Annotated in this window: 54 protein-coding genes (2 of these 54 only partly in view); 16 read left to right on the plus strand and 38 right to left on the minus strand. The window is 53.1% G+C overall.

The window, feature by feature from the left end:
* Nucleotides 1-313: the 5' portion of a TlpA disulfide reductase family protein gene (locus ACHZCX_RS07370; RefSeq protein ID WP_319586586.1), read on the minus strand. 167 nt of this gene lie to the left of the window's left edge; the window shows 313 of its 480 coding nt (coding positions 1-313); its start codon is at nucleotides 311-313; the stop codon falls past the left edge of the window.
* Nucleotides 314-452: 139 nt separating this feature from the next.
* The gene (locus ACHZCX_RS07375) at nucleotides 453-806 is read right to left on the minus strand and encodes a flagellar basal body rod C-terminal domain-containing protein (RefSeq protein WP_319586587.1); all 354 of its coding nucleotides are present in this window, start codon (nucleotides 804-806) and stop codon (nucleotides 453-455) included.
* Between the two features lie 217 nt (nucleotides 807-1023).
* On the opposite strand from ACHZCX_RS07375, the gene ACHZCX_RS07380 reads away from it, so the two are divergent.
* The 4 genes from ACHZCX_RS07380 (at nucleotide 1024) to ACHZCX_RS07395 (ending at nucleotide 6687) form a co-directional block, all read left to right on the plus strand.
* Entirely contained in the window at nucleotides 1024-2007 is a 984-nt protein-coding gene (locus ACHZCX_RS07380) for a peptidylprolyl isomerase (RefSeq protein WP_319586588.1), read from the plus strand.
* A gap of 111 nt (nucleotides 2008-2118) precedes the next feature.
* Complete coding sequence (locus ACHZCX_RS07385) at nucleotides 2119-2913, plus strand: helix-turn-helix domain-containing protein (protein ID WP_319586589.1); 795 nt, start codon at nucleotides 2119-2121, stop codon at nucleotides 2911-2913.
* Nucleotides 2910-3728: a DNA repair protein RecO gene (recO, locus tag ACHZCX_RS07390; protein WP_319586590.1), complete on the plus strand. Its 819-nt coding sequence runs from the start codon at nucleotides 2910-2912 to the stop codon at nucleotides 3726-3728. Before ACHZCX_RS07385 ends, recO begins: the two co-directional genes overlap by 4 nt.
* 343 nt (nucleotides 3729-4071) lie before the next feature.
* Entirely contained in the window at nucleotides 4072-6687 is a 2616-nt protein-coding gene (locus ACHZCX_RS07395; protein ID WP_319586591.1) for a glycosyltransferase, read from the plus strand.
* On the opposite strand, the gene ACHZCX_RS07400 is transcribed toward ACHZCX_RS07395, so the two are convergent.
* Nucleotides 6688-10944 carry a DEAD/DEAH box helicase gene (locus ACHZCX_RS07400; protein WP_319586592.1) on the minus strand — a complete coding sequence of 1419 codons (4257 nt, stop codon included), beginning with the start codon at nucleotides 10942-10944 and terminating at the stop codon, nucleotides 6688-6690.
* 131 nt (nucleotides 10945-11075) lie between these two features.
* On the minus strand, nucleotides 11076-12956 hold the full coding sequence (locus ACHZCX_RS07405) for a SurA N-terminal domain-containing protein (protein WP_319586593.1): 1881 nt from the start codon (nucleotides 12954-12956) through the stop codon (nucleotides 11076-11078).
* A gap of 248 nt (nucleotides 12957-13204) precedes the next feature.
* Between ACHZCX_RS07405 and ACHZCX_RS07410 the strand changes: the two genes are divergently transcribed.
* Nucleotides 13205-13525 carry a TusE/DsrC/DsvC family sulfur relay protein gene (locus tag ACHZCX_RS07410; protein ID WP_306546801.1) on the plus strand — a complete coding sequence of 107 codons (321 nt, stop codon included), beginning with the start codon at nucleotides 13205-13207 and terminating at the stop codon, nucleotides 13523-13525.
* 117 nt (nucleotides 13526-13642) lie between these two features.
* Here ACHZCX_RS07410 and ACHZCX_RS07415 read toward each other — a convergent pair whose 3' ends face one another.
* From ACHZCX_RS07415 to ACHZCX_RS07430, 4 genes are all read right to left on the minus strand, one after another.
* Complete coding sequence (locus ACHZCX_RS07415) at nucleotides 13643-13894, minus strand: hypothetical protein (RefSeq protein WP_319586594.1); 252 nt, start codon at nucleotides 13892-13894, stop codon at nucleotides 13643-13645.
* Between the two features lie 80 nt (nucleotides 13895-13974).
* Complete coding sequence (locus ACHZCX_RS07420; RefSeq protein ID WP_319586595.1) at nucleotides 13975-14259, minus strand: acylphosphatase; 285 nt, start codon at nucleotides 14257-14259, stop codon at nucleotides 13975-13977.
* Nucleotides 14256-16271, minus strand: coding sequence for an NAD-dependent DNA ligase LigA (gene ligA / locus ACHZCX_RS07425; RefSeq protein ID WP_319586596.1), 2016 nt, complete (start codon nucleotides 16269-16271; stop codon nucleotides 14256-14258). The genes ACHZCX_RS07420 and ligA overlap by 4 nt, the downstream gene beginning before the upstream one ends.
* A 3-nt stretch (nucleotides 16272-16274) precedes the next feature.
* The gene (locus ACHZCX_RS07430) at nucleotides 16275-16460 is read right to left on the minus strand and encodes a 4-oxalocrotonate tautomerase family protein (protein ID WP_319586597.1); all 186 of its coding nucleotides are present in this window, start codon (nucleotides 16458-16460) and stop codon (nucleotides 16275-16277) included.
* Between the two features lie 248 nt (nucleotides 16461-16708).
* Between ACHZCX_RS07430 and galE the strand changes: the two genes are divergently transcribed.
* The 4 genes from galE to ACHZCX_RS07450 all read left to right on the plus strand — a co-directional run bounded on the left by galE (nucleotide 16709) and on the right by ACHZCX_RS07450 (nucleotide 20138).
* Nucleotides 16709-17722 carry a UDP-glucose 4-epimerase GalE gene (gene galE / locus ACHZCX_RS07435; protein WP_319586598.1) on the plus strand — a complete coding sequence of 338 codons (1014 nt, stop codon included), beginning with the start codon at nucleotides 16709-16711 and terminating at the stop codon, nucleotides 17720-17722.
* Nucleotides 17723-17796: 74 nt separating this feature from the next.
* The gene (gene cmoA / locus ACHZCX_RS07440; RefSeq protein WP_319586599.1) at nucleotides 17797-18528 is read left to right on the plus strand and encodes a carboxy-S-adenosyl-L-methionine synthase CmoA; all 732 of its coding nucleotides are present in this window, start codon (nucleotides 17797-17799) and stop codon (nucleotides 18526-18528) included.
* 3 nt (nucleotides 18529-18531) lie between these two features.
* Entirely contained in the window at nucleotides 18532-19488 is a 957-nt protein-coding gene (gene cmoB / locus ACHZCX_RS07445) for a tRNA 5-methoxyuridine(34)/uridine 5-oxyacetic acid(34) synthase CmoB (protein ID WP_319586600.1), read from the plus strand.
* 89 nt (nucleotides 19489-19577) lie between these two features.
* Nucleotides 19578-20138 carry a hypothetical protein gene (locus ACHZCX_RS07450; protein ID WP_319586601.1) on the plus strand — a complete coding sequence of 187 codons (561 nt, stop codon included), beginning with the start codon at nucleotides 19578-19580 and terminating at the stop codon, nucleotides 20136-20138.
* Nucleotides 20139-20219: 81 nt separating this feature from the next.
* Here ACHZCX_RS07450 and mnmE read toward each other — a convergent pair whose 3' ends face one another.
* The 6 genes from mnmE to rpmH form a co-directional block, all read right to left on the minus strand.
* Nucleotides 20220-21611: a tRNA uridine-5-carboxymethylaminomethyl(34) synthesis GTPase MnmE gene (gene mnmE, locus ACHZCX_RS07455; RefSeq protein ID WP_319586602.1), complete on the minus strand. Its 1392-nt coding sequence runs from the start codon at nucleotides 21609-21611 to the stop codon at nucleotides 20220-20222.
* Nucleotides 21589-22542 carry a Jag N-terminal domain-containing protein gene (locus ACHZCX_RS07460; protein ID WP_319586603.1) on the minus strand — a complete coding sequence of 318 codons (954 nt, stop codon included), beginning with the start codon at nucleotides 22540-22542 and terminating at the stop codon, nucleotides 21589-21591. The genes mnmE and ACHZCX_RS07460 overlap by 23 nt, the downstream gene beginning before the upstream one ends.
* A 23-nt stretch (nucleotides 22543-22565) precedes the next feature.
* Entirely contained in the window at nucleotides 22566-24212 is a 1647-nt protein-coding gene (yidC, locus tag ACHZCX_RS07465; RefSeq protein ID WP_319586604.1) for a membrane protein insertase YidC, read from the minus strand.
* A gap of 72 nt (nucleotides 24213-24284) precedes the next feature.
* A complete protein-coding gene (yidD, locus tag ACHZCX_RS07470) occupies nucleotides 24285-24566 on the minus strand; it encodes a membrane protein insertion efficiency factor YidD (RefSeq protein ID WP_394708775.1) in 282 nt (93 codons plus the stop codon).
* A gap of 13 nt (nucleotides 24567-24579) precedes the next feature.
* A complete protein-coding gene (gene rnpA, locus ACHZCX_RS07475) occupies nucleotides 24580-24915 on the minus strand; it encodes a ribonuclease P protein component (RefSeq protein WP_319586605.1) in 336 nt (111 codons plus the stop codon).
* Nucleotides 24916-24920: 5 nt separating this feature from the next.
* Nucleotides 24921-25058 carry a 50S ribosomal protein L34 gene (rpmH, locus tag ACHZCX_RS07480; RefSeq protein ID WP_319586606.1) on the minus strand — a complete coding sequence of 46 codons (138 nt, stop codon included), beginning with the start codon at nucleotides 25056-25058 and terminating at the stop codon, nucleotides 24921-24923.
* Between the two features lie 940 nt (nucleotides 25059-25998).
* Between rpmH and mnmG the strand changes: the two genes are divergently transcribed.
* A complete protein-coding gene (gene mnmG, locus ACHZCX_RS07485) occupies nucleotides 25999-27882 on the plus strand; it encodes a tRNA uridine-5-carboxymethylaminomethyl(34) synthesis enzyme MnmG (protein ID WP_319586607.1) in 1884 nt (627 codons plus the stop codon).
* 18 nt (nucleotides 27883-27900) lie between these two features.
* A complete protein-coding gene (lgt, locus tag ACHZCX_RS07490) occupies nucleotides 27901-28719 on the plus strand; it encodes a prolipoprotein diacylglyceryl transferase (RefSeq protein WP_319586608.1) in 819 nt (272 codons plus the stop codon).
* A gap of 38 nt (nucleotides 28720-28757) precedes the next feature.
* Here lgt and ACHZCX_RS07495 read toward each other — a convergent pair whose 3' ends face one another.
* The 7 genes from ACHZCX_RS07495 to ACHZCX_RS07525 all read right to left on the minus strand — a co-directional run bounded on the left by ACHZCX_RS07495 (nucleotide 28758) and on the right by ACHZCX_RS07525 (nucleotide 35873).
* Nucleotides 28758-29030, minus strand: coding sequence for an HU family DNA-binding protein (locus ACHZCX_RS07495; RefSeq protein ID WP_319586609.1), 273 nt, complete (start codon nucleotides 29028-29030; stop codon nucleotides 28758-28760).
* A gap of 222 nt (nucleotides 29031-29252) precedes the next feature.
* Nucleotides 29253-29909 (minus strand): response regulator transcription factor, encoded by a 657-nt coding sequence (locus tag ACHZCX_RS07500; protein WP_319586610.1) that lies wholly within the window; start codon nucleotides 29907-29909, stop codon nucleotides 29253-29255.
* A gap of 13 nt (nucleotides 29910-29922) precedes the next feature.
* On the minus strand, nucleotides 29923-31368 hold the full coding sequence (locus ACHZCX_RS07505; protein ID WP_319586611.1) for an exodeoxyribonuclease III: 1446 nt from the start codon (nucleotides 31366-31368) through the stop codon (nucleotides 29923-29925).
* A gap of 209 nt (nucleotides 31369-31577) precedes the next feature.
* Nucleotides 31578-32171, minus strand: a complete 594-nt coding sequence (locus tag ACHZCX_RS07510) for a carbonic anhydrase (protein ID WP_319586612.1) — start codon at nucleotides 32169-32171, stop codon at nucleotides 31578-31580.
* A gap of 197 nt (nucleotides 32172-32368) precedes the next feature.
* Entirely contained in the window at nucleotides 32369-33238 is an 870-nt protein-coding gene (locus tag ACHZCX_RS07515; protein WP_319586613.1) for a polysaccharide biosynthesis tyrosine autokinase, read from the minus strand.
* An 82-nt stretch (nucleotides 33239-33320) separates the two neighbouring features.
* A complete protein-coding gene (locus ACHZCX_RS07520) occupies nucleotides 33321-34247 on the minus strand; it encodes an AAA family ATPase (RefSeq protein ID WP_319586614.1) in 927 nt (308 codons plus the stop codon).
* A 36-nt stretch (nucleotides 34248-34283) separates the two neighbouring features.
* Entirely contained in the window at nucleotides 34284-35873 is a 1590-nt protein-coding gene (locus tag ACHZCX_RS07525; RefSeq protein WP_319586615.1) for a Wzz/FepE/Etk N-terminal domain-containing protein, read from the minus strand.
* A 38-nt stretch (nucleotides 35874-35911) separates the two neighbouring features.
* Here ACHZCX_RS07525 and ACHZCX_RS07530 point away from each other — a divergent pair, with 38 nt between their 5' ends.
* The gene (locus ACHZCX_RS07530; RefSeq protein ID WP_319586616.1) at nucleotides 35912-36583 is read left to right on the plus strand and encodes a metallophosphoesterase family protein; all 672 of its coding nucleotides are present in this window, start codon (nucleotides 35912-35914) and stop codon (nucleotides 36581-36583) included.
* Between the two features lie 46 nt (nucleotides 36584-36629).
* On the opposite strand, the gene epmA is transcribed toward ACHZCX_RS07530, so the two are convergent.
* Nucleotides 36630-37547 (minus strand): EF-P lysine aminoacylase EpmA, encoded by a 918-nt coding sequence (gene epmA, locus ACHZCX_RS07535; protein ID WP_319586617.1) that lies wholly within the window; start codon nucleotides 37545-37547, stop codon nucleotides 36630-36632.
* Nucleotides 37548-37554: 7 nt separating this feature from the next.
* Nucleotides 37555-38118 (minus strand): elongation factor P, encoded by a 564-nt coding sequence (gene efp, locus ACHZCX_RS07540; protein WP_319586618.1) that lies wholly within the window; start codon nucleotides 38116-38118, stop codon nucleotides 37555-37557.
* A 195-nt stretch (nucleotides 38119-38313) separates the two neighbouring features.
* Here efp and ACHZCX_RS07545 point away from each other — a divergent pair, with 195 nt between their 5' ends.
* The 4 genes from ACHZCX_RS07545 to ACHZCX_RS07560 all read left to right on the plus strand — a co-directional run bounded on the left by ACHZCX_RS07545 (nucleotide 38314) and on the right by ACHZCX_RS07560 (nucleotide 44127).
* On the plus strand, nucleotides 38314-38808 hold the full coding sequence (locus tag ACHZCX_RS07545; protein ID WP_319586619.1) for a metallophosphoesterase: 495 nt from the start codon (nucleotides 38314-38316) through the stop codon (nucleotides 38806-38808).
* Nucleotides 38805-39311, plus strand: coding sequence for an HIT domain-containing protein (locus ACHZCX_RS07550; protein WP_319586620.1), 507 nt, complete (start codon nucleotides 38805-38807; stop codon nucleotides 39309-39311). Before ACHZCX_RS07545 ends, ACHZCX_RS07550 begins: the two co-directional genes overlap by 4 nt.
* Nucleotides 39308-41977: a DNA mismatch repair protein MutS gene (mutS, locus tag ACHZCX_RS07555; protein WP_319586621.1), complete on the plus strand. Its 2670-nt coding sequence runs from the start codon at nucleotides 39308-39310 to the stop codon at nucleotides 41975-41977. The genes ACHZCX_RS07550 and mutS overlap by 4 nt, the downstream gene beginning before the upstream one ends.
* 299 nt (nucleotides 41978-42276) lie before the next feature.
* Nucleotides 42277-44127 (plus strand): N-acetylmuramoyl-L-alanine amidase, encoded by a 1851-nt coding sequence (locus tag ACHZCX_RS07560; RefSeq protein WP_319586622.1) that lies wholly within the window; start codon nucleotides 42277-42279, stop codon nucleotides 44125-44127.
* A gap of 158 nt (nucleotides 44128-44285) precedes the next feature.
* Here the strand turns inward: ACHZCX_RS07560 and ACHZCX_RS07565 are convergent, their stop codons facing one another.
* The 15 genes from ACHZCX_RS07565 to fabG form a co-directional block, all read right to left on the minus strand.
* Complete coding sequence (locus ACHZCX_RS07565; RefSeq protein ID WP_319586623.1) at nucleotides 44286-44702, minus strand: F0F1 ATP synthase subunit epsilon; 417 nt, start codon at nucleotides 44700-44702, stop codon at nucleotides 44286-44288.
* A 31-nt stretch (nucleotides 44703-44733) separates the two neighbouring features.
* Nucleotides 44734-46152, minus strand: coding sequence for a F0F1 ATP synthase subunit beta (atpD, locus tag ACHZCX_RS07570; RefSeq protein ID WP_319586624.1), 1419 nt, complete (start codon nucleotides 46150-46152; stop codon nucleotides 44734-44736).
* Nucleotides 46153-46198: 46 nt separating this feature from the next.
* On the minus strand, nucleotides 46199-47080 hold the full coding sequence (atpG, locus tag ACHZCX_RS07575) for an ATP synthase F1 subunit gamma (RefSeq protein WP_319586625.1): 882 nt from the start codon (nucleotides 47078-47080) through the stop codon (nucleotides 46199-46201).
* An 18-nt stretch (nucleotides 47081-47098) separates the two neighbouring features.
* The gene (gene atpA, locus ACHZCX_RS07580) at nucleotides 47099-48622 is read right to left on the minus strand and encodes a F0F1 ATP synthase subunit alpha (RefSeq protein ID WP_319586626.1); all 1524 of its coding nucleotides are present in this window, start codon (nucleotides 48620-48622) and stop codon (nucleotides 47099-47101) included.
* A 3-nt stretch (nucleotides 48623-48625) separates the two neighbouring features.
* Nucleotides 48626-49174, minus strand: a complete 549-nt coding sequence (locus ACHZCX_RS07585) for a F0F1 ATP synthase subunit delta (RefSeq protein WP_319586627.1) — start codon at nucleotides 49172-49174, stop codon at nucleotides 48626-48628.
* On the minus strand, nucleotides 49171-49890 hold the full coding sequence (locus ACHZCX_RS07590) for an ATP synthase F0 subunit B (RefSeq protein ID WP_319586628.1): 720 nt from the start codon (nucleotides 49888-49890) through the stop codon (nucleotides 49171-49173). Before ACHZCX_RS07590 ends, ACHZCX_RS07585 begins: the two co-directional genes overlap by 4 nt.
* Entirely contained in the window at nucleotides 49887-50318 is a 432-nt protein-coding gene (locus tag ACHZCX_RS07595) for an ATP synthase F0 subunit B (protein ID WP_319586629.1), read from the minus strand. The genes ACHZCX_RS07590 and ACHZCX_RS07595 overlap by 4 nt, the downstream gene beginning before the upstream one ends.
* A 316-nt stretch (nucleotides 50319-50634) precedes the next feature.
* Complete coding sequence (locus ACHZCX_RS07600) at nucleotides 50635-51642, minus strand: NAD-dependent epimerase/dehydratase family protein (protein ID WP_319586630.1); 1008 nt, start codon at nucleotides 51640-51642, stop codon at nucleotides 50635-50637.
* A gap of 78 nt (nucleotides 51643-51720) precedes the next feature.
* Entirely contained in the window at nucleotides 51721-53346 is a 1626-nt protein-coding gene (locus ACHZCX_RS07605; RefSeq protein ID WP_319586631.1) for a fatty acid CoA ligase family protein, read from the minus strand.
* A gap of 6 nt (nucleotides 53347-53352) precedes the next feature.
* Nucleotides 53353-54222, minus strand: a complete 870-nt coding sequence (locus ACHZCX_RS07610) for an alpha/beta fold hydrolase (RefSeq protein WP_319586632.1) — start codon at nucleotides 54220-54222, stop codon at nucleotides 53353-53355.
* The gene (locus tag ACHZCX_RS07615; RefSeq protein ID WP_319586633.1) at nucleotides 54222-55256 is read right to left on the minus strand and encodes a 3-oxoacyl-ACP synthase III; all 1035 of its coding nucleotides are present in this window, start codon (nucleotides 55254-55256) and stop codon (nucleotides 54222-54224) included. The genes ACHZCX_RS07610 and ACHZCX_RS07615 overlap by 1 nt, the downstream gene beginning before the upstream one ends.
* A 79-nt stretch (nucleotides 55257-55335) precedes the next feature.
* The gene (locus ACHZCX_RS07620; RefSeq protein ID WP_319586634.1) at nucleotides 55336-55572 is read right to left on the minus strand and encodes a DUF1232 domain-containing protein; all 237 of its coding nucleotides are present in this window, start codon (nucleotides 55570-55572) and stop codon (nucleotides 55336-55338) included.
* Between the two features lie 31 nt (nucleotides 55573-55603).
* Complete coding sequence (locus ACHZCX_RS07625; RefSeq protein WP_319586635.1) at nucleotides 55604-56404, minus strand: SDR family oxidoreductase; 801 nt, start codon at nucleotides 56402-56404, stop codon at nucleotides 55604-55606.
* Nucleotides 56405-56848: a 3-hydroxyacyl-ACP dehydratase FabZ family protein gene (locus tag ACHZCX_RS07630; protein WP_319586636.1), complete on the minus strand. Its 444-nt coding sequence runs from the start codon at nucleotides 56846-56848 to the stop codon at nucleotides 56405-56407. It abuts the gene before it with no gap.
* Between the two features lie 8 nt (nucleotides 56849-56856).
* On the minus strand, nucleotides 56857-57516 hold the 3' portion of the coding sequence (gene fabG, locus ACHZCX_RS07635) for a 3-oxoacyl-ACP reductase FabG (RefSeq protein WP_319586637.1). The gene runs 81 nt beyond the window's last position; 660 of the gene's 741 nt are visible here — the last part of the coding sequence; its start codon lies beyond the right edge, outside the window; the stop codon is at nucleotides 56857-56859.

The following is a 57516-nucleotide window of genomic DNA, read 5'->3' on the forward strand; positions in this document are numbered from 1 at the left end:
TACTGGCCTGTCGCACCAGTCGTGCGACAGCTCCCGAACCGCCTTCATCTACCGACAGGGCGACGACGACAAATCCCTGTTGATGAAATTGGGCGTGCAATTCTTTCAGTGTAGGGATTTCCTGAAGGCAGGGCGGACACCAAGTTGCAAAAAAGGTGATCAACATGGCTTTTCCCTTATAATTCTCACTGGTGACAACGGAACCGTCAACCGCAGCAGGCAATGAGAAAGCAGGCATATTGACTGCTCCCTGCGCCTGTGAGGAAAAAACAAGAAGACAACAACCAATGATGAGTTTATTTATCGTATTCATATTCACATTTCAGTTACAGAAGCGAATACCTGCAAAGGTAATCAAAATCCCAAAAGGGTATGCCATTTCGGTAATCCCGATACTCCCGGATCGGACAAGCCCCATTTCATTCACCAGGATAGCCATCTTACCCACCCCTTCAGGCCTTGATGTCAAGGAGTCCTTGCATCATTTCGTCGGCTGTCTGCAGGGTCTTCAGATTGGCCTTGAAGCCATGCATATTGAGCATCATATCGGGGAGTTCTTCGCCAAGATCGACGTTCGACAGCTCAATCATCTCTATCCCCTGCCCGGTCTGCTCGGCGACAAACGCGCCCGCAGCATCGACTTGCTCAACGGCTGCCTTGACGCCTTGCGGCACTTGCGCCGACAGAACCACGCGGTCTTTCTTGAAACTATCAGTGTTCAGATTGGCGACATTATGAGCATTGTTCTCGATTTTAGTCGTGAATGCCCGCAACCCGCTTACGGCTGATTGAATTCCAGAAATCATGGCCACCCTCCTTGCAAAGTAAAAACAACATCTCTTGCTTAATACTAGCAAGAGCAACGCCACTTGACAAGCCAAGGCTATCTTTTTCAGCCCATCAGTGGGATAGCTTCTTTGAAAACCATTGCACCTTTACCTTGTTCCGGGTAGATAGTTCTGCGTATCTCAAGTAACGTTCAGTGTTTACTTTTGAAAAAACCTCCTCTTTCCTCATACGCTTATGATTCCGCGACTCTATCTTCTCGCCGCCCTTTTCATGCTCATGCTCCCCTTGTACGGAGCGTTTGCCAACGTCGTCGACCGCAGTGTTGCCATTGTCAACGAAGATACGATCACGCTTTCCGAGGTGAATGAACTCGGCAAATCGTTTTTCAAAAAAATAACGGATGAGACTCCCGCTGATCGGTTAAGCGAAACCTTACAGCAGGCTCGGCTCACGGTGATCGACAAACTGATCGACAAAAAACTCCTGGTCCAGGAAGCTAAAAAAATCGGCATTCAGGTGAGCGATCAGGACGTAGAGAACGCGTTGCAGCGGGTTCTCGCCAACAACAAGACGACCATGGAAGAATTCCGCAAGGAGTTAAGCGCCATGGGCATGAGCGAAAAACAATATCGAGACGAACTGCGGGAGCAGGTATTGAGTTCAAAGCTGATTAACCACGAAGTACGCACCAAGGTGGTTATCTCGGAGGAAACAATTCTCGACTACTACGACACCCATTTCACCACAAAAGTCGGCGGCAGTGGCTATTACATCCACCAAATCGGCTGTACATGGGGTACTGCAAACCAGAGCGGAACTACACCCACTCAGGCGGAGGCCAAGGAAAAAGCGAAAAAGGCGCACAAACTTGCCGTGGCCGGCGACGACTTCAAAGAACTTGCCAAAAAATATTCTGACCTGCCCTCAGCCGCCGAAGGAGGTGACTTGGGAAACTTTCAACAGGACGAAATGGCTCCCTATATGCGCGATGCTGTTAGCAAACTCAAACCCGGCGAGATCAGCCCGATTGTCGAAACTGAAGACGGGTATCATTTTTTTCAACTTGTCTCCAGTCAGGAAGGAAAAATCATCGCTCATGAACCCTACGAGTCGGTCAAGGAACAGATCCGCGAAAAGTTATCCCAGCAGGCCATGGAGCTCCGCTTCAAGGACTTATTGAAGTCTATCCGCGAAAAAGCCTACATCAAAATCCTCTAACATTCCGGATTAAAATAATAAATAAGTAACTGCAACCGTTCCTCTGTCCGGAACACCCCCTTCATTTAACTCAGCTCTTGATTTGAGGGCGCCGAACATTGATTTAAAAGTATGAAAAACGAGGAGCCCCATTCGCCCCCCCTTTCCGAACAGCAACGCGTTGGCGAGCAACTGAAGCAGTTGCGCCAGGATAAATCGTTGACTCTGGACGAGATTGCAGCGAGCACGAAAATTTCGCAATCTAATCTCCGTGCCATTGAATCAATGGTGTACGACAAACTCCCCGCCGACACCTTTACCAGAGGGCAGATAATCTTGTATGGCTCTTTTTTGGGTATGGATGGCCGCTTAGCCGCCGACCAGTTTTTCACTGAACGAGACGGGGGAAAAAAGCCCTTCATCTCCTCTTTACAAAAGAGCCTGAACCATCAATCACTCACACCTAAAAAACTGGCTGAGCCAACTCATGTGTCCTCGGCCATCATAGCTGGCATCCTCTTGCTGCTCATTGTCTTTTCATTCACCGGATTTTGCCTCTATTTCTCCTGGAATCCCTTTGCGTTCCTAACCGGCAAAACCTTCAATCTCACTTCTTCTCCAAACAACATCTTTCATCCGGCAGATCCGGCCACCAGCAATGGCAGCACCCACAAGCAATTGAAATTAAGCGCCCTTTTCAAAAAGGACAGTCGTATTCTCGTCTCACTGGACAATAAACAATCCTTCGAACAGCAATATACCCAGGGAACAAGCGCGCACTGGGAGGCGGAAAAGCAGCTCCAACTCGAATTCTTTCAGCCTGACAGCGCTGAGCTGCACCTTAATGGGTCGCCCTTGCCTTTCCCCGATGGTGCGGCTGGTCATTACAAGCTCCGCGTCCCCCCCCATGCTCTATCCGCTCCATGAGCCTCCGCAGCACCAGTGGGATTGTTTTAAAAATTTCCGGACACGGTGAAGCAGACAAACTGGTGACCTTCTACTGTCCCGACCTTGGAAAAGTGACCGGTATCGCCAAAGGTGCAAAAAAAAGCAAACGACGCTTTGTCAACAAGCTCGAAGAATTCTCTCACCTGCACATTTTTTATCGACCACCGAGAGGGTCGTCAGGATTATTCTTGCTCAGCGAAGCGGATTTACTGACCGCGCATCTATCGCTCCGAACGAATTTCCAGAGATATGCTGCTGCGATGTACCTCTGTGAACTGGTTTTACGGTTCACCCACGATAACGACCCCGATCCGCGCCTCTATGCCTTGCTGAAATGGGCGCTCTCCGCCCTGGATCATGAAAAGACACCACAAAAAACCGTTACCCTCGCGCATCTGCATCTCCTCGATACCGCTGGGTATCGGCCGGAATTCAACCGATGCCACTCTTGTCGTCAGGTTGTCGGTTCCGGTCACACCTACATGTTCCTGCCGGAAACAGGTGCCCTCCTTTGCAGCAGCTGTTGCCCCCGGCAGGAAGGCCGTTCTCCCTGTTTATCGGTGCAGACACTTCGTCTCCTTGCCAATGCGCAACTCTTTGACCTTGACCGGCTTCATCGATTGCAATTTACTCAGCAATCGCTCTCCGAGGCGATGGACGCCTTGCATTATTTTACCCTTCACCTTTTGCAACAGGATGTGCATTCGTGGAAGATCCTCCGCTCGTTTGTTGCTGGCCGAAATCCATCACAAATTCCCCGACCCATCACTAAGAGCAACCTTCCTCTGGCTTGACCTAAAACGATCAACCGCACGTGGTTCTTCTCCACAACTATTCTCACTGTTATTATCAACAATTAGAAGAGATGACTCTTGACTGTCCCGGGGTTTTCATTTATTCATCGCACAGTCTGCTGCCGCGCCCCTCTTGGCGCGTCCGCCATATGTCCAGGGATTGGAAGAGAAACTGGCTCGCCTATATCTTACGCTGCTTTTTCTTCCAGCGTCCCATTACCCTTCTTGGTTTTCGTCTTGTTTTTGCTATTAGAATGTTAGTTTTTTGTCCTCGGCCAGGAGCGGTTTGGGTCAATTACAAGAACCGGTCCTCTTTTATTTTTTTTAACCCCACTCACATGCTATGAACCGTTCCGGCCTTATCATCACCTTTATCATGGGCTGCCTTGCTGTACTCCTCTGGGGAGTGGTCAATGCACCCAATATAGAGCCATCTTGGCCCTCCAAAATCCAAGGGTTCTCCTTTTCGCCTTTCCGGGAAGGACAATCTCCCAGCAAACAGATCTATCCGACCGTTGAAGAGATCGACCGGGACCTGGCGTCATTGGCGGGCGATGTCCATGCGGTCAGGGCCTATACCGTTGAGGACACCCTGGCCGAGATCCCCCGGCTTGCTGCGGCACGGGGACTCAACGTCGTGCTCGGTGCCTGGATCACTCGTGACAACGAAGCGAACGAGAAAGAGATTGCCAAGCTGATCAAGATTTACCAGGAGAACCATCGCAACATCATTCGGGTGCTGGTTGGCAACGAGGTTCTGCTCCGAACTGACCAAACCGTGGACCAGATGATCAAGTACATCGACTTCACCAAAAAATCCATCGTAGCCCCGGTGAGCACAGCGGAACCCTGGCATGTCTGGCTGCAGAATCCCAAACTGGTTGAGCATGTAGATTTTATCGCTGTTCACTTCTTGCCCTACTGGGAAGGGATTCCCGTTGACGAGGCGGTCGACTACTGCGTGATGCGCTATAACGAACTAAAACAGGCCTATCCCGGGAAAGAGATAGTCATCACCGAGGTCGGGTGGCCCAGCGGTGGCCGGATCAGACAAAAGGCCGTCGCCAGCCCAACCAACCAGGCCAAGTTCCTCCGCCGTTTTCTTGATGTGGCCGAAAAGAACAACTACACCTATTACATCATGGAGGCATTCGACCAAATCTGGAAAAAAGATCTGGAAGGAGAAGCAGGAAGCCTCTGGGGTGTATACAACGATCAACGGCAACCTAAATTCGAGTTCACCCAGCCGGTCATCCGTATTCCCCATTGGCGCGGACTGGCAGCCCTCAGCATTGCCCTGGCCGTTGTAATTCTGCTCTTGCTGTTCAGAGACAGCAAGGGCTTGCTTGATCGTGGCCGTGGCTTTTTAGCACTCATCGCTTACGCTATCACCACCTTCGCTGTCTGGGTGGTCTATGATTTTCAGCACCAGTACATGACGACGTCTACCCTGGTGGTCGGCATAGTCCTGCTGTTCGCGGCGACCGGCGCCATTTTAGTTATTCTAGCCGAAGCGCATGAATGGGCCGAATCCATGTGGATCCGCAAATGGCGGCGCTTGCCGCAACCGGTCACAACGGAGGCCATTGCCGACGACGACCTCCCCATGGTCTCGGTCCATGTCCCTGCGTACAATGAACCACCGGACATGATGATCCAAACGATCAGCGCTTTGGCCGCTCTGGATTATCCACGGTTCGAGGTCCTGGTTATCGACAACAACACCAAGGATCCAGCGACCTGGGAGCCGGTGGCTGCCTATTGTCAAACCCTGGGACCGCGCTTTCACTTCTTTCATGTCGATCCACTCGCCGGCTTCAAGGCCGGTGCCCTCAACTATGCCCTCCGGGAAACAGCTTCTGAGGCGGAAATAGTTGCGGTTATTGATAGTGATTACATCGTCGATCCTGATTGGCTCCGGGCTTTGGTCCCACAATTTGCCGACGAAAACATGGCGATCGTCCAGGCACCCCAGGATTACCGGGATGGCGAAGAAAACACTTTTAAAGCCATGTGTTTGGCCGAATACCGCGGTTTCTTTCAGATCGGCATGGTGACCCGTAACGAACGCAACGCCATCATACAGCACGGCACCATGACCATGGTCCGGCGTAAGGTGCTCGATGAGGTTGGAGGCTGGGCGGAATGGTGCATCACCGAAGATGCGGAACTGGGCTTGCGGATCTTCGAACAGGGCTATGCGGCCAGTTACACCCCCTACAGCTTTGGTAAGGGGTTAATGCCCGACACCTTTCTGGACTACAAAAAACAGCGATTTCGCTGGGCCTACGGCTCCGTGCTCATCCTCCGGCATCACATGATGGCCATGTTCGGCCTGAAACCGACCAAACTCACTCGGGGCCAGCGATATCATTTCCTTGCCGGCTGGCTGCCCTGGTTTGCCGACGGCATCAATATGCTGTTCAACATCCTGGCCCTGGGCTGGTCATGGGGCATGATCCTATTTCCCGATTACCTGTCACCACCCCATATTGTTTTCGCCTCTTTGCCCGTTGCCTTGTTTTTTTTCAAGAGCCTGAAAATGTTTTTCCTGTACCGCTCCAGGGTGAGTGCATCCCGTCGGCAGAGTCTGGCTGCGGGTCTTGCGGGCTTGGCGCTCTCCCACACTATTGCCCGGGCCATGCTCACCGGGTTCATCACCCAGCGCATCGGCTTTTTCCGGACACCGAAAAATGCCCAAGCCAACGCCTTTTTCAAGGCACTGGGTGATGCCCGCGAGGAGTTGCTGTTCGTGGTGGCCCTTGTCCTGGCGATTGTCGGCGTACTAATGCGGAAAGACGGGGACATGCTTGATATCCACATCTGGGCGGCGGTGCTGGCGATTCAAGCTATTCCCTATAGCGCCTCAGTGGTGGTTTCGCTGATCAGCGGCCTGCCCAAGCTGCCGGCCAAACTGGTCGGCGTCATGGCTCCGCTTAGGGGATTGAGTGAGGATTAATTAAGTGGACCGGATCAGCTCGAGCAATTCCTCGGCGCTGATCCGGGTACTCACATCGGCGCCTTCAAGCAGGGAGTTAGCAAGATCTCGTTTCTCTTGATGAAGTCGAACGATCTTTTCTTCGATTGTATTGGCGGTGACCAGCCGATAGACGGTGACTGGCCGTTTCTGGCCGATGCGATGGGCTCGGTCGGCGGCCTGGTCCTCAACCGCGGGATTCCACCAAGGGTCCATGTGGAGCACATAATCGGCGGCGGTCAGATTCAACCCCAAACCGCCGGCCTTCAAACTGATCAGGAACAACTCCCCTTCCCCTGCCTGAAAACTCTCCACCTGCTGCTGCCGCTCTTTCGTTGAAGTGGTGCCGTCCAGGTATTTATAAGAGATCCCCCGTTCATCGAGAAAGGCCCGAATCAAGGCCAGATGACCGGTGAATTGGCTGAAAACTAAGGCCTTGTGTCCACCTCCCAGCAACTCTTCGACCGTCTCGGCAAAAACCTGGAGCTTGGTTGAGGCAATATCAACCTGGTCGTTTATCAGTTTAGGATTGCAGCAGGCCCGCCGCAAACGCATGATTTCCGCCAATATCCGCAGATGCCTCCCCGTTTTTTCACTACTGCCCTCGATGTTCTCGATAGCCTGTTGCCTGAGAGCCTCGTAGAACTGCCTTTCTTCCGGATGCATTTCGACCCGTAGGGTTATCTCCGTCCGCGGCGGCAATTCTTCCAGGACCTGCGATTTAATCCGCCGCAACATGAAGGGACGGATAAGCTTTTTCAGTGTTCTTCTCGCCTCCCGGTCGTGATATTTCTCGATGGGAATACCAAATCTCCGGTTAAACTGCTTGTAGGTTCCCAAGAGTCCGGGGTTGATAAAACCAAAAAGATTCCACAACTCTCCCAAATGATTTTCAATGGGTGTACCGGTGGTGACCAAACGAAACCTCCCATCCAATCGCATCGCGGCCTTTGATCTCTTGGTGGCCGCATTTTTAATCGCCTGCGCCTCGTCCAATACAATCGACTGCCACTTGACCTGGGCCAACAGTTCTATTTCCTGCTGCAACAAGGTGTAACTGGTGACCAGCAAATCAAATTTTCCCAGCGTCGGTATGATTTCGTCTCGGTTGGTTTCGGAAAACATGTGGAAATTGAGCGTCGGGGCAAAACGATTCACCTCGGCCTCCCAATTCATGCACACCGAAGTGGGAGCAACCACCAAAGACGGCCCCTGATTGGCCAGACTGAGGATCACTGCAATCGACTGTAGGGTCTTGCCCAGCCCCATGTCGTCGGCTAGACAGGCGCCAACTCCGAGATGGGCCAAACGGCTCATCCAGACGAATCCCTCCTTCTGATAGTCGCGCAAATCAGCCTTCAGTGTCGAGGGGAGCTTGGGGGTCAGCTCCTGGGCCTCGTTGATCGCCTGCAACCGCTGCCGCCACCCCTGGTCGGTCTGGGTCTGTGCCTGGTGGGTCAGTTCCTCCAAGGCTATAGCGGCCAGGGGATGAATCTTGACCTCGAGCTCGTTGCCCGGCTGACTGTTACCGTAGAGGATGAGTTCCTCCAGCCGATTACGAAATTCCTGGGTCAAAGCGAGAAACTGGCCTTCCCCCATGGGAATGAAACGGCTTCTGGTTTCCCGGACCTTGTCCAGCAAGGTCTTGAGTTCCATGACTTCGTCCTGATCGATCTGCAGTTGCCCCGTAAGGGAAAACCAATCCTGCTGACTGGTGCGAATGTTCAAATTCAACTGGTTAACTCCGGCCTGTCGGCGAACAGCCAGCTTCTCCCCTTCCGGCCATTCCAAGATCACCCGCTCTTTGATCTCCTCGATCTCAAGGAGCACCTGCAGGCACTCTTCGGGATCGACCAGATGCCACTCCCGCTTGTTCTCCTGCTCAAAGTCAATGGCCAGGTCGAGCATAGGACAGCCTTCTTCGATCTCCCGCGCCTTCTCCTCCTCCAGACGCAGGTTCCGTTTCGTCCGCACCCGCCTGCCGTCAATCTCGGCGATGATATTGGCAACTCCGACGCCGGGTTTCTGATACGGGCCACCATGAGTGAAGGGCCGGACAAACAACTCAATGCGAAAGCCGCTGCCATACGGGATGATGTGGATGTGAATGGTCGAGTCGCTCTCCACCATTTCGGCGGTGACACCCTGCCCTGGCACCTCGATGGCCGAATGGACGGTCATGAAAGAGGCGATGTTGCCAATAGCGTCCAGCAACTGGCGGCTGGCGGCTAGCGGGACAAGCAGCCCTTCCCTTCCGGTTATCTCAGCCACTTTCCGATGTTCCTCACCTATGCGGATGACACGAAAACGAGTGGGCGTTTCCACGCAGACGGCTACGGTTCCATCGCCGATATCCTGGGAAAAATGAATGAAGAGCGATTCGCCCTTGCGTTCGACCACAAGCTCAGGTTCCCCGGCAACGATCTCAACTGGCGTCTGAGGCGATCGTTTGAGAAAAACCAGGGGATGCCCGATAAGGGCGGGGAGCGCCTTTTCCGAATTAAAAACATAGCCGCCGTTCTTGCCCCCGCTTTCCTCTGCCTGATACAGTCCTGCACAAATCAACCGGTCCTGACTGGTCAGATAGTCGATCTCCCGATCAAGAAGCAGCCGTTGATAGGCAATGATCCGTCCCTTGGTCCAACTTCCGGCGGCCGATCTCTTCTGCTCCCTGGGGGTCAGTTCCAGCGAGCCGTTGGCATAATCAACCAGCCAGCAGAGGCGCGTCAATCGTTCCGGTTCCCGAATCTTGCTGGTGAAATCGATCAGCTCCTGCAGGCTCTGCTTCCAAGGGGCATTCGGAGCGATGATTTGGGTCAGGTTGCGACATTTCAGTTGAGCAGCCAAATCCAGGGCCGCCTGCTTCATCGCTCTATGGTCGCTGTCAAGAGCTACAAGCAACTCCGCAGATTCCATGGCGACCCAGAGAAAACCGCTGTTGAGTGCCTGCTCGTGCAGGTGAAGCAACATTGCTTGAAAATTAGGCGGCACTTCCACACCCATCCAGTGGAGTGACAGCATAGCCACCAGAGAAGTCAAGCACCGCTCATCGGCTACCAGTCCCTCGGTGAGCGCCAGCATATCCGGTAGGGCCTCATCGCTTGAACGGAGTACCGCATCAAGAAAACGATACGGTATCTCCTCGGGACAGCCTTGACAACGATACAATACCGTGGCAACGGCCGCGCGGACACGATCACGATCTCCCGCTCCGTCGCGGGCAAGAAGAGCAAAGATGCAAAACAGGCCTGTGACGCCGAAGAAAAAACAGGGCTGGTTGCCGGCATACTGCTGCAGATGCTGCAGGTCTTCATCAAACAGCTCCAGAGCCTGCTCAGTATCGCCTGCAAGAAAAGCTACTGATCCGGCAAAGCCCGAACCGAGAAAGGATTCGCTATGACGCTCCAAAAGTTGCCGCAAATCATCCAACCGCCCCTGCAGCAGATAGCAACTGGCCAGTAAACGGCGAAAGGGGACGCGCTCGTCCGGAGAAACAGTCTGGGCCTGCTCGTCCTCTAAAAAAGTGAGAATGGCAGGAAAATGATGGAGTCGTTCCAGCGAATAACGGATCACCTGATCCAGAAGGAAAAATTGAAACGAACCGGGCAGGGACGCAAACCAAACAGGATCAAAAGCGCGAGCAGCGACCAGCACCGCAGGAGGCTCGGTTTCGAGATAGCGGTGGCACTCCCCCTCCAAAAAAACCAGGGCCTCGTCCAGTTTGTCGAAGTCCTGACTGTACAGACCAATACGAAATTGCCGGATGGCCCGCCAGCATCTGGTCGGCCATTTCCCGTGCGTGTAGTCCACAGGAGCGGTCTTTTCAACCAGGGCAGTCAGCAGGAAAAAGCGATTCTGGGATAAGGTCTGGCGGGTCAGAAATTCGGCCAGTGCAGGGGGGCATTGATTTTTCCCGTTGAGAAAACCTTTACGCCTGAATCGAGCGACCATCTCGCTGATCTCGTCGCTGCCGATGCGCCTCCCCCCCAAAAAAGCGGGGTCGAGAGTGGCTAGGCACCGGGCGAGAAAGCTGACAGAGACCGGTTCATAGACAATGGAAATGAACTGCAACAACAGTTGTTCTTCTGCAGGGAGGACAGAGACAGCCTGAAGATCAACAGCGCCCTTGGACGCCGGAGCTGATATTTTCGTTGGAAGCGGGTCAATAATTTCTTTCAAAATGTCCTTTGTTCGCCTGAAGTTAACCGTCTTGCCCTTGGCCATGAACAGGCAGACCATGAAGGATCATCACAAACGGGGGGCACTCTCGACCCCGGTTGTGCAGCAATGTCTCGCAGGCTAATGGCCGGGCCAGCACCCCCTATTGGCAATAATTGACGCTACCGGGTGCAGTTACTCATCCATCATTATCATTGCAACATTCTGGCATTCGTCGAAATTTTTGCCTCTTTTCTCAATTGACCGAGCCAGTCAGCCATCAATTTGTTTTTTTCGGCGGCAAGCAGCTGTTGTTCAAGATTGCGCCGCTTGTTCGCATCCATCTCTTCTTGGCGCTGACGTGAATCAATGATCTGGTAGAGGTAAAAAGAGGCCCCGACGGCGATCACTTTCTCGGGGAACACCTCTTTGCCAAGCCGCGAGAAGGCATCCTGACGAAGCTCATTGGGCACCGGGCCCGATGGTCCGCTCCGTTTCATGTATTCGGTTTCCTTACGCTGCAACTCCGAGGGCCATGCTTGTTTTTCTTTTGCTTTCTGCAACAGCTCCTCGGCAGCGGACCGAGCCAAATCGACGCTCTTTTCCTTCTTATAGTCTGTAACAGCCCGTTCGCGAATCGAAGCTAGTTCGGGCACCACCGACTCCTTGATGTCATCGACAAAAAGAATTGCATATCCGCTCGCGGTTTCCACGATGGAACTCAACTCACCCTTGCGCAAGCTGAAGGCTGCCTGCAAAAATGCGGCATCACTGACCATACCCTCCTTGGGCGGAGAGTCCTGCGCAAAAAAATCGGTTTGTTTGACGGGGCTTGCGCCTTGCAAAGTGCTGTATTTGGCCATACTGCCGGCCCTGATGATGTCTTCATAGGCAGCCGATGCCTTTTTAAAGGTAATCGCCTTCACGCCCTGCCGCTCAAGCACCTTGCGGATGGCGCCGCTGACCTCCTCGAGGGTTTGCGTCTTGGCCGGCATGATTTCTTCCAGCTTAATGATATGATAGCCGAAAGGAGTTTCTACCACACCGCTGACCTCTCCCTTCTTCAGACCAAAAACACTGTCCTCAAAGGGCTGCACCATCTGCCCTCGGCCGAAGAATCCCAAATCGCCGCCCTTATTTTTGGTCGAGTCCTCCGAAAACTGGCTGGCGAGTTGCGCAAAATCGCCGCCTTTTTTTACCTGAGCCAAAATCTTCTCCGCCTCTGCCTTTCTAGCGGCTTTAGCTTCCGGGGAATCTTCGGCGCCAATTTTGAGAAGAATATGCCGCGCCCTCCGTTTTTCAGGAGGATTGTAGGTTTCGGCATGTTCTTGATAATAGGTGCGCACAGCATCATCGCTGACCGCAACTAGTTTCAGGTCATCGTTAGAGTGAAAAGAGAGGTAGAGCAACTTGGCCTGCGGTGCGATTTTATAATTCTGCTTAACGGTCTCATACCAAGCAGCCAGCGTATCGTCGGCTACCTTGACCTGAGCGATGTAGTCCTCAGTGTTCACCGCCGCATAGACAAGCTTCATCTCCTGATCAACGTAATCGATCCAGTTCCGCACCTCTTGCGCGGGGACAACAGAAAATGATCCAAGGGCGTCAAGAACCCGGTTCATAAGCAGGTCATTCTGGATCCCGGCTTCAAACGAGGTGGGCGAGAGTTTGTTCCGTTCCAAGACCGTCTTGTAATTGGCGAGATCGAAGCGGCCATTACTGTTAAAGACCGCCATCTCCTTGATCTTGCGCTGAACGGAATCTTTACTGATACGCATACCAATGCTTTCGGCGCCCTGCCGCAACAATTCCGACTGAATCAATTGATCCAGCACCTGCTCCTTCAGCCCGATGCTTTCGAGAAATCCTGGGGGCATCTTCCCCGCGAACTGCTGTTTGTAACTCTCAATCGCCCGCTCGTAGCTTTGTTGAAAGTCACGGTAGGGTATCTCCTTGCCATTGACGACCGCCAGTGCATTGGGATTGTCCTTCAGGTTGGTCCCCACCCCCCAGAAAATAAAGACGATGGCAATAATAACGACAATAGCCTGAACAACTACCGACTGAGCGTTTTTCCTTAAAATATTCAACATGATATGCGTAACTCCCTGAGCGGTTCGACAGCGTCCCTTTTTTTTGGAAAGCGCATTATGTTCAATTTGTCAGCAAGTTACCAGAGAAAAATGCAAACCGATGATTCAAAACAATGCCTGAGGCCTCATTCAAAAAAAACAGGGTGTTTGCTTGACAAAGACCACCCCCTATAGTATTTAACTGGTGATTTTTTAGATTAGGCTTTCATTACTCACCATATTAAAAACTTTGGCCAAAGGAGGAACACATGGCAAGTATTGAGCACAAGGGTAAATCCTACGAGGTAGACGAAGACGGTTTTCTGTTGAAAGGCGCTGAAGAGTGGGACGAGAACTGGGTTGACTACGTAAAATCCGTTGAAGGTATCGTAGACATCACTGACGAGCACCAGAAAGTTATCGATGCACTGCAAGAGTACTACAAGAAGAACGGTATTGCTCCTATGGTTCGTATCCTTTCCAAAACCACTGGTTTCCCGTTGAAGCGCATCTACGAGTTGTTTCCGTCAGGACCTGGTAAAGGCGCCTGTAAAATGGCTGGTCTGCCGAAACCGACTGGTTGCGTCTGATTTACCAATTTTTATACGCATTACAAAAAAGGCTGCCTTGGGGCAGCCTTTTTTATTTCAACGTTTCTCTGGCAAAAAGGGGCGTATGGTCAACATTCGCCATCGGGCGCTGAGACCTTAAAACGACATCTCCAGAAAATGGGCATGAAAACGAGTCATGTCCGCTCCACATTTCCCGCAAATAAATTTCACCTCTCCAAAAATTTCGGTAATGTTTTCCTCCGGAGTAAAGGCCCCATCGCTGTTCTGCTGATAGTGGGTCGTCACCAGGACATTTTCGGCGATTTCGATAAAATGCTTGGTGTTGCCGCACTGCTGACAGGAAATGCGGCCGGCCGGCTCACTGGTGGGAATATGGACTTTTTTCATAGATCACAATGGATTGATTTGGATTAATTTGGATTAAAAACAATTTACCAATGGCCTTCAGCCGGATACACTGGAGCGTTTCAGGACGAAAACCGGACGGCAAAAGAACCGGTGTCGCCCTGAGGTTCTTCCTCGTACTTTTCAACGTGGGTAACACGGGCATAGGGAGAACCGATGGACAGCCAAGCCATCAGGGCGTCAACTTGGTCCTCTTCCCCTTCGCAGAGTAACGCAACGGTGCCATCATGCTGGTTTTTCACCCAACCTGAAACCCCAAGGCGCTCCGCCTCACGCCGCGTATATTCACGAAAGGCCACCCCTTGTACCCGGCCATGCACAATTGCCGCCACCCGTTTTCGACTCATCGGGACGCCCCCGCGATCAATGAAAGAAAGGCTTCCTCCGGAAGGAGAACAAGCCCCATTTCTTCCGCCTTCTTTCTTTTGCTGCCCGCCTTTTCACCGACCACGACATCCGTCACCCGATGACTGAGGCTGCTGGCCACCTGCCCGCCTTGTGCCTTGACCACTTGCTTGGCCTCGTCCCTGGAGAGAGCCTGCAAGGTTCCGGTAAAAAGAAAAACCCGACCGGTCAAGAGCGCCTGGCTTTTTTCTTGCGCCTGAAAAACAAGCCCTAATTGGAAGAGCTGTTCGACCATCTGCCGGGTGGTGGGATCGTGAAAATACTCAGCCAACGACTCCGCCGTCTGCTCACCGATCCCTTCTATTTGGACAAACTTTTCCTTTTTAGCTGCCATCAACTGATGGAGATCGGTAAAATGCTGAGCCAACAGGCCGGCGGTCACCTCTCCCACATGGCGAATGCCAAGGGCGCCGATGAACTGCGCAAGTCCCATTGTTTTCTTGCTTTCGATAGCCGCAAGCGCATTGTGGGCCGATTTTTCGCCCCAACCGTCGAGATTGGCGAGTTTTTCGGCATCGAGCCGAAAAAAATCAGGGATTGTTCGAATAAGTCCCTCGCGAACCAGGTGTTCTATGTTTTTCTTACCCAATCCCTCCAGATCCAACCCGCTTTTGCCGACAAAATAGATCAACTTCCGCAGATGCTGAGCCGGGCAGAAAGGATTGACGCAGCGGGTCACCGCTTCCCCGTCAGTCTGCACCAGGGGTTCGCCGCATTCCGGACATGTGGTGGGAAAAACTATCGGCTGCTCGCAGCCGCTTCGCATTTCCGGAATGACCTTCACAATCTCCGGGATGACGTCGCCAGCCCGCTGGATAAGCACCGTATCGTGCAGACGGAGGCCTTTCCGTTCGATTTCATCCTTATTGTGGAGCGTTGCCCGCTTAACCACCACGCCATTGACCTCGACCGGTCGCAGATGGGCAACCGGTGTCACTGCCCCGGTCCGCCCCACCTGAAACTCAACCGCCTCGACCACGGTTGTTGCCTGAGTGGCCGGAAATTTCCAGGCTACCGCCCAGCGGGGGGCCCGAACAGTTGCTCCCAGACGTCGCTGCAAGGATAGATCGTCAACTTTGACCACCATGCCGTCGATCTCATAATCAAGAACATGGCGGCCAGCCAGAATCCGTTGGTACTGCTCTTCCACCTCTTTGAGCTCCCCGCAGACCTTGACTAGGGCGTTCACCGGAAAACCGAAGCGAAAGAGTTCCGCCAGAATGGCCTCCTGGCTGGGTGCCGCCAGGGCCTCCGGATTACCGACTCCGTAGACGAAGAAAGCAAGGGGCCGCTGGGCGGTTATTCGGGGGTCAAGCTGGCGGAGCGACCCGGCGGCGGCATTACGCGGATTGGCAAAGAGCGTTTCTCCTTCCTCCTCTCGCTGCCGGTTGAGGTGGAGAAACCCTGTTTTTGATAAAAACACCTCGCCCCTAACTATCAACTCTTCCGGAACCGCCGCCCCCTCACCTTTCTTAAGCCGCAACGGGATCGACTGAACGGTTTTCAACTGGACCGTGATATTCTCACCCACCAATCCATCTCCCCGGGTCGAGCCGACAACAAAGACTCCCTGCCGGTACACCAACTCCACCGCCAGACCATCGAGTTTGGGCTCGGTGATGAACCGAAGAGGTTCGTCCGTTTTGAGGTATCGCCTCAATTTCACTTCAAAGGCGGCAAACTCAGCGGCATTAAAAATATTCTCCAAACTGAGCATGGGCGAGGCGTGCTTAACCGGGACAAAGGTCTGCAGGGGAGGGCCACCGACGCGATGGCTCGGGGAGTCTGCCGTCACCAGCTCCGGATGCGCCGCTTCAAGCGCAAGCAGCTCCCGGAACAGGACATCATACTCGCCGTCGGAAATAATCGGATCATCGAGCACATAGTAGCGATGCGCATGCAACCGGATCTGCTCCCGCAGTTGCTCCAGCTCTTCAACCTTCCCCTGCTCCATGGGTTACATGTCCTCGATCAACACCCCGCCCTTGGCGATATTGTCCCTGCTCTCCTCGTCAATAAAGAGCAAGACGGCTTCTTTCGGTTTTCCGGCGACCTCGGCAATCACATCGGTGACGCCCCGGGCGATCTTCTGTTTCTGTTCTTTGGTGAGCTTTCCAGCCACACGAATACTGACATAAGGCATACGATTCTCCTCAGGTTAATTGTTAGTAACTGGGTGTAAACGTGCAAACAGGCTCCCTGGAAAACAAGGCAATGCCGGATAACCGAATGGGCATCGATCAACCGCAGGCAAGGGTCCATCGGGGACACCGAGCATCCCCTTTTTGCAAGACAAACACCTTCAATGCAGGTAAAAGATAGCAGAAATTGACGGGTAAGTCGATGAGGTTTCGCGTCCATAATACGTAGCCCAGAACGAGGAGGGCAAGCATGCATGTGATCGTCACCGGCGGCGCCGGATATATCGGCAGCCATACCTGCCTGGAACTGTTGAATGCCGGATGCCGGGTGACCGTAATCGACAATCTCTGTAATTCGAGCAGGGAATCTATCCGGCGGGTGGAAGAGCTGACCGGGAAATCCATCGCCTTTTTTGAGGTCGACCTGTTGGATACGGACAAACTGCGCGACGTTTTCATCCAGGCTCCGGACGCAACGGCGGTTATCCATTTCGCTGGACTCAAAGCAGTAGGCGAGTCGGTGGAAAAACCACTCCTCTATTACCACAACAATCTCGGTTCAACCCTCAACCTCTGCCAAGTCATGCAGGAACGGGGGATAACCAATATCGTTTTTTCTTCCTCAGCCACGGTCTATGGCGACCCGGCCTCTGTGCCGATCAGGGAAGATTTCCCGCTGTCCTGCACCAATCCCTATGGCCGCACCAAGCTGATGGCCGAAGAGATCCTCCGTGATCTCCATGTGGCAGATCCACGGTGGAACATTATTCTTCTCCGCTATTTCAATCCGGTTGGCGCCCATGAAAGCGGACAGATCGGCGAGGACCCCAACGGCATCCCTAACAATCTCATGCCCTATGTTGCCCAGGTGGCCATCGGCAAACTGCAGGAGCTCTCGGTTTTCGGTAACGATTACCCCACTCCCGACGGGACCGGGGTGCGCGACTACATCCACGTGGTCGATCTGGCGCTCGGCCATCTCCGGGCCTTGGAAAAGCTGCAAGAGCATCCGGGCGTAGCGGTTTACAATCTGGGCACGGGCAGGGGCTATTCGGTCCTGGAGATGGTCGCCGCCTTTGCCCTGGCTAGCGGCAAACAAGTTCCCTACCGTGTCACCTGCCGCCGTGCCGGCGACATTGCCCAATGCTATGCCGACCCTGCCCTAGCGGGACGCGAGCTTGGCTGGCAGGCACGTTTCGGCATTGAGGCAATGTGTGCCGACTCCTGGCGTTGGCAGACGGCCAATCCTCACGGATATAAATAAGAAGATTGCTCCTCTTTGAATGGGCGGATTTTTTTTACTCTTTTTAACAACAGTCAGGTACGAGAAACGACGCAGTGACGACAAATGAAGACACCCTCTACGCCACCGGAGCGGTCGAAGAGGATTTTGCCTTTAACGATCGGGTGGCAGAAGTATTTGATGACATGCTCAACCGGTCCATCCCGTATTACCGCACGGTCATCGATGGGATGGCGCAACTCCTCGCCTGCAGGCTGGCTCCCAGAGCGACCCTCTACGATTTGGGCTGTTCCACAGGCACAACCCTGCTGGAATTGGCCAGGCGTCTGCCTGATATGGGATTTCATTACATTGGTATCGACAACGCCCCGGCCATGCTCGATAAGGCCCGACGAAAAAGCGCCATGTTCAACAAAAGCGAGGTGCTGCAATTTAAGGAGGGCGACATCACCAGTTGTCCCTTGCCCCTGGCGGCCGGGATTATCTGCAATTACACCTTACAATTTCTCCGCCCCCTGACCCGGCAGGCCTTTGTCGGGCGGATCTTTGATGCGCTTCCCGAAGGCGGCATCTTCCTTCTCAGTGAAAAAACCATTTCCCATGCCAGCCGCCTCAACCGTGATTTCATTGAGATTTATCATAATTTCAAAAAAAAACAGGGGTATTCGGAACTTGAAATTGCCGCCAAGCGCGAGGCCCTGGAAAACGTCTTGATTCCCTTCTCCCTGGATGAAAACATTGCACTCCTGCGGGAGGCCGGATTTGAAGAGATTGAAACCTTCTTCAAATGGTTCAACTTCACTGCCATCGTGGCCCTGAAACGATAACTCATGGATCTGCTGGATTTTTTCCCTCAGGCCAACACCGACCTGCTCAAACGACTTCTTGCCGAAAAATCCGCCTGGATCAACCAAGAGAAAAAAGGCTTCCTTCGTTACCGAACCCTCATGCAGACAGTGCACCACCTGCGGGCCGCTTCCTGTGACTTTTCCGGTGATGTGGTCCGGATCGGCACGGCTGCCGATGTGAGCCCCGGCGATCAGCAGTTAGTCCGCGAGGTTTTGCGCGGATTCATGCCGTGGCGCAAAGGCCCCTTTTCCATTTTCGGCATCGACATTGATGCCGAGTGGCGCAGCGAACGGAAATGGAACCGTATTCTTCCCGAATTACCTGAACTCGCGGGCAAGATCGTTGCTGATATCGGCTGCAACAACGGCTACTACATGTTCCGGATGGTCCAACACCGGCCAGCCTTGGTCCTCGGCTTCGAGCCTTACGTCCAGCATTACTATACCTTCAACACTCTCAATGCATTTGCCGGCCAACGGCAGCTCCAGGTCGAATTGCTCGGAATCGAACACCTCAACCTCTTTCCTGAGAGTTTTGACGTGATCTTTTGCCTCGGCATTCTGTACCATCGGCCTTCACCGGTGGAGGCACTGCGCGATCTCTACGCCGCATTAAAACCCGGTGGCTGCCTCATTGTCGAATCACAGGCCATCCCAGGAAACGAACCGATAGCCCTTTTCCCGCTCTCGACCTACGCCAAGGTTCCGGGCACTTGGTTTGTTCCCACGGCAACCTGCCTGCACAACTGGTTAACCCGGACAGGGTTCAGGGATGTCCAGCTGTTCGACGATCATGCCATGAGCAGTGAAGAACAGCGGCGAACCGCCTGGATGGACTTTGAATCCTACGAAGATTTCATTGACAAGGATAATCCGGCGTTTACTATAGAGGGATACCCTGCGCCCCGCCGGGTATTCTTCAAGGCTGCAAAAGAGTAGTCTGCGCAAGGAGTTCTCTCCAACTGTACCCCGGCTGTGGATGACAACAGCTTGACAATCGCATAACGAACTAACAAGGTGATCTGATTATGAATGCACAAGACTGCACATTGTACCACGGCGGCCTGAAAGGGGCGGAATCAGCTTTTGGCGAAAACGCCGAGAAATATGCTGTCCAGGAGGTGGTTTTCACCTTTGACAATCACCGTCTCAACCGGGACCGCAACTCGGTGACTTTAAGCGAGGATGACCTGCAACGGGGCGATATCAGCATGGAACTCGCCTCAAGGATGATGAACCGGACTTATTATGAAACCGAAAAGATCCGCCGAGTTCTGCAGACGATCTTCCATATGGTCAACAAAGGGCACCAGGTCTTTGTCATCGGTACCATCTTAGAGGACAACTCCGTCAAGGGCGGCACAGGTTGGGCAGTCGAGTTGGCAAAACTCTTCAATCGCCCGCTCCACGTCTACGACCAGACCTGCAGCCAATGGTTCACTTGGAAGGAAGGAGCCTGGAAAGAAGACAGCCCCAGGATTTGTTACAACACCTTTGTCGGTTCGGGAACGCGCTACCTGAGCGACGACGGCCTCGCTGCCATCAACCAGCTCTTTGCCGACAGTTTCAGCAAACAACCATCCTTATAGGGCTAGCCCCTACCCACGATGGGGTATCCCGATTTCCTCGCACCGCCAGTGGAAATCGGGATACTAGCTCACTTCACCGCCCTACTTACCGATGCAGAACTGGCTGAACACTGCACCCAGGACATCGTCTGGAGTGGTCAGCCCAGTGATATCGCCCAGATAGTCAAGGGCGGACTGCACCTCGACCGCCAGCAAATCGACCGGCGCACCGGCGACCATCGCCTGTTCAAATTTCCGGCAGGCCTCCAAGGTCTGAGCGAGAACAGCACGGTGCCGGGTGTTGGGCGCACAGATCATCTCCTCGGAAATTTCGCCTTTCTCGGCAACGATCACTCGATAGATCGCTTCTTGTAATTCCTCGATCCCCTGCTCTTCCTTGGCTGAGATCTTCACAATCTCGGTGCGGGAAAACTCCTTGGCCAAGGCATCCAATTGCCCGTCCGTGACCAGATCCTGCTTATTGACCACCACCAAATGATTTTTTTCCTGGATACTGTGATAGAGTTCACGATCACGATCTTCCATTCCGGCAAAGGCATCCACCAGAAACAGCACCAAGTCGGCCTCATCCAGCTTCTGTCGCGCCCGTTCGATCCCCAGGGCTTCGACCGGATCTTCATGCATCCGGATGCCGGCGGTATCAATCAGATGCACAGGGATACCGTGAATGGCTATCCGTTCCTCGATGGTGTCCCTGGTGGTGCCGGGAAGCGGCGTCACCAGTGCCCGTTCTTCCCGCAAAAGGGCATTCAACAGGCTTGATTTACCCACATTCGGCCGGCCGGCAATAACGACCGTGACGCCTTCCCGGATAATCTTGCCCTGTTCGGCCAGAGCAATCAACCGTTCCAAGGGAGCGATCACCTCCGTTTTGAGTTGAATGGCCATTACACTGGTGTTGAATATTTCAACATCGTCGTCAGGAAAATCAATCGCCACCTCCAATAAGGCCAGGATGGCAATCAGTTGCCGGCGGATGGTTTCCAGTCGCTCAAACAGTTGTCCTTGGAGTTGATTGGCGGCCAGGCGCACACCGACTTCGGTTTGGGCCTGCAAAAGATCCAAAACCGCCTCAGCCCTGGTCAGATCGATTCGGCCGGCGAGAAAAGCCCTTTTTGTGAATTCGCCCTGTTCGGCGGGCCGGCCACCCCATTCAAAGATGGTGCGCAGGATGGCTTGAAGGACGAGTGCGGAGCCATGACAGTGCAATTCGACCACATCTTCCCGGGTATAGGTATGGGGAGCCTGCATGTACACGGCCAAAGCCTCGTCCAGGATCTGTCCGTCCCGGTTAGCGACGGTGCCATAATAGAGTGTGTGGCTGGTAAAATGACTGCGAGGTTTGCGGGGAACAAAAAGCTTATGGAGCAGCGGGAGGGCTTCCGGACCTGAAATCCGGATAATGCCGATCCCTCCCGTGCCTGGCGCCGTGGCGATGGCGGCGATGGTATCAGTCGCCGGATGGACGGCCACTTTGCCCTCCTCGCTTCTTTTTTGAGACTGGCCGCCGGCCCTTGCCGGGCTTATAAATCAGCACCTTCTTGAACAATCCCTCGCCGACCGAACGGCTGCGCACACCCTTGTCTTCCTGCAACACCATGTGCACCACCCGCCGTTCGGAGGGATTGAGGGCCGGGATAGCCTGAGTCTTGCCATCCGCTTTCACCAACTCTGCCAGTTCAACGGCCCGCACCTTTAATTCTTCCGCTCTCCGCTCCCGAAAATCACCGGCATTGAGGGCCAACATAATTCTGTCCGGCAGATGCCGGGACACCATCTTGCGCAAGAGATATTGCAGGCTGTCCAGCGTCCGCCCTTCTGAACCAACGATATGAGCCTCGTGCGGCCCGGTAATGTTGCATTGGACAGTCTGCTCCTCAAAAGAGACCTGCACCTCGGAAGGTAGACCCATCAGGGTTAACAAGCGATGCAAATCGGCCTGAATGGCATCGAGGCTCTCCGCTGAAGGTGGCTCGATGGGAATCTCTTCTTCGAGCTCCTCCGGTTCATTGGCCTGCTCCTCCTCGTCGACGCCCTCTCTGTCCTGGATTTTCTCCTCCGCTGACGCCAGGACATTTTTCTGAGGAGTACACCCTGATACCGCTACCAACAGAGCAGCCTTCTCAACAGACGCAGTTCCCTCGGCCGGGGCCATCTTCTCAATGGAGTCGGTCTTCTCGACCGGGTCAGCAGGCGGGGAGGTGGCTTCGATTTCCTCGGCCAATGCAACAGCTTTGCGCTGTACCCGGATATGCGCTTTTTTCTTGCACAGACCGAAAATGCCGGCTGAACCGGTCTCCAGGACTTCGATATCCAGTTCTTCTCGGGATGCCCCAAGAGCTTTACATGCCTGCTCTATAACCTCGGCTATATCCTTACCGTAAAAATCTTTTGCTTTCGCCATGATACACCTTCTCTGCTTTAGATTCAGGCCTTATTCTTCCGATTAATGAGATACTGTTGCAAGATGGAAAGCAGGTTGTTGATCAACCAGTACAGTACCAAGCCCGAAGCGAAATTGATGAACATGACAGTGAAAACGACCGGCAAAAACTGCATGATGCGCGCTTGTGCGGGATCAGCCGTGGTTGGGGTCATCTTCTGTTGAAAAAACATGGATGCACCCATCAGCAAGGTTAAAATTGGAATGCCGTGCAGGTAGGGAACATCAAAACCGATCCACAATCTATCAGGAGCGGACAAATCCGTAATCCACAACAGGAATGGGGCATGCCGCAATTCGATGGCCGCCAGTAGCACCTGGTAGAGGGCAAAAAAGAAAGGAATCTGGATCAGCATCGGGAGACAACCGCCCACCGGGTTAACCTTATAGGTTTTATACAGGGTCATCATCTCCTGATTCATCTTGGCCGGGTCGTCCTTGTACCGCTCCCGCAATTTTGCAATTTTGGGTTGGAGCTTCTGCATGTTTTTCATGGAACTCATACCCTTTTGGGTAATAGGCCAGAAAACCAGTTTGATCAACATGGTCAGCAGAATGATGGCGACACCGTAGTTGCCACTGTATTGATGAAAGAAATTGAGCAACCACAGCATGGGCTTGCCCAAGACGTCGAACCAACCGAAATTCACTGATTTAGCCAGGTCATTACCGGCAGCCTCGAGAATTTTCAGCTTTTTTGGACCAAAATACAGCGTGTAGATATACGCCTTAGCCTCATGGGCGCCAATCGTCTGTATACCTTCCGAAATGACCGTCCGCACCTGCTTTTCCGATCCTTGCAGGGTTACTGACACCGGATTACCAGTGGCCGGGACTACGGAGGTCATAAAATAATTATCAACAAATCCGGTCCAACTTACTTTACCCTGCAGAACAACCGGCTTTTCGGCCAGAGTCTTGGGTTTTGTTTCCACCAGGGCACCGTTGACATAGGCGGCTGGGCCGGAAAACAAGAATTGGCTGCTTTCACTGGCATGGGCAAAGGGTTCGTTGTCCAGGGATAAAGCGGGAGAGACCTGCACCGACTTATCGGTTGCGTTCTGCACCTTGTATTCGGCGTTGATCAGATAACTGTCGCCGCGAAAGGTCAGTGTGCGCACAACCGTCAAGCCATCGACCGAAGAGGCGGTCATGGTCAGCTTGGCGGTCTCCGCTTCCTGGGTCAAGGCAAGGCTGCTTTTATCTCCCTTGAACACAGGCAACGAGGTGCCTGCACCATTATCAAGCGAGAAGAGCACAGGCAGATTCCCGGGTCCCTTACCAACAATCAACTGCATTGGTCCAGAATCCTGCTCCATTTTATTGCGGTAATTCTTCAGGACAAAACTCTTGAAGCCACCGCCCTGCTCCTTGATGATCGCGGTATAGAGCGGTGTATCCACCGTGATATCTTTGGCTTTGGGATCCACAGCCACCGATGGCTGAGTGCTGCCGGTCGATGCGGCAACGGCAGGTGCCGACGCCTGCTGGCTGGCCGGTTCGCTTGCCTGCTGCTGGGCCTGGGAAGCGGGAGGAGGTTGCGAAGGGGTCGGCTTAGCAAAAAAATACTGATAGCCTACCAAAATGAGAAATGAAAGAACAATGGCCAAAAAGGCTCTGTACAGATCCATGGAAGTACCTTTAGAAACCTCTGATCGCGCAGAGGTGTTGACGGGAAATAAACGTATGTCTGCTGTGGCGACTCATTTTACCGGGTCATAGCCGCCCCGGGAAAAAGGATGGCACCGTACTATCCGCCACATCGCCAGAAAAGTTCCCCGGATAGCGCCGTATTTGGTGACGGCTTCAATCGCATACTGGGAACAGGTGGGAACAAAACGGCAGGTTGGGGGGAACAGGGGAGAAAGAAGGTATTGATACCCTCTGAATATCGCTATTAAGCATATTCCTGGTATCTTGAGCCATACAGTAAAACGATGCACTCCTTCACGGGAGGAGTGCACATGGTGTTTATGCAAGGGCATCCTTTCCACCTGTTTACCCGCTGATGACTCGAGCCACACTGGTTTGCATGTCAAGCAGACTGTTAATAGCAAATCCGGGACGGATAGTAAGGACGACATCGGCAGCCGATGGAAACAGTTCCCGGTTCAGGCGGAAGACCTCCCGTATCAGCCGCTTTATCCTGTTCCGCCGTACTGCATTTCCGGCTTTTCTGTGCACACTGATCCCCAACCGGCTGTACTCAAGTGCGTTCGGCAAGAGGATCACGGCAAAGCCGTCACCTCGAAGCCGCCGCCCCGACAGGTAAACGCGCTGAAAATCCCCGGTCGTTCGCAACAGATGTTTTTTAGGGAGGGTGTACCGATCCAAGCGGTTCAGGCAGCTAACTGCTTGCGGCCCTTGGCTCTTCTTCTTTTGATCACAGCCTGACCGGTACGGGTTTTCATACGCACAAGAAAACCATGGGTGCGGGCACGTTTAGTGTTGCTGGGCTGGAAAGTTCTTTTGCTCATAATCCAATTCCTTAATTGCAGACAATCTGTTGAATAGAGATCACGAGGTGGCGAAACACCCCATGGCTCGACGGTTCTTTTTCTCACACCCGAACCTGCGTACTGATAGTGAGAATGCAGGCAAACGGGTTTTTGAACCAGAGGCGGCAGCTGCCCCTCTGTTTCCTTTTAAAAAGAGGTCTATTTTAATCACAGTGAACCTTATCTGTCAAATTATTTCACCCCCGATAAAAATCAAGCATGCAATTGCCGCCATACCAGGACTTCGATGGGGATCTTCTCTGGCACCAGGCACAAGCAGAAAAATCATGGCCGGAAGATGAGCGTCAGCACGTAATAGCGTCCCATGGATGTGGTCATCGCCCCGCGATCCTACGCCATGCCCGGCCGAGAACTACCCTCCAACGTTTCACGGCCATTACTTTCCCAAAAGTGATGGTCTCCGGCAGAGCAGGGCACGGCCCCCATAACACCTGCCAGTGCTGCATCTTCAAAATTCACCTGCTATGACAGGTGAATTGTCAGTAACCGCGGTTTCCTCCGGCTGCCGGCACCGCACCTTACCACTCCTGCGACGAAATCGTCTCCCGATACAAGAGTAGACGTTCCGGGGCCTGACCACAAGCAAACCCGACCGACCACATCGCAACATATGCTCAGCGTCCCGCACGAGGAGGCCGCGGTTCGCTTCATTGCCGCCACCTGCCCACCGGGGTTTTATGAATTGGCTCCCTAACATAGCCGGCCGGACCGGCACCAAGCAAAAGCAGGCCTCAAGTATCTTGATTATCAGAGCCCCTCCCAGGAGGGTTGCAAATATAGCCCGATACCTTATAATACCGCACTTTTCAGGAGCTGGTCTGCCGTTCCCCGTCCTTGCATCCGGAAATCCCGATTCGCCAATCCTCTGCCGTTGCGCTGAGCGCATCCATGGACAACCATGACTGACTTTGACATCGCCGTAATCGGCGCGGGCCACGCCGGTTGCGAGGCAGCACTAGCTGCGGCCCGCATGGGCTGCCGCACCCTTGTTTGCATCATCAATGCCGACACCATTGGCGCCATGTCCTGCAATCCAGCTATCGGCGGCCTGGCTAAAGGCCACCTGGTCAAGGAAATTGATGCCCTGGGCGGCGAAATGGCCAAAAATATCGACGCCACCGGCATCCAATTCCGCAGGCTCAACACCAGTAAGGGCCCGGCGGTTCGTTCCTCCAGGGCCCAAGCGGATCGGCTGCTGTACCGGCTTCGCATGAAACATATCCTGGAAAACCAGCCCAACTTGGCTATTCGTCAGGCAGTCGTTGACGAAATCCTGGTCGAAAACGGCAAGGTCGCCGGCTTGCGGACCTCGCTGGACGAACATATCCTGGTCAAGGCGATCGTTGTCGCTACCGGTACCTTCCTCAACGGCCTGATCCATATCGGCCTGAAAAATTTTCCGGCTGGCCGCATGGGGGATGCTCCCTCGACCAAACTGGCCCAGTGGTTCGCCGCCGTCGGTTTTTCGGTGGGCCGTATGAAAACCGGGACAACGCCCCGCCTCGACGGCAACACCATCGACTACTCCAAGCTGGAGGCCCAGCACACCGACGAGGAACCCGCACTGTTTTCCTACTCCTCTGGCCGCACGCCGGCACTGGCTCAGCGGCCCTGTTACATCACCTACACCAACGAACGCACCCACGAAATCATTCGCGGCTCCATCGATCAATCGCCGATGTATGCCGGCATCATTGAGGGGGTGGGCGCCCGCTACTGCCCGTCGATCGAAGACAAGGTCATGCGATTTCCCGAAAAGATCCGTCACCAGATCTTTCTCGAGCCCGAAGGCCTCGAAACGATCGAAGTGTATCCCAACGGCATCCCCACCAGCCTGCCGCTCAACACCCAAATTGCCATGGTGCAGTCCATTCCCGGATTGGAACAGGCGCGCATCATCCGCCCCGGATACGCCATTGAGTACGACTATATCGACCCGAGGGAGCTGAAACCTTCGCTTGAGACCAAAAAGATCGGCGGACTTTTCCTGGCCGGCCAGATCAATGGCACCTCCGGCTACGAAGAGGCTGCTGGTCAGGGCCTGATGGCGGCAATCAACGCCGCCCAGTATGCGCGTAGTGAAGCGCCGGTTATCCTCGACCGCTCCCAGGCCTATCTCGGTGTTCTGATTGATGACTTAGTCACACTCGGCACCAAGGAACCATACCGCCTCTTCACCTCAAGAGCAGAATACCGACTGCTGCTGCGGGAAGACAATGCGGATATGCGACTCAGGGAGATCGGGTACCGGATCGGTCTGGTCGATGAGCCGACCTGGAAGACTTTTCAGCAAAAGAAACAATGTATCGAGGAAACGGTCCATCAACTCCGAGAAACCCGAATCAAACCGCATGCCGCCATCAACGCCTTTCTCTCACGACACAATTCCACACCCATCACCCAAGCAATAACCCTTGCGGAAATACTTCGCCGGCCGGAGATTCGGCTGCACCATCTCTACGACATGGTCCAGGAAAACGATCTTCCCCTTTCATTTTCCGACGAAGCACGCACGTTCCACGACGAGATTGAACTCCAACTCAAATATGAGGGCTACATCAGGCGGCAGGAAGAGCAAATTTTTCGCTTTAAAAAACTCGAACGCATTGAACTCCCCTCCGACATGACTTACAAGGGCCTGCCGGGCCTCTCCAACGAGGTGGTGGAAAAACTGACCAGGGTGCAGCCCCGCTCGCTGGGACAGGCGTCACGGATCTCAGGGGTAACCCCAGCGGCACTGTCCGTCCTCCAGGTCCACCTGAAACGCCTGGGCATCCTTTAACCATCGTCGGGGCTCATCATGCTTGAATACCCTTCCATCAATCCGGTTCTGCTCTCCCTGGGCCCTTTGCAGGTTCGCTGGTACGGCCTTATGTACGTCATCGGCTTCACCGCCGCCTACCTACTGGTGATGCATCAGGCAAAAAAATTCCGTTGGGACCGGATGTTTCTCCATGTCGACAATCTTAACTTGGCTCTGATCCTAGGGGTCGTCCTCGGTGGACGATTAGGGTATGTGCTCTTTTACAACCCGGCGTATTATTGGGCCCATCCTACTGAAATACCAGCGATATGGACTGGAGGAATGTCCTTTCACGGTGGCTTCCTGGGGGCATTCCTGGCCGGCTTTCTTTATTGCCGCCGCACTGGATTGGATTTCTGGAAGGCCGCGGACCTGTACATCGTCACTGTGCCGGTCGGTCTTTTTTTTGGCCGGTTGGGCAATTTTATCAACGGAGAATTGTACGGCAGGATCACCAATGCCCCCTGGGCAATGATCTTTCCCCAAGGCGGCCCTCTTCCCCGGCACCCTTCGCAACTCTATGAAGCACTGCTTGAGGGACTCATCCTCTTCCTGATCCTCTGGACAACGAAGGCTAAACCATGGCAGCCGGCGAGATCCTCGGGGTGGCCGCACGGTGTCATGCTGGCCCTCTTCCTTGGGCTCTATGGCTGTTTCCGATTTCTGGTTGAGTTTGTGCGCGAACCCGATCCTCAGATCGGCCTCATTGGATCAATTTTTTCGATGGGGCAGGTGCTCTGCCTGCTGATGCTTTGTGCGGGGATTTTGCTGTGGCTGGGGCGAAAAACGGCGACCGTGGAGCAATTCAATCGGTAACGCCGTTTCTGCCATCCAATGTGAAGATATTATTCAGTTCACTGAATTTTTACCGAAAGTTCCTTTCCCGGACGAAACTTGACCACCCGGCGTGAAGGAATGGGTATTGTTTCTCCTGTTTTCGGGTTTCGACCGGTTCGAGGTGCACGGTCGACAACGGAGAAACTGCCGAATCCGGTCAGAGTCACTCGTTTGCCATCTTTTATTGCCGCAGACAAGGACGACAGCAATCCATTCAACCCCCGTTCTGCCGCGCTTTTACTGATTTGTGCCGAATTCGCTATGGTTTCAACAAGGTCGTTTTTATTCATGGGCTTCCCTCACTTCTATTGTTGATCACCGCAGGCCGCACCAACGATTTCAATGCGCCCGATCAAAGAAGCTGCAATAAAGCCCAGAGGGAAAGAAAAAACAATTGAGGGAATTACCTAATGGCAGCTAGGCAATCTTACCTAGAAAATTAAAATAGAAGAGTGAAATCAGGAGATAGCGACAGCGGATTGCCCTTAAAAAAAAGAAAAAAAACTCCATTTTTATTCGTCGGACAGAAGTACCCCGTTCCGGGCTACATGATTGACAAGATCCACGGTGTTTTTCATTTTATATTTTTTTAACAGACTCGCCCGGTGATGATCGATTGTTCTTGGGCTGAGACTGAGCATCGTGCCGATCACTCTGCTTGAACAGCCTTGGACCACCAGTTTCAACACCTGCTTTTCCCGGTCGCTGAGGCTGAAAAACGGCGTTTTGGCCTGATCCCGGAACCCAGCGATCACCTCGCCGGTTACTTCCGGTGACAACTGCGAAGAAACATAGGGTTTTCCCTCGCGAATTGTCCTGATTGCGGTGAGCAGTTCACTGTCGGAATCATCCTTGATCAGGTAGCCATGGGCGCCTGCAGCCATGGCTTGATAAAAATAGTGACTGCCCGAGTGCATGGTCAGAATCAAAATGGCCATCACCGGAAACAACTTCTTTATTTTTCCGATCGCCTCTATACCGTTCAGTTGCGGCATGGTGATATCCAGGATAGCCATGTCCGGAGGATTCTGCCGTAGACATTCCAGCAGTTCAACGCCGTTCCCCGCTTCGGCAATAATGCGTAACGAAGAATCCTTGTGAATGAGGCTCTTGAGCCCTTGCCTGATAAGGCTGTGGTCATCTGCAATAACAATGCGATAGGGTGTCATATTCTCTTGACCATCATCGAAAAATCACACTCACCGGGCAATGATCCGAGCCGGTAACATCATCATGAATAACCGCATCGATAACCCGGTCCACGCTGGCTGAATCGACGATAAAATAGTCGATTCTCCAGCCGATATTCTTGGCCCGGGCATTGAAACGGTAGCTCCACCACGTATATCGAGCCGGAGAAACATCAAATTTTCTGAACGTATCAATATACCCGGCGGCGGTAATTTCATCCATCCAGGCCCGCTCCTGTTCGGAAAAACCGGGATTTTTCACATTCGCCTTGGGATTAGCCAGGTCAATTTCCTTATGAGCCACGTTCAGATCCCCGCAAAGCACCACGGATTTGTTCTGGGAGAGGCTGTCCATGTGTTCGCGCAAGGTCCGGTTGAAGTCCTGCTTAAAGGCAAGCCGCTTCAGTTCCGGCTGGGCATTGGGAGAATAGATATTGATGAAATAAAAATCAGCAAATTCAAGGGTCAGCACACGTCCCTCCTCGTCAAACCGGGGCGAGTCAAGTCCATACCACACCTGAAGCGGGGCTATTTTGGTTAAAACTGCTGTTCCGGCATAGCCTTTCTTCTTTGCTGGGTTCCAAAACACATGATATCCTTCAACACTGCGCAATGTATCGGGCAACTGATCCGGTTGAATCTTGATTTCCTGCAAGGCGACAATGTCGGCGTCAAAATCGCGCAGCACCTTAAAAAAACCATTTTTCAGCGCAGCCCGCAAGCCGTTGACATTCCAAGAAACTAATTTTTTCCCTGCGGAAACATGCCTGGCCACTTTCTCATTTATTCCCCGCGGCGTCACGCCAATTTTCGGGCACCAGGTCGCGATCACGCAGCGATCACAATGGGGACGCACTGGCTTGCACGTTCCCTGGCCAAAAGCAACCAGAATGGCATTGATCCCTATCCAGAATTGCTCCGGCAATTTTTGCCGCAACGCCATCTCGGTCTGCAAAGGTGTTGCGGTCTGGACATATCCCCAGATGTTCATGATGCGATGCACATGGGTGTCCACGCATATCGCAGGCTTGTTAAAGGCCACCGCAACTACAAGATTGGCAGTCTTGCGCCCGACACCGGGCAGTGTGAGCAAGGAATCGACATCCTGGGGAACAACGCCAGCGAACCGTTGGTTGAGGGCCGCTGGCAATTCAGTAAGAAATTTTGCTTTGTTGCGAAAAAAACCGACCGGATAAATCAGCTTCTCCAACTCCTCAAATGAGAGCCGAGACAACTCGTCAACCGTTTCGGCCCGGGCAAAGAGCCGTCGCGATGCAGTTGCAGTCACCTCGTCTTTGGTCCGTGCCGAGAGGATGGTCGCCACCAGGATTTTGAATGGATCATGCGTCTGAGTGGCAATCAAATCGACAACAGGAACTTGATAGCCGCTAACCTCATGCTCCAAAAGAGGCAAAATTTCGTCGAGGGGAAATGTCATGTTGCATCTACGAAACGAAAGACTACCAAGCACAATCGGGAGGAATGAATTTTAACCGCACAAAAGCCATATTAAAACAACTAAGGGCAATATATATGAGCGAGTAAAAAAGAAACCCAGCACCTCATCAGCACTGGTTTTGTGGTGTGCGGCTCAAACCGCATCATAATCAAATGCTCTCAGCGCCAAGGCCGAAACTCTCTTGGACCTCAAAGCAAAACCACTTCTCCGGTGGACAGATCGTAATAGGTTGCAACAACGAGCACCTTGCCCTCAGTGACCAGATCGGCGATAATCGGCTCGGATTCTTCGATCTTCTTGGCGGTGGTTTTGGCAAGTTCCTTGGCGGCGTTATTAGTCCAGAGTCCCTCCTGGCCCTTAGCTTTCTTCAAGGCCGCCTCGATTGAGGGCGTCAAACTGGCGATATGGCCACCCAATTTAACACCTTGCGCAACCGCTCCGACAGCACCGCACGAGGAATGTCCCATCACCATGACCAGCGGAGTATGCAGATGCGACACCGCATACTCTATACTGCCGAGGATATGATCGTTTATAATGTTTCCAGCGACCCTCAAAATAAAAAGATCACCCAGTCCCTGATCAAAAATGTCAACCGGAGGCACCCGTGCATCGGCGCAGGCAAGAACGACAGCAATAGGATCCTGGCCTGAAACTAAACCTTTCCGCGATTCTTCACAATGATTGGGATGCTCGAGTTTTCCCGAGAGAAATCTATTATTGCCGGCCAACAATACTTGCAGTGCTTCCTTCCCTGTCATTTGTCTTTTTGCTGATTGCATTGCACACGTCCTTTTTTCATGGTCTGAGTTATTGTTTCATTCTGGAACAAAACATGAGGCCAGAGGGCTTTTGACTCTTTTCCCTTTCGGAAAAAGCGCAAAAACATATCAGCAAAAATGAATTTCAGCCACAAGGAAAATGATTGAATAGGGTAACTATGCGTCTTATCGTTGCCACAACGAAAAACAGAAATGAATTATTTTTCGTTGTAGTAATAATCCTGCTGGTACTCGTAATAGCCAAAAACCTTATAATCCAGCATGGTTGCCCGGTAAGCATTGAACACCACCCCAAGTATTTTTTCCCGGCCGATGGCATCCGCCAGAGCTTTAACGTATTCACGTCGCGAGGCGCCATGTCGCACCACAAGCACCACGCCGTCGACATGCTGGGCCAATACGGCTGTCTCGCTGGCGGCATGGAGCGGCGGGCTATCCAAAAGAACGATACGATCCTCGTACCGTTTAGCCAACTCGTCGACCAAACTAGTCATATAAGCTGAGCCAAGAAGTTCAGCAGGGTTAATGGAGCGAGGACCTGCCTGGAGAATGGAAAGTTTTTCAACGCCCGATGGCACCAGCAATTCCGATAATGGCCTTTTATGTTGGAGATAATCGGAGAGCCCCGCTTTATTGTTCAAGCCAAACAGGTTGTGCTGCATTGGTTTACGCAAATCGCAATCAACCAGCAAGCAGTAATTGTCCACTCCTTGCGCAAGGGAAATCCCCAAATTCGCACAGATAAAACTCTTCCCCTCACCAGGAGAAGCGCTGGTTACCAATATACTTCGCGGGATACTTCCGGACGGCGGAAAAAGAATTCGTGTTCGCAGAGCACGAATGCTCTCTGCCACCGGTCCGGTTGTCGCTGTGGCAAGAATCAGCCGATCATCCCATTGCCCTGGCCGCTTTACGTTTTCTTCAGCACGTTCTTCCCGAGATGGCGGCAGCAAAAAAGGGCTTGAATCCGGAGGGATCCGGTTTTCGACCACTCCTTGCCCCTCCTCCTCTCTCTCCAGGCCTACTGCTTCATCAGCCCGTTCCAAGGCCTTGAATACCTTTCCCACATTATCCTCCAACTACCATTAAAAAGACTGCTCTTGTAGCCAAGCACAGAGTTACGTCCTGCCAAAGATGGGATGCCCCACATTACCGGTAGTACTTCCATAGAAAAAACACACCAAGAAGGCCTATAAAAACCACGCCTCCGAGAAGTGCCAAATGCACCCTCTTCGTTCTTTTCGGTTTGGCAACGGGAAGGCGGTTCTCCTCGCCAGGAAAATGGAGATCGTCAACGCTCTCTTCAATCAAGTCAGCGCCGATCACTGGTTTACTCTCCGCAAACCCTGTGAGCAGGGCATGGTCACAGATAATGTTGATTAATCTGGGAGTGCCTTGACTCACACGGTGGATGACGGCAATGGCTTCTTCGGAAAAAATATTGAGGTGCCGTGCTCCCGCGTGGCGTAAACGAAAAAGGATATATTGCCTTGTCTCATCCAAAGTAAATCGATGAAGATGAAAGCGAATACCGATTCGCTGGCGCAAAGGTAACAGCCGGTCATCACTCATACGCTCATTGAGTTCCGGTTGTCCCACCAAGAATATGGAGAGCACATCCTGCCCCTTTTCCTCAAGATTGGACAGCAAACGAATTTCTTCCAACAGATCTACGGGGAGGACATGGGCTTCATCGAAGATCAGCAGCACCCGCTCGTCGTTCGTGTAACAATCTTTGAGCAGATTACCAAATTCAATCAGAAACATCGCCTTGTTGCCATCCCAATGAAGCCCAAGTTTTTTGGCAATGTAGGAGAAAAACTCATCGCGATAGAGTATCGGATTGTTGAGCAGACAAAGGTGCACATCCTGTTCAAGGGAACTGACCAGGGCCTGGAGCAGGGTGGTCTTACCCGACCCAACATCAGCGGTCAGTACCAAAAAACATTTTTTGCTCAGAATTCCATACTTAAGGATAGCCAATCCTTCCTGGTGAGTTTCACTCATAAACACCACAGCGGGGTCAGGCGTAAGGGCAAAGGGTTTTCTGGCAAGTCCGTAATACTTTGTATACATTCTATTTTGCTCGGAAGTAAGAAAGAGGGAAGGACCTTAGACGATAATCATGCCCTTTATCCACATGATGACGATGGCTGCCACCAAAATCGTCCCGTAGACCGAAACGACGGCCACACTCACCCGCGACTTGAAGTTTTCTTTTCTGATCTCAGCCTCTTTTTCGATAAAGGGAATGGCACAAATCACCGGCACGCCGATGTATTCCTCCAACTCGCCGACATCTTTAAAAGACGTATCGATAAAATCGAGAATGAAGATAGGGCCGACTCCCAATGCAAAGCCAGCTGCAAGGGCAACCAGAAGAATTTTCAAGAAGTTCGGACTGAAAGGTTTTACGGGAAGACGGGCGGAATCGACAATCTTGAACTTACTGCCCTTCTGATTGCGCTCTAAATTCTCCGCGGACTGCGCTTGTAGGTTCTGGGCAACCAATTGGTCGTAGTTGCGACGTAACTCAGTGTAATCCCTGGTCAAGGCATTCCATTCGGCCTCCCGCACAGGTGCGGCCTCAATCCATCGCTGGTACTTGGCTATCTGTGCCGGAATTGCTGTTTGCTCCTCACGGAGCTGCTTGATATTCACATCAATTTCTTTTAATTGAATCTGCAGGCGCTGGATTTCCATGCTCGCCGCAAGGCTCTCCCTGCTTGGAACCGATCCGGCAGCTCGACCTGGTGTTACCTGCCCCGTTCCACCCTTTTTTTCCAACTGGTCGATCAACTGCTTTGTCCGGAGTACTTCCGGATGATTCTCGGTATATTTTAACAGAAGCCCGTTGAGGTACCCGCGTAACCGGACCAGCCTCTCCGCATCGGTTTCCGGTTGCCTGGAAGTCGCCACTCCTCCTGTCGGTACTTCAGAGGACATGCGCATGGAGGCCATACGTTGATGCATGCCTATCTGTTCCTGAGCCAAGACCTTGGTTCGCTCAAGCTCTTGGATGGAATCCTGGATCCCCTGATTTTGTACGATAAGCGCCTGCAACTGGGCCAAATTACTTTGGCGTTGCTCAGGCATTTCATTGAAATTTTTCAGTTTATAATCCCGCATCACCTCCTCTTTTACATCAAGCACCTTCTTGGACATGGCCAATTCGTTTTCGGTATATTTCGAGGTTTCCGTAGCTCGTTCTTCTCTGTACTTGAGATTCTCCTCGATAAAAAGCGAGGCCAGGGCATTGGTTACCTTGACCACCTTTTCCGGATCGGTCCCATTGTAGGTAACACTAAAAATATCTCCTTGGGGTGCAGGTTTGATGTCAATATCCTTCTTACGCATCTTCAGAATCACATCTTCTATCGGCAACCGCGTGCGGTCTTCTTCATACAAAGAAAACTGGGTGATCACCTTTTCAAGGCTGGTGCGACTGGTTACAAGTTCCTGCAGGGTCGCTAATGCTTCCCGGAGTCGAACTCTCCCCTGTTCGGGATCCATTCGTGCAGTAGGGTTGATCTGCTGCGGCTCATAGCTCAATAGTGCTGTGCTTTGATACACTTTAGGAAGGATTGTATAATAAAAAAGGCCTATTGTTGTCGCGACCAACACGCAACCGGCTACAAGCCACCACTTGCCGACTACGAGGTCGACATATTTTTTAATCAGCTGACGCTGTTGAGTATCCATATTCCTAGTTCAAACCTTAGAAGTATCTCTTATCATCTATGCCTGCCAACAACTCAACCACCTGCGTGATCGGGGATATCCACGGTTGCCACTCTTCACTCTCCCGGTTACTGGACAAAGTACTTCACCGGGCTGATACACTCGTTTTTCTTGGCGATTATGTTGACCGGGGATCGCATTCCAAGGAGGTCGTGGCCACCATCGTGTCGCTCTCCAAAACGCATCCTCGTGTCGTTCCCCTTATGGGGAACCACGATTTTCTATTTCTTCAGTATCTTACCGGCGGGGACAGTCGCCTTTTTTTGCAGGTCGGAGGACTGCAGACGCTCGCCAGTTACGAGCTCTCCCCCTCGGCGGATCATGCGGAAAAAATAAAGCGGGTTCCCCCTGAGCACCTTGCCTTCCTGAGAAGCCTGTCCCTTTTTTGGGAAGATCAGCACGCTTTGTATGTGCATGCCGGCCTCCAGCCCGGCCGTCATCTCAGTCAACAGACGGCTCAATGGTGCTTATGGGCTCGAGAATCGTTTCTCCTCAACACGTTTGACTTTGGCAAGCCGGTTGTCTTTGGTCACACGGTTTTCCCCGAACCCTACATGGCAGCAGACAAGATCGGCATCGACACCGGAGCCGTTTATGGTGGCCGACTCACAGCGTTGTTGTTGCCGGAAAGGGAAGTAATCAGCGTTCCGGGAGAGGCGACTTTATCCTAATGCTGCTGTATCGTAGATGAAATAAAGAAAAAGACAAAGAAGTACCTTACAGTTCCTCGAAAATAAATGATGTAGCCGCCGCTATATCAGGGCTTCCGAGCAACAGCATGCACAGCCTGTCAACACCGAGGGCAATGCCCGCCGTTTCGCCCACCAGACTCAACTCGGCGAGAAATTTTTCCGGCAGAACGGCATCTTTTTCCGCTAACCGGAGCTTGTCCATTTCCACAAGAAAACGATGCCGTTGTTCCTGCGGATCAACCAGTTCAGAAAAGCCGTTGGCGATCTCCACTCCGGCGATATAGAGCTCAAAGCGCTCCGCCACCGTGGGATCTTTTTGACTGCGGCGGGCAAGAGATCCCAGTTCAATCGGGTAATCGTAAAGAAAAACCGGCCGATCCTGCCCTAGGTGCGGCTCGATCTCTGTGACTAAAACTGCATCAAACTCCCCGGTGGATAAAACTTCGTCGACATCCCTATCAGCATAGCACCGAAAGGCCTCGGCCACCGTCAACCGATCCCACGGCGGCGTCATTGCAACCCGACTCTCCCGCCAGCACAATTTCTCACCTTGCAAAACCCCAGGTAAGTCAGGAAAAGTGAGCACAAGCCTATAAATCAACTCCTCGCATTGTCGCATCAGAGCAAAATAATCCCATCCCTTGTGATACCACTCGAGCATGGTGAATTCCGATTGATGCAACCGTCCGTGCTCCTCCTTGCGGAAACAGTGGCAGATCTGAAAAATGCGACTGCAGCCCCCGGCAAGAAGTCGTTTCATGCATAATTCGGGAGAGGTGTGCAGAAAACAGTCTTCGCTGGTGAAAGGAACAAGATTAGATTCGGGAATCAGAACAGGCAGTCGCAGGGGGGTGTCGACTTCGATATAGTCGCGTTCGAGAAAAAACGACCGGATGGCCTGCAGCAGGTTTGACCGCTGCCGCAGGCTCTGAGGCGTGAGCATATTCTGATTATTCTTTCACCCGGGTTATATAAGATCCAGTTCGGGTATCAATTTGAATTTTATCGCCTTTTTCAACAAACGGAGGAACCTGGAGCTGAAAACCAGTCTGCACTGTCACCGGCTTGGTATCAGAGCCAGAGGTGTCGCCTTTGGCCCATGGATCAGCCACCGTCACCTCGAGATTGACAAAAGTCGGCAAGGTCACGTCAATGGGACGATCACCAAAAAACAGAACCTGCACTTCCATATTGTCAACCAGAAAACTGAGATTATCACCTAACTGCTCCTTGGTGAGAAAAATCTGCTCAAACGAGACCGTGTCCATGAAATGATACTCGTCATCTTGGGCATAGAGGAACTGCATATTCCGCTCCTCAAGATTGGGGCGATCAAATTTATCGTTGGAGCGATAGGTTTGGGTGAACTGGATCCCGGTAATCATATTACGCATCTTGGTCCGGTAGAGGGCTTGCCCTTTTCCCGGTTTCGAAAAATCAAATTCCGTGACAATATACGGCTCGCCATCAATTTGAATTTTCAGGCCTTTGCGTAGATCAGAAGCTGTAAACATGGATTCATCCTTAACTCTTTATTAATCGGTTGCTTTAAAGAGGAGCTATGTTACGTTACGCCCTTGGTTTTTGCAACAGCTTCCTGCATGATCGCATAAATTATCCTGTACCCATTCTCTCTTCTCTTGTTTTTAAAAACCATTTTTTATAGATTGCGCCTTCATGTTCGACAATAGCCTTAGCCGTGAGAAACGATGATTCGAGCAGGGGTTCTTTCTGATACGCACCTTAACCGACCGGACAAAATATTCAGCAAGCAGGTCCGGGAGTGTTTTCATAATTGCGACGTTATCATCCATGCAGGCGACCTCACCGCACCTTCGATCCTCGAGGTCTTTCGCGATAAAACCATTTATGCGGTTTGCGGTAACATGTGTGATGGCATGATACGGGCTCGGTATCCGGAACAACTTGTATTCACCCTCGGCAGCTTCACCATCGGCCTCACCCATGGCGCTAGGCTGGGGCGGGATATCGAGACCGCCCTCTGGAACCTTTTTCCCGAAGCGGACTGCATGATTTACGGCCATACCCACAGACCGGCCTGCCACCGCCATGGCAAGACGCTTTTCCTCAATCCGGGGTGTTTCCAGGCCACCAGCCGTTATGGCGCACCAGGAACCTTCGCCATCCTGGAGGCGGGAGACGAGCTCTCCGCCCGCATTTTCGACATTGTGCATACACCATGAATACACTGTGGGCTCCATGGCGGATGGAACATGTCCTCGGCACGGCCCCAGCGATCAGCGGTTGCCTCTTTGAGCCGCCCGGATCCGCCGCGCAGGACAAAACGCATCTGCTCCTTTTTCGCGATGAGTTGACTGTTGTCCTGCTCAATCGTTTTCCTTACGCCAACGGCCATCTTTTGCTAGCCCCTCGGCGTCATCTTGCCGACCTCACTGAACTCAATGAAGAAGAGAATGCCCGACTCATGGCTATGCTTGCTGCTTGCAGCACCATCTTGCGCCGCCACCTGCGACCTCAGGGTATCAATATCGGCCTTAACCTCGGAAAAGCCGCTGGTTCCGGCATTGCTGACCACCTCCACTTTCACCTCGTGCCCCGCTGGGAAGGCGACCATAATTTCATGACCGTTTGCGCAGAGATCAGAACCATCCCCCAACACATAGAACAGACCTTTGACCTCTTAGGTCCGGATTTTCTCCGCCCGACCGTTCTCCCTACTCCATGAGCACACCGCCCAAACTAACGCCCATGCTCCAGCAGTACCTGGAGATCAAGGAACAACATCCGGACAGCATCCTTTTTTATCGCATGGGTGATTTTTACGAGATGTTCTTTGACGACGCCGTTACCGCCGCCAAGATCCTGGGCATCACCCTGACCTCCCGCAGCGCCAAAGACGAAGCCAACAAGATACCGATGTGCGGCGTCCCCTTTCATGCAGTGACCGGATATCTCGGCAAGATGATCAAGGCCGGCTTCCGTGTAGCCATCTGCGAGCAGGTCGAAGACCCCAAAGAAGCCAAGGGCATCGTCAAGCGTGAGGTGGTTCGGGTGGTATCTCCAGGAGTAACTACCGACGATCAACTCCTCGACGCTAAGTCAGATTGTTACGTCTGCGCCCTTTCGATCAACCGGAAATCCGCGAAGGAGATGATGGCCGGACTTGCCGTTATCGACATTTCCACCGGCCGCTTTCAAGTTAGCGAGGTCGCCTTCTCTCTCAAAGATCCTGCGCCCCTGATTGACGAGTTCACCCGCCTGCGCCCTGCCGAGCTCCTGATTGCTCAATCCGAAATGGAAGAGTGGGCCAGCTTGACCGGACTGCTGACTTCCCAACTGGGTCAACTCTGCCTCACTGGTCGTCCTGATTTTCATTTCGAAGCCCGAACCGCACAAACAACCCTGAACGAGCACTTTCGCACCACTAGTCTGGCCGGATTCGGCTGCGAAACCTTAAAAACGGCAATCAACGCTGCCGGTGCCTTGTTGCTCTATCTGCGGGAAACGCAAAAATCAGACCTGTCCCACATTACCCGGATCAGCCCCCTCAACCACTGCGGGTATCTAATTATTGACGACTCCTCCCGGCGCAACCTGGAACTCACCGAAAACCTCATCGGCGGGCAGCGGGAAGGCTCACTGTTGTCGATTCTCGACCAGACCGCCACCCCGATGGGTGCTCGCCTCCTGCGGCGCTGGCTACTTTTCCCCTTGCAGGATCAAGAACAAATCCATGCCCGACTCGACAGCGTCCAGGAGTTGATCAGCCCCGCCGAAACCAGAACAAGTCTGCGGACTTTGCTCGATTCGGTTTACGACCTAGAACGTCTCTGCAGCCGTCTGGTGATGGGACACGGCAATGCCAGGGACATGAGTGCCATCAAGACATCCCTGGCGCAACTACCGGCCATGCAGGTGATGCTTGCTGACCGTTCTTCCCCCATGCTGTGCACCATGGCCTCGGAGTTCGACATCCTGGCCGACCTGCACCACCTCATCGACAACGCCATCCGCGACGATGCCCCGATCACCTTGAGAGACGGCGGCCTGATCCGAGAGGGCTACAACGCTGAGCTCGATCATCTCATCCTCCTGCTTCGTGATGGCAAGAAATTGATTCTCAACCTGGAGAATGCTGAACGTGAGCGTTCCGGTTTAGGGAAACTCAGGGTGGGCTACAACAAGGTCTTCGGCTATTATTTCGAGGTCAGCCGCAGTCAGGCTGATGCCCTGCCCGATTATTTCATCCGTAAACAAACCCTGGTCAACGCCGAACGTTTTATCACCCCCGAGTTGAAAGAACTGGAAAACTCTATTCTTACTGCCCAGGAACGACGCCTGGAATTGGAATACTCCCTCTTTCTCGAGGTTCGCGGCCAACTGGTCGAACACAACCAGCGCCTCCTCGCCACCGCCGCCCTGTTGGCCCAGATTGACGTCATCACCTGCTTTGCCGAGATTGCCAGTCGCCACCGCTACTGCAGGCCAACGATCAACTCCGTACATTCGATCACCATCACCGAAGGCAGACACCCGGTCATTGAACGGGCCATGGAACCCGGCCGATTTGTGCCCAACGATGTCCATTTAGATCAACAGAGCAACGAACTACTGATTATCACCGGTCCCAACATGGCCGGCAAATCCACGGTGCTTCGCCAGACAGCTCTTATAGTGCTCCTAGCCCACCTTGGCAGTTTTGTCCCGGCCGAGTCCGCGGACATCTGCCTGGTCGATCGCATCTTCACCCGGGTTGGGGCCATGGATGACTTGCGGCGGGGTCAATCGACCTTCATGGTGGAAATGAACGAAACCGCCAATATTCTCAATAACGCCACTGAAAACAGCCTGGTCATCCTTGACGAAATAGGCCGAGGGACCTCAACCTATGATGGACTAGCCATCGCTTGGGCGGTGGCGGAAGAGCTGGCACAAAAAAACGAGATCGGTATCAAAACCCTTTTTGCGACCCATTACCATGAACTGACAGATCTGGCGGCCACCAGCGAAAAGATACAGAACTACTCAATCGCGGTAAAAGAGTGGAATGATACTATCATTTTCCTGCATAAATTGGTCAAAGGCGCTACGAACCGCAGTTACGGTATCCAAGTAGCCGCACTTGCTGGAGTTCCAGGACACGTTATCGCACGCGCCTACGCCATCTTAAAGAACATTGAAATGGGTGAATTCAATCTCCAGGGACAACCCAAAATAGCTGCCGGTAAAAAAAGCAAAAAGCAGTCGCCCTCCCAATTATCCCTCTTTTCCCCACCAACGGACCCGTTACTCAACTTGCTAGCCAAAATCAACCCCGACGACTTAACGCCCAAACAGGCACTCGATATCCTTTACCAGGCTTTGGGACAAGTCGGCAAAGCCGGTCATTGATTGACTCGCGGCCCCCACATTTTTCTATTTTCCCCCTCACCTTCGATTAAATTTTTTTATTAAAAAAAAACCTCCCGAACCAACAATTTTTAATTTTTTGAACCTCACTCAGCAGGAAAGTACAATTTATTTTACCTTTGCTCATAAAGGCGTTATAGTAGCGTCACTTTTAAGGATCCAGAGAGGTCCCCACCTTATCGGCTTTGCAGATTTTTCCATTCTTGAAGAGTTTCATTTCCATTATGCCCGCAATGCAAAAACCTACTTCATGCTTGGGTCCCACCGGTTGGAGAAGGTTGGTGTTTTTAATTACCGTTCTTTTTCTCTCTCTAAGTGCTGCGTCCTCGGTTTTCTCCGCAGTAAAAACCCCCGTAAAATCTGAGCGTGTAGAGAACTTATCGCCTGAGCAGCAATATAAGGCTGCCAAAGAGTATGCTCTGCGTCTCGAGAATAACAGTCCGTTGGGGAAAGACCGCGGCAACTGGCTCAATGGCGCCCGAAATTTCCGGAAAATTCATCTGGCGGAAAGAAAAGGCACTCTTGGGCCAACCAGCCTGTACATGACCGCTAAAATGTATCGTCGAATGTTTACGCAGTTCATGGTTCCCTTGGATTTGGAGACCGCCCTGGCCAACTTTCTTGAACTGGCCGATCTTTATCCTGGACACACCCTTGCCGATGACGCTCTCTTCGATGCAGCAGAATGTGCCCTGCTGAGTAAAGGAAAAGAACAACTGGCAGATGACCTCTATCACAAAATTGTGATCATTTATCCCCAAGGCGATCAATACGAAAAAGCCAAAACACGAATAAAGAATCCGGAAAAAGACAAACCGCGCCCCCCTGTGACTGCGAATTTGCCTGCGAATTTGCCCGCGACGTTGCCCGCGACGCCACCAAAGGATCTTACCCTTTTATCCCCTATAAAATACTGGTCTTCTGAGAATTATACACGTATCGTCATCCAAAGTGCTGCCCCTGTTTCTTTCACGGCGAGCCCAGTGGAGAAGAGCGATAAACAACCGCGCCAACTTTATGTTGATTTTGCTCGCAGTTACGCCCCTCCCAAATTTCACCCCCCTGGGCCTGTTCGAGATGGCCTATTGAAACAGGTTCATTCAGAGCAAACTAGCGAGGATACCGTCCGAGTTATTCTGGATTTGGAATCCTTATTTGAATACAAAATCTTCAGCTTGACTGATCCATTTAGGGTTATTGTCGACATCCACGGCACGATGACAACCCCAGGGAGTTCGCCACTTCCTGAAACTAGGCCGACCATCGTACCTCAACCGTTGCCTGTTCCGGAGCAAGACGTTGCAATTGCCCAGTCGAGCAAAAAGGATGTGCAACAGGCCGTCATTAGTCTGACTGATCAAAAGAAACGGAGTCCAATGCCTGAACCTGCGCTCCCAACAAAGGCCACCAATCGGGAAAAATTATCCTTAGCGCAGCAACTGGGACTGGGGGTTCGAAAAATTGTTATCGATCCAGGCCATGGCGGCAAAGACCCCGGAGCCATGGCTTTTGGCTTGAAAGAAAAAGAGATAGTCTTAAAAATTTCGAAAAAATTAGCAAAAGTATTAAGAAACACCTACCGATATGAAGTCGTCCTGACCAGGACCAAGGATATTTTTATCCCGCTTGAGGAACGAACTGCAATTGCCAACACCCATAAGAGCGACCTGTTTATTTCCATTCACATCAACGCCCACTCAGACCAGGCCAGCGGCGGTATAGAAACCTACTTTCTTAACTTGGCCACCGACGCCAACGCTATGCGAGTGGCAGCTCTTGAAAATGCCACATCGACGCATAGTATTGGAGAGCTTCAAGATATCCTTGCGACCTTGATGAAAAATTCAAAAATCGATGAATCATCGCGACTTGCCCGGTTTGTTCAAACTAATTTGGTGTCAAGTTTTGGACGCAACTATAAACCTCGTGACCTTGGCGTCAAACAGGCTCCTTTTTATGTGCTGATTGGCGCTGAGATGCCTGCAATCTTGGCGGAACTTTCCTTCATAACCAATCCAGAAGAAGCTAAGCTTCTGCAAAATGAACAATATCTCGATAGAATCGCGGAGCAATTAGCCGCTGGTATTGTTGCCTATATTGACCATCACCATACTGCCGCAGTGAAACTGTAATCGACGGCAGGTTTGGCCCCTCGCCTGTTTTTGCGGCTATTGCTCATCCGGATCTTTGTTTTATTGTGGTAGGGCGCTGTTGAAAAATCGAATGGAAGCTAATAAAAAAGCCGCCTTTTTAAGGCGGCTTTTTTATTACGAATATAGAGAAGAATCAATTAGTGGCGAGACATCTCTGCTGTCCGCATTCGGGCAAGAGACCTTTGCAAAGCCGCTTCAGCCCGTACTCGATTGATCTTTTCCGTGGCCTGCTGGGCCTGAGCAAGGCGTTTTTCGGCTCGTTCCTTGGAACGTATAGCCCGGTCTACGTCGATATCATTACCAAATTCGGCGCTTTCAACAAGAAAAGTAATTTTGTTGTTGGATACTTCAGCAAAACCGCCGGTCACCATCAAGTATTTAGATGTACGATCTTTTTTAAAACTTAATGTGCCAGTTTTGATGGTGCTCAGAAAAGGAGCATGGTTGGCAAGTACGCCAAACTCACCACTCACGCCAGGTGCAGTGACAATATCGACTTCTTCACTGACAACAGCACCGCTTGGTGTTACGACTTCCAGATGGATTTGCGCCATTTGTTTTTACCTCGTTTCAGCGTACAAGTGATCAGGCTTTAGCTCGTTGTGCGGCCTTCTCAACAGCTTCCTCAATTCCGCCCACCATATAAAAAGCTGCCTCTGGCAGATCGTCGTGTTTGCCGTCAAGAATTTCTTTAAAACCGCGAACGGTGTCTTCAACTTTACAGTATTTACCTGCAGACCCGGTAAAGACCTCGGCCACATGGAAAGGTTGAGACAAAAAGCGCTGTACCTTACGCGCACGGGTGACTGTCAATTGATCTTCTTCAGAGAGTTCATCCATACCGAGGATAGCGATGATGTCCTGCAGCTCTTTATACTTTTGCAGAGAAACCTGGACCCCACGGGCTGTTTTGTAATGTACCTCGCCAACAACATTGGGATCGAGAATGCGAGATGTCGAATCCAGTGGGTCAACCGCCGGATAAATGCCGAGCTCAGCAATTTGCCGAGAGAGAACGACGGTTCCGTCCAAGTGGGCAAAAGTGGTTGCTGGAGCGGGATCGGTTAAGTCGTCAGCAGGGACGTACACGCATTGCACCGCTGTAATAGAACCTTTGGTGGTCGAAGTAATACGTTCCTGCAACGCCCCCAAGTCGGTAGCTAATGTTGGTTGGTAACCAACGGCTGATGGAATACGACCAAGAAGAGCCGAAACCTCAGAACCAGCCTGGGTAAAGCGGAAAATGTTGTCAACAAAAAAAAGCACGTCCTGGCCTTCTTCATCACGGAAATACTCAGCTGCTGTCAATCCAGTAAGCGCAACCCGAGAACGGGCGCCTGGCGGCTCGGTCATCTGACCGTAGACAAGAGCAGCCTTGGGCAGTACGCCTGACTCTTTCATCTCATGATAAAGATCATTTCCTTCACGGGTTCGTTCACCAACGCCGCAGAAAACGGAGATACCGCCGTGCTGCATGGCGATGTTGTTAACCATCTCCATCATGATAACGGTCTTGCCGCAACCTGCGCCACCGAACAGCCCCATCTTGCCGCCTCGGGGAAAGGGAACCAAGAGGTCGATTACCTTGATGCCTGTCTCAAGCACGTTGACATCGGTGTCCTGCTCAGTAAAGGCAGGAGCCGGGCGATGAATCGCCATGTTCTTTTCGGAAACAATGGGACCCAAACCGTCTACCGGGCGACCGACAACATTCATAATGCGGCCGAGAGCGGGAGCGCCGACGGGGATGGTAATCGGGCTTCCTGAATCTCTCACCTCCATACCGCGAACCAGGCCATCGGTCTGGTCCATGGCGACCGTTCGAACAACGTTGTCGCCAAGGTGCTGTGCAACTTCACAAACAAGGTTGTCGGGTTCGTCGTTGATAGCCGGATTGGTAATAAATAGTGCGTTCAAAATGTCAGGCAGATTGCGCGGTTCAAACTCAACATCAACGACCGGTCCAATTACCTGTATGATTTTTCCTACTCGTAATTCACCCATTTGAAAAGGCCTCCTCTAAACTATTAAAATACCGTTGGTATCCGTATTATCCTTTAAGTGCCTCAGCGCCGCCGACGATATCCATCAACTCACCGGTAACGGCCGCCTGACGTGCTTTGTTGTATAACTGGGTCAGTTGCTTGATCATATCTTTGCAGGCGTTGGTAGCATTGTCCATGGCGGTCATACGAGCCGCATGTTCACTGGCTCCAACTTCCAGCATGGCGTGATAAATCTGAACATTTAAAAAGAGCGGAAGCAACACTTCCATGATTTCTCCTGGATCCGGCTCATAGCTGTAGGATCCGGAGATTTCACTTTTGACCTCTGTCCCGCCTTCCTCAGAAGTCAAGGGTTTGATGGGCAGCAACTCCTCACGCTCTGGCTTTTGCGAAGCAATAGAATGAAACTTGCCGTACACAATATCAACTTGGTCGCTTTCTCCGTTGAGAAAAGCCTCGGTGATATTATGGGAAATCTCACGGGCATTGAACATCTGGAAGGAGCCCATGATATCATTGAAGTGGGCACGGACCTTGCCTCTTTTTCTGAAGGCCTGCGTCCCTTTCTTTCCGACTGTGACGAAGCTGACGGTTTTGCCGGCAGCCTCATACTGTTTTTTTAGCCTTTCAGCAGTTTTAATGATATTGGCGTTGAAGCTGCCGCAGAGTCCGCGATCAGATGTGACCACAACGATCTCAACTGTCTTTACCTCACGGACTTCCATCAGAGGAAGATCGTTGCCTTCCATGCCACCGGAGAGATCACGCATCGCTTCGGCAAATTTTCCGGCATATGGGCGAAATCGCTCCATCTTTTCCTGGGCACCACGCAGTTTGGCCGAGGCCACCATGTTCATGGCCTTGGTAATCTGCGCGGTTTTCTTTACACCTTTGATTTTATCTTTAACGTCCTTTAATCCAGGCATGAGATTCTACCCTTGTGCTCAGTTCAGGCCCTTTGTTGCCTTGAAGGTTTCACCAAAGGTTGCCAGTGTCTTTTTCATTTTCTCTTCAAGTTCAGGAGAAATGGCTTGTTTTTCCTGGAGCTCCGTAAAAATAGAGGGCTCATTGGTCTCGATGTAGCTGTAGAGTTCTTTTTCGTAGTCGGCGAGAGTATTCACCGGAAACTTATCTAGAAATCCTTTGGTCCCGGCAAAGATGATGGTGACCTGCTTTTCCATCGGCAATGGTTGATATTGAGGTTGTTTGAGAATCTCAACCAAACGCTCACCACGGGTCAACTGGGCTTGCGTGGCGGCATCAAGATCGGAGCCGAAACCGGCAAAAGCCGCCAATTCGCGGTATTGGGCCAAGTCAAGTCGCAGGGTGCCAGCGACTTGTTTCATTGCCTTCACCTGCGCAGAGCCACCGACTCGAGAGACAGAAAGCCCGACGTTGATGGCCGGACGTACGCCGGCAAAAAACAGGCTCGGTTCAAGATACACCTGACCATCAGTGATGGAGATAACGTTGGTCGGGATGAAGGCGGAAACGTCACCAGCTTGGGTCTCGATGATCGGCAAGGCGGTTAGGGAGCCCGCACCCAGAGCATCGCTCAATTTGGCGGCGCGCTCCAGCAACCGTGAATGGTTAAAGAAGATGTCGCCGGGATAGGCTTCACGTCCAGGAGGACGGCGAAGCAGCAGGGAAAGCTCGCGATAAGAAACCGCCTGCTTGGAAAGATCGTCATAAATGATCAAAGCGTGTTGTCCGTTATCACGGAAGTATTCGCCCATGGCGCATCCGGCAAAAGCGGAAACGTACTGCATGGGTGCCGGATCAGAGGCACAGGCGGCGACCACAGTGGTGTACTCCATGGCGCCATGCTTGCGCAGATTTTCAACAACCAAGGCCACCGTTGATTTTTTCTGACCAATGGCGACATAAATACAATGTACATCGGTGTACTTCTGGGCGATGATGGCGTCGACGCACAAGGCTGTCTTGCCGATCTGCCGGTCGCCAATAACCAACTCACGCTGACCTTTGCCCACCGGTGTCATGGCGTCAACGGCTTTAGCCCCCGTATAGCAGGGTTCGTGCACGCCTTTTCTGGCGATAACGCCAGGAGCAATGACTTCCATCTTGCGGGATTCTTTGGCATTGATCGGCCCCTTCCCATCGATGGGCTGACCGATACCATCGACAACACGCCCTTCCATTTCAGGCCCGACCGGAACCATGGCAATTTTGCCGGTTCGCTTGACAATGTCACCTTCCTTGATATACCGAACATCCCCAAGGACGGCGCAACCAACGTTGTCTTCTTCAAGGTTCAGGGCGAGTCCAAAGATATTACCAGGGAACTCGAGCAATTCCATTGCCTGACAATTTTCCACACCATACACGCGTGCAATACCGTCACCAACGGATAGAACAGTGCCGGTTTCCTTCAGGTCAATATCGTTTTTATAGCCAGCGATTTGATCTCTAATAATCTGGCTAATTTCTTCTGCTTTGATCTGCATTGATTATTCTCTCCCCTTGATAGATTCCTTTAATCCATTAAGTTGCGTCTTTATACTTCCGTCCAGCACCAAGTCACCAACCTTGGCAAGAATACCGCCGATAATGGACGGATCAACCTGGGTTTCAAGTATAACCTTATTGCCTGTCAATTTTTCCAGTGTTGCCTGAATTTTCTCGAGCAACGCATTATCAAGTTCAACGGCGGAAACGATGGAACCGTGACTGATGTTTTGGTCTTTATCCACCATCCCCTGCATCGCTTCCGCAATGTCAGGAAGAATATCCGCTCTTTTTTTCTCAATCAGAAGATTGAGAAAACTGGTCATAATGGCGTCGGCCTGCATGGAACCAGCGATTTTGGCCATTACTTTTTGCCGTACATCAAGCGGATACAGGGGATTGGTAACAGCATCACCGACACCGGCGGCCCCATCGGCATAGAGACCGGCAAGAGCCCCTAGCATGCCGCTGTATTCTTCTGTTTTCCCCTGCTCTTTTCCCAAGGAAAAGAGGGCTTTCGCATATCGTCGAGCTAGTATTGTATGTCTCACTGTACCGCACCCACTCTTTCAAGATACTGTTCAGTGATCGCGACCTGATCCGCTGGGGTCAGGTTTTTCACGATCAACTCCTCAGCCATGGCAGCAGCCTGCTCGGCAATTTCTTCCCGGAGAATTCGCTTGGCATCCTCCAATTCGGCCTGAACGGCGGCTTCCGCCTGACGCTTAATATCTTCCGCTGCCTTCTCCGCATCCGCCAGAATTCGAACCTTTTCCACCTGAGCCTGAGCAATTGCCCTCTCGACAATCAGATCCATCTCCTTTTCCATACCGGCAAGCTTGGCCTCAAATTCCTTGTAGGATTTCTCGGCCACGTCGCGGCGGACGGTTAAGTCTTCTAATTCCGCACGGATTCGCTGCTGACGCCCACCCAACCCGGACATGATCGGCTTGGCACCAAACTTCACCAGAATGACAACCAGGGCCAGGAAGTTGACCGTTCGCCAAAACAAATCCTTTAATTTTTCTGCTGACAGCGGATTACTACTGTGAACCTGGCCGTGCCCGGCGGCCTTTGCCCCACTACCCTCAGCCGCGACCTGATGCCCAGCTGCTGCCTCAGGCGCCTGCGCTCCCTGCGCCGCCGACTTCATTTCCTGATGCGCTCCGGCAACCGGAGCGTCGGTCGCCGAGACGATCGCGGGCGGCAGCGCGCCAATCAGAATCGCCAACAGAATCGGCTGTAGTGCTTTGTTCCAAGCTCTCATGCGTCCAGACTCCTTCCAAGTATCTTTCCTGCCATTGCCTGGGCAAATCCCGCGGCGTTTCCCTGAAGCTCCTTTCTGGCCACCTCAATCTGCGACCTGATATCGACCAATTGCTTTTCTTTGACAACGTCGGATTCCTTCCGACTTACAGCCAATTTCTCAGCACCGACAGTCTGAGCTTGGGCACGGGCGCCATCAAGGGCTTTTTTGGCCTTGTTACTCGCCTCCCGCATTTTTTTATCCAATTCGACCTGCCGTTGCCGGGCATTCTGCTCAAATTGAGCCACATCGCCATTCAGAGAGTCGATTTTTTGCGCCCTTTTCTCAAGTATCCCTAGCACGGGTTTGTAAAGAATTGCATTAAGAACGAGCATCAACACGACCATGTTGATTATGTGCATGAACAGCGTAACATCAATCGAAATCATACTAACTACCCCTCATTGCTTAAAATATGGCAATTACCAGCCAAAACAAGTGAATGGCGGTTCATCTTCCGCTCCGGATAACTACTGAAAAATGCATCTGCTGTCAAATCTTTTTAAATAAAACTTATAGGATTTTTCAGTTCTGCTTGCTGTTGTTCTTCAAAACGAAAACCGCTGCCGCACGACCGATCTGGACGCGGTCATCCCGCATTTGAAGTTCTGCTGCTTGTCCCGACTCAACCGCTGTAAAATAGCGTACCCACGATAAATTGCCAAATACTATTTTCGGATCTCCGGTCTCTTCGCTTTGTCTCGTTCAGGTTTTTTTTACATTCCCAGTGTTCAGCCAGTCAACCAGCCTGACCAGACCGAGTTCCGTGGCAACCAATGGCCTATAGCCCAGCAGTTTTTCAGCCTTTTGATGACTGAACCAATGGGACTTCGCCAGCTGATAGGCAAGAAACCTGGTCATCCTCGGTTCCTCTGCCTTACCGAGTACGGTATACAAGGTCTCCAGCGTCATCCCTACACCATAGGCGATGGCCAAGGGAACCCTTTGGGTCGCGGGCGGAATGTTCAGTCGGACGAACAAATCGTTGATCCATTGCCAAAGAAGCACCGGTTCCTCCTGGCCGATGAAAAAGGCCTGGCCAGCACCGCTTCCCGTGGTTTCTAAATTTTTCGCTGCGAGAACATGAGCATGCACTACGTTCTCTATATAGGCGATGTCGACACGATTTTCACCCGAACCGACGATCTTCAGGGCCTTTGCCCTGCCCCGTTCAAGTAACCGCGGCACAAGATGATGGTCTCCCGGTCCCCAGACCAGATGCGGCCTGATGGCAATCGTCCTCAAGTCACCGGCATTCGCCTGCAGGACCGTCTGCTCCGCTAGAATCTTGGAAGCGGCATAATGGCACAAAGGCTTGACGGCATAGGGTGTGGTTTCATCGACGCCTTCCAGACTGTGCCGGTCAAAGACCACCGAAGGCGTGGAGGTGTAGACCAGGCGGGGCACACCGTTCTTTCGGCAAGCGGCAACGACATTGGCAGTACCTGTTACGTTGATGGCATAATATTCCTGCCGTGGCCCCCAGATACCAGCCTTGGCGGCCACATGAAACACGGTGTCGTACCCGGCCAGAGCGTGCTCAAGGAAAGGCTGATCGCGAATGTCGCCCCGAAGGCACTGCACCCCAAGCCCTTCCAATTCCGGATAGGGATTACGGCCAATCACCGTCGTCTCGATGCCGCGTCCGACCAGTTCGCGCACCAAGGCTTTACCGATAAAACCGCCGCCTCCGGTCACCAGCACCTTGTTCATGTTCTCCCCCGTGTTGTTGCCTGCATCTTCTTGGTAGTGCCCGTTTTCTTGCCGTCCGCCCGGATAGCCACCCCTTTATCAGCCGCAGGGCAGTTGCACCTTTTTCGCCGCCCAGGCCGCCAGTTGTTCCCGGAAAATCTTGGCGTTATGCCGGATATCCACGGGAAAGGATCGGTGGATCAGGAAGTGTTCGATGTTTTCGGTCAGCGGATTGGCCCTTGCCAGGTCTCGCAGTTCATTGAACAAAGGCGCTTCATCGGCGACCGCCCCCCAAGGCTCGACCACGATCACCGGAGTCTGGCACGGGCAGGTTCCCAAACCGATCAAGGCTGAACGCCTCACCTGCGGATGCTCGTTGAAAATCGCCTCACAGGGAATGGTGTCCATCACCCCGCGGGCCGTATGGACCCTGTGGGCTTTCCGGCCATGAAACCAGAGGCGTCCCAGGTCGTCGAAAGAGCCGATGTCGCCCATCCGGTGCCAGAAGGTTTGGCCATCGGTAATCTTGGCCAGCCGGGTTTCATGTTCATTGCAGGCATAGGCGCGGGTGACCACCGGTCCGCGGACCACAATCTCCCCGATAGCGCCTGGCCCCCATTTCTCCACTTCCAGCCAGGAGCTGATTGCCCCCTCCTCTGGCTTGATAATCCGGATGTCGATCCCCGGCAGGGCGCGCCCCACACAGGCACCGTGGCCCTTCCGGGTGAGCGGCCACGTCTCTTGGACGATCTCCCGGCCTTCAATGGAGGCAACAGGCAGACTCTCGGTGGCTCCATACGGGGTGAAGATGCGGCCGTCCTCCGGTAAAATCCGCTGCACACGCTCGACCAATTCACCCGGTACCGGCGCTCCGGCCATCAACACCTTCTTCACGGGCAGGACAATGCCCTTTTCCAGGCAATAACGACTGACGACATTCCAGATCGCCGGGGAGCCAAAGGAATAACTGACCCGATGTTCCAGCAGGGTGCGGACAAATTTCTCGGGATCGACCTGAGCCGGCCGGGTCGGATCCATGTCCGGGATCACGGCCTTGGCGCCCAAGGCAGCGGCAAACAGCCCGAAAAGCGGGAAACCGGGCTGATCGACATCGCCCAGTCCAATGCCGTAGTAATCGCGGATCAATCCCAACTGGGTGTGAAAAATCCCGTGGGTGTATTCCACACCCTTGGGTGGCCCGGTGGAGCCAGTGGTGAAGATGATGGCGGCCAAGTCTGCTGCTCCGGCCTGATAGCGTAAAGGTTCGCGGCCCGGTGCGTGTACCGGTTCGAGCCCCTTCCCGAGACTCCACAGCGCCCGGCCAACGCGAAGGCGTTTACGAACCGTGGCAAAGGGTGCACGAAAAAGCAGGCTGAAGAGGATTGCCTTGGGAATGCCGACTAAGATATCCGGGCGTACCGAGCCGATACAGCGCAGCAGGTTTTTGTACCCCATTCCCGGATCAATGAGAATGACCACCGCCCCCAGCTGAAAGAGGGCAAAGGTCAGGCAGACGAACTCCATCGATGGCCGCACCATCAACATCACCCGGTCGCCTTGCCGCACCCCCTCGGCGTGCAGGGCCGCAGCAAAACCGTCGCCATTCTGCCGCAACTCGGCAAAGGTCCATTGCCGCCATTGCTTACCCTCCAACGCAACGAGGGCCGTGAGGTCACCGAGAGCAGCAGCCGTCTGCTGCAGGGTGTTGGCTATATTACAGTCCATCAGCCCTCACCCCACGGTGCGTTGCAGAAAACGCTCGATCAACGGCTGTATCCGGGGCAAAGCATCTTCCAGCACATAGTGGCCGGCATCTGCGAAATAATGTGCCTCCGCCTGGGGAAATCGTCGTTGCCACTCGTGGTAAAATTCGTCATTGAAGCAGAAATCTTGCCCCCCCCAACAGAGCAGCAAAGGGCAGGTCCGCAACCGTTCGAGCGAGTTCTCGATGGCCACCAGGGTCGACCAGGATGGATGACGCTCATCCATCGGGATGTCCTCAACAAAACGGAGCACCGCAATTCGGTTCTGCCAGCTGTCATAGGGGGCGAGAAATCCTTGAGCGACCTCAGGCCGCATCGGACGAGTCACAGCCATAGAGACAGCGGCTCCGGCAAAACCGTTCAACCCGCGCACCAACAGCGGCCCGAGAATCGGCCAGCGGCAGACGGCGATGCGCAAGGGGATGCGCTGGGAACGGAAGGCCGCGGTATTAAGCACCACCACCCCAGCCACCCGTTCGGGATATTTGCCCGCCCAGCCCATACCGATGGCGCCGCCCCAGTCGTGGACGACCAGGACGCAACGCTCCACACCCAGGCTATCGAGCAAGCGCTCCAGGTTGTCAATATGGTTGCGAAGGCGGTACGGATAGTCGGCGGGCTTGTCGGAAAAGCCGCAGCCGAGATGGTCGGGGACGATGCAGCGATAGCGGTCGCGCAGATTGCTCACCAGATTGCGGTACAGGTAGGACCAGGAAGGATTGCCATGGACCATGACCACCGTGGGCCCCTGCCCTTCATCGAGATAGGCCAGTCGATGGCCGTCGATATTGAGGGAGCGGGGCTGGAATGGATATTCCGCCAAAGGCAGGGTGACCATCACCAGTCAATGCCCAGCATGAGCGAATTGATGCCCGATCCGATGCCCAAAATCGCAGCCCTCTGCCCGGGAACAAGGGCCTGTTGCTCGATGCCCAAAGCCATGGTGATGGGGGCGGAGACCGAACCGACATTGCCCAGGGTGGGCAGGGTCTCGAAATTCTTGGCCGGGTCGAGTTCCAGGGTTTCAAACAGCAGCTGGGCATGGGCCTTGCCGACCTGGTGGCAGAAAAACCGGTCGATCGTCTCTTTGGACCAACCCAATTCCGCTGCAAAGGCCTGCCAGCAGGCTGCGGCTGTTTCGATTCCTTTTTCCAGCAACTGCTCGGAGTCGGTGGACATCAGGGTGCCCTGTTCGGCGTTCTGCCCCCCCTGGCAGAGGTCGTTATGGGCGGTGTTGGCCCGGCAAGCCCCGCCCCGCAGATAATGTCCCGTATCCTTGTAGTCGCGGCTGGTCAGGACCAGGGCCACAGCCCCGGAACCAATGGTCAGGGAGGCGAAGAGCGGTTTGATCGACTTGCGGGTCAGGGAGGTGTCGGCAAGCAGATGGCTCAGGGTGGATTCGATCAGATCTTCAGCGGTCTCGCCCGCGACCAGCAAGCCGGCCTTCACCTGACCTAATTCAATCATATTGGCCAGCATGATCATGCCGTCGAGAAAACCGAGACAGGCATTGGAGATGTCGAAAAGCAGGCAGACAGGCGGCAGATCGAGGCTGCGATGGACAAAGGAGGCGGTCGCCGGTTCCATCATATCACGGCTGACCGAAGTAAAGAGCAGGCACTCCAGATCAGCAACCGGCACTCCGGCCTTGGCGATGGCCAGCGCGCCCGCCGCCGCCGCGCCGCTGCTCGGCCGGGTTCCCGGCTGCCACAAACGCCGGGTCTTGATGCCGGTCATCAGCTCCAGCCGGCCAACCGGCAATTTCAGCCGCTCGTACAACGGCTGCAACCGTTCTTCGATGGCATCCGAGGAGAGGATCACCGGCGGCAGAATTGAGCCGAAATCGTTCAGGCAAACCTTAGTGTACCGCATGATCAAACAACCACTCCTCTCATCCCTTCACCTTCCCTTGCAGCTGCCTGTTGTGTCGATTGTGCGTAACCATGAAGCGTTATTTCGGCACCTTAAAACTGTTGGCCCAGGCAATGAGCAAGGCCGCCAGCGCCAGATCGTCCATAACGCCGAGCACCGGCACCCATTCGGGAATCAGATCGTAGGGCGACAGGATATAGAGCAGGCCAAGAACCAGAACGCCTTTCACCGGCAATGGCGTGGTCGGCGACAGAAACACCGCCTTGGCATGTTTGATCATCTGCCACCAACGAGCGAGTATCGGCCACTGCTGCATAGTTCAGACCTTCATCCCCAGACTCCGGCAATCAACCGACTGCCTTGCCGACAATTGCGGCATCGAAGTAATTCATGCCCATGCCGGCGTCCACCACCAGGCACTGGCCGTTCATCCCTGAGGACCGGGGAGACAGTAGGAAGGCGGCCACATGGGCGGCCTCGCTGGTCTGCACCGCCTTCTTGCGCAGGGTGGCCTGCTCGGCAAACAGATAACTCTCGACATAACCGGGAATGCCGGCCGAGGCGGAGGTTTTGAGCAGGCCGGGACAAACTGCATTGCAGCGGATCTCGGAGAAAGCGGAAAAGCTCTTGGCAAGAAAGCAGAGTGAGGATTCGAGCGCCGCCTTGACCGGGCCCATATAGCCGTAATTTTCGGCGGCCATGCGGGTGGAGGAGATGGAGATGGTCACCAGCGAGGCCTGTTTCGCCAGCACTTCCTTGAAATGGTTGGCAATGGCAATAAACGAGAAACAGGAGATGTCCATGGCCTGGAGAAAATCTTTTTTCGGGGTCTGGTGGAAGGGACGCATCCCTTCTGAGTAGTTGGCAAAAGCAATGGAATGAACGATGCCGTCGATGGGTTCGGTTATCTGACCGGCAATCTCGTCCCTGACCCGAATGATGTTGACCTCGTCCTCGACATCGCAAAGAAAAATTGGGCTTTCAGGGAAAAGTTTTGCTGCGGTTTCAGCCCGTTGCTCGCTCCGAACCACATGAATCACCTTGGCACCGGCCTCGACCAGCACCCGGCCGATGGCACAGGCCACTGACTTTTTGTTGGCCAGACCAAACACCACAATATTCTTTCCTTCAAGCCGCAAAAAATCCACTCAGCCCCCCTTCCGCGCACAGGCGAACTCCACCTGCACCGCCACTTTACCGCCGACCCGGACAGATCCTTTCATCAACCAGGCTGGCCCCATCCGCTCGACCAGCTTTGCCACAATTTCCAGAGTGTCGCCCGGCCGCACTTCCCGCTTGAATTTGGCCCCCAGAATCCGGGTCAGCACCGGCATCCCCTCTTCGCTTCTGCTCTCGGACCCCTCGCCGCGCATCAACTCACCGATCAACAGGGCACCAGCCTGAAAGACTGACTCGCAGAGCAGCACGCCCGGCATCAGAGGATAATCGGGATAATGGCCCTGGAAGATATCCAGATCCAGAGGTACCAGCTTTTCCGCCCGGATCGACTCGCCGCTGATTTCCACGACCCGGTCCAACCAGAGAAAAGGCGGCCGGTGCGGGATGCGGCTGAGGATGAATTCGTCGGCCATCGGGTGACTCACAGTCCACCGGTGATCTCGAGCACCGCGCCGTTGATGTAAGCCGCCCGCGCACCGAGGAGAAAAAGCACCGCCTCCGCAACCTCGGCCGGGGTGCCGAATCGGCCTGCGGGCACCATTTTCTTATATTCCTTCACCTGCGCTTCCGGCAGATCGTCGATCAGATCGGTGGCGATAAAACCGGGCGAAACGCAGTTGACCGTGATTCTGCGCTTGGCCACCTCTTTGGAGAGCGACTTCATCAGCCCGATCTGACCGGCCTTGGAGGCAGCATAATTGCTCTGGCCGGCAAAACCAAGGTGGCCCATGGGTGAGGTGATGAACACAATGCGGCCGTACTTCTGCTTCATCATCAACGGCACGGCAAACCTGGACATGGTGTAGCCGCCGGTGAGGTTGACGTCGAGCACCCGCCGCCAGTCTTCCTCCTTCATCATCGCCAGGACCGCATCCCGCCGGATGCCGGCGTTGTTCACCAGAATATCGAGGGTATCGAATTCCGCCTCCAACTCCGCATAAAAGGCAGCCACTGCCCGGTAGTCGCTGACATCGAGTTGGCGCAGCCGAAGGCGCTCACCATACTGGGCGCAGTCTTTGGCAAGGGCCTCGGCTGCCGCCCGGTTGCCGCCGTAGATGCCGACCACGGTTGCGCCCTGGGC

The sequence above is a fragment of the uncultured Desulfobulbus sp. genome, from assembly GCF_963662935.2.
GTDB lineage: Bacteria > Desulfobacterota > Desulfobulbia > Desulfobulbales > Desulfobulbaceae > Desulfobulbus.

What these genes read in the sequence shown, in the direction of transcription:
- ACHZCX_RS07620 (WP_319586634.1), bottom strand. Translation starts at nt 55,572, where the DNA reads ATGCAGCAGTGGCCGATACTCGCTCGTTGGTGGCAGATGATCAAACAT.
- ACHZCX_RS07505 (WP_319586611.1), bottom strand. Translation starts at nt 31,368, where the DNA reads ATGACATTTCCCCTCGACGAAATTTTGCCTCTTTTGGAGCATGAGGTT.
- ACHZCX_RS07400 (WP_319586592.1), bottom strand. Translation starts at nt 10,944, where the DNA reads ATGGTCTGCCTGTTCATGGCCAAGGGCAAGACGGTTAACTTCAGGCGA.
- ACHZCX_RS07405 (WP_319586593.1), bottom strand. Translation starts at nt 12,956, where the DNA reads ATGTTGAATATTTTAAGGAAAAACGCTCAGTCGGTAGTTGTTCAGGCT.
- ACHZCX_RS07615 (WP_319586633.1), bottom strand. Translation starts at nt 55,256, where the DNA reads ATGCGGTACACTAAGGTTTGCCTGAACGATTTCGGCTCAATTCTGCCG.
- mnmG (WP_319586607.1), top strand. Translation starts at nt 25,999, where the DNA reads ATGACTGACTTTGACATCGCCGTAATCGGCGCGGGCCACGCCGGTTGC.
- ACHZCX_RS07595 (WP_319586629.1), bottom strand. Translation starts at nt 50,318, where the DNA reads ATGATTTCGATTGATGTTACGCTGTTCATGCACATAATCAACATGGTC.
- ACHZCX_RS07420 (WP_319586595.1), bottom strand. Translation starts at nt 14,259, where the DNA reads ATGAGTCGAAAACGGGTGGCGGCAATTGTGCATGGCCGGGTACAAGGG.
- yidC (WP_319586604.1), bottom strand. Translation starts at nt 24,212, where the DNA reads ATGGATCTGTACAGAGCCTTTTTGGCCATTGTTCTTTCATTTCTCATT.
- ACHZCX_RS07395 (WP_319586591.1), top strand. Translation starts at nt 4,072, where the DNA reads ATGAACCGTTCCGGCCTTATCATCACCTTTATCATGGGCTGCCTTGCT.
- ACHZCX_RS07495 (WP_319586609.1), bottom strand. Translation starts at nt 29,030, where the DNA reads ATGAATAAAAACGACCTTGTTGAAACCATAGCGAATTCGGCACAAATC.
- efp (WP_319586618.1), bottom strand. Translation starts at nt 38,118, where the DNA reads ATGTTTACAGCTTCTGATCTACGCAAAGGCCTGAAAATTCAAATTGAT.
- ACHZCX_RS07460 (WP_319586603.1), bottom strand. Translation starts at nt 22,542, where the DNA reads ATGGCGAAAGCAAAAGATTTTTACGGTAAGGATATAGCCGAGGTTATA.
- epmA (WP_319586617.1), bottom strand. Translation starts at nt 37,547, where the DNA reads ATGCTCACGCCTCAGAGCCTGCGGCAGCGGTCAAACCTGCTGCAGGCC.
- yidD (WP_394708775.1), bottom strand. Translation starts at nt 24,566, where the DNA reads ATGCCCTTGCATAAACACCATGTGCACTCCTCCCGTGAAGGAGTGCAT.
- ACHZCX_RS07545 (WP_319586619.1), top strand. Translation starts at nt 38,314, where the DNA reads ATGATTCGAGCAGGGGTTCTTTCTGATACGCACCTTAACCGACCGGAC.
- ACHZCX_RS07415 (WP_319586594.1), bottom strand. Translation starts at nt 13,894, where the DNA reads ATGAAAAAAGTCCATATTCCCACCAGTGAGCCGGCCGGCCGCATTTCC.
- atpG (WP_319586625.1), bottom strand. Translation starts at nt 47,080, where the DNA reads ATGCCTGGATTAAAGGACGTTAAAGATAAAATCAAAGGTGTAAAGAAA.
- galE (WP_319586598.1), top strand. Translation starts at nt 16,709, where the DNA reads ATGCATGTGATCGTCACCGGCGGCGCCGGATATATCGGCAGCCATACC.
- ACHZCX_RS07530 (WP_319586616.1), top strand. Translation starts at nt 35,912, where the DNA reads ATGCCTGCCAACAACTCAACCACCTGCGTGATCGGGGATATCCACGGT.
- ACHZCX_RS07610 (WP_319586632.1), bottom strand. Translation starts at nt 54,222, where the DNA reads ATGGTCACCCTGCCTTTGGCGGAATATCCATTCCAGCCCCGCTCCCTC.
- ACHZCX_RS07380 (WP_319586588.1), top strand. Translation starts at nt 1,024, where the DNA reads ATGATTCCGCGACTCTATCTTCTCGCCGCCCTTTTCATGCTCATGCTC.
- ACHZCX_RS07600 (WP_319586630.1), bottom strand. Translation starts at nt 51,642, where the DNA reads ATGAACAAGGTGCTGGTGACCGGAGGCGGCGGTTTTATCGGTAAAGCC.
- ACHZCX_RS07510 (WP_319586612.1), bottom strand. Translation starts at nt 32,171, where the DNA reads ATGCAATCAGCAAAAAGACAAATGACAGGGAAGGAAGCACTGCAAGTA.
- mutS (WP_319586621.1), top strand. Translation starts at nt 39,308, where the DNA reads ATGAGCACACCGCCCAAACTAACGCCCATGCTCCAGCAGTACCTGGAG.
- ligA (WP_319586596.1), bottom strand. Translation starts at nt 16,271, where the DNA reads ATGGAGCAGGGGAAGGTTGAAGAGCTGGAGCAACTGCGGGAGCAGATC.
- atpD (WP_319586624.1), bottom strand. Translation starts at nt 46,152, where the DNA reads ATGGGTGAATTACGAGTAGGAAAAATCATACAGGTAATTGGACCGGTC.
- atpA (WP_319586626.1), bottom strand. Translation starts at nt 48,622, where the DNA reads ATGCAGATCAAAGCAGAAGAAATTAGCCAGATTATTAGAGATCAAATC.
- ACHZCX_RS07550 (WP_319586620.1), top strand. Translation starts at nt 38,805, where the DNA reads ATGAATACACTGTGGGCTCCATGGCGGATGGAACATGTCCTCGGCACG.
- ACHZCX_RS07520 (WP_319586614.1), bottom strand. Translation starts at nt 34,247, where the DNA reads ATGTATACAAAGTATTACGGACTTGCCAGAAAACCCTTTGCCCTTACG.
- ACHZCX_RS07375 (WP_319586587.1), bottom strand. Translation starts at nt 806, where the DNA reads ATGATTTCTGGAATTCAATCAGCCGTAAGCGGGTTGCGGGCATTCACG.
- rpmH (WP_319586606.1), bottom strand. Translation starts at nt 25,058, where the DNA reads ATGAGCAAAAGAACTTTCCAGCCCAGCAACACTAAACGTGCCCGCACC.
- ACHZCX_RS07450 (WP_319586601.1), top strand. Translation starts at nt 19,578, where the DNA reads ATGAATGCACAAGACTGCACATTGTACCACGGCGGCCTGAAAGGGGCG.
- ACHZCX_RS07430 (WP_319586597.1), bottom strand. Translation starts at nt 16,460, where the DNA reads ATGCCTTATGTCAGTATTCGTGTGGCTGGAAAGCTCACCAAAGAACAG.
- ACHZCX_RS07630 (WP_319586636.1), bottom strand. Translation starts at nt 56,848, where the DNA reads ATGGCCGACGAATTCATCCTCAGCCGCATCCCGCACCGGCCGCCTTTT.
- ACHZCX_RS07410 (WP_306546801.1), top strand. Translation starts at nt 13,205, where the DNA reads ATGGCAAGTATTGAGCACAAGGGTAAATCCTACGAGGTAGACGAAGAC.
- ACHZCX_RS07605 (WP_319586631.1), bottom strand. Translation starts at nt 53,346, where the DNA reads ATGGACTGTAATATAGCCAACACCCTGCAGCAGACGGCTGCTGCTCTC.
- lgt (WP_319586608.1), top strand. Translation starts at nt 27,901, where the DNA reads ATGCTTGAATACCCTTCCATCAATCCGGTTCTGCTCTCCCTGGGCCCT.
- ACHZCX_RS07590 (WP_319586628.1), bottom strand. Translation starts at nt 49,890, where the DNA reads ATGAGAGCTTGGAACAAAGCACTACAGCCGATTCTGTTGGCGATTCTG.
- cmoB (WP_319586600.1), top strand. Translation starts at nt 18,532, where the DNA reads ATGGATCTGCTGGATTTTTTCCCTCAGGCCAACACCGACCTGCTCAAA.
- ACHZCX_RS07500 (WP_319586610.1), bottom strand. Translation starts at nt 29,909, where the DNA reads ATGACACCCTATCGCATTGTTATTGCAGATGACCACAGCCTTATCAGG.
- ACHZCX_RS07385 (WP_319586589.1), top strand. Translation starts at nt 2,119, where the DNA reads ATGAAAAACGAGGAGCCCCATTCGCCCCCCCTTTCCGAACAGCAACGC.
- ACHZCX_RS07565 (WP_319586623.1), bottom strand. Translation starts at nt 44,702, where the DNA reads ATGGCGCAAATCCATCTGGAAGTCGTAACACCAAGCGGTGCTGTTGTC.
- ACHZCX_RS07525 (WP_319586615.1), bottom strand. Translation starts at nt 35,873, where the DNA reads ATGGATACTCAACAGCGTCAGCTGATTAAAAAATATGTCGACCTCGTA.
- recO (WP_319586590.1), top strand. Translation starts at nt 2,910, where the DNA reads ATGAGCCTCCGCAGCACCAGTGGGATTGTTTTAAAAATTTCCGGACAC.